Below are 56,268 nucleotides of genomic sequence, written 5' to 3'. Positions count from 1 at the left end.
GCTCTCGACCACGGTGAGCGTGCCCATGCGTTTCTCCCCTGCATCGTCGACCGGCCCGTGCCGGTCTCCCACCGTCTGTACGAACGCTCACGGCCGGTTTCGACAGGGCCGCCGCAGGATTTCTCCACGCCACCCTGGAGGGCCAGGCCGCGATCGTCCGAGCCTCGTCGAACGGCTCGTTGCCGCGTGGCCGAGCAGGCGGCGGCCCGGTGACGGCGCCGGCCTGCGCGGCGACCGGTGTCCGCCGGTCAGCCGGGCAGGTCGGCGCGCAGTTCCGCCGCGGTCGCGAGGTCGCCCGCGAGCGCCTCGCGGTCGGCGGCCGAGAGGTCCAGCGCGGCGACCTCGGCGAGCAGCGCGGCCGCGGCGTCGCGGTCGCCGGTGCGCACCCTCAGCTCGGCCAGGTAGACCAGCGCGGGGAGGCGCTGCGCGAGGGGCGCGTCGGCGTGCCGGGCAAGCCCGTTCACCAGCACCCGGATCCCCGCGGACTCGTCGCCGTGGGAGTCGGCCTGGCGCGCGGCGGTGGCGACCACCCGGGCCAGCCGGCCGCCCGATGCGGGGGGCTGCTCGTCGGGCCCGCCCTCGACGGCGCCGTGCCTGCTGATCCGCAGCCAGTTGCCCCCAGGGTCGACGATCGAGAACCCGGCGGTGGTGCCCTGCCGCCGCCGCGGCCTGGTCATCCGCGGGATCCCGGACACCGGCACCTTCCCGAACGCGGCGCGCAGCCCCGCGGTGAATTCCGCGTGCAGCGCTCCGGTGTCCGGGACGAGCACGCCGACGCTCCCCATCGAGTCCGCGGGATCGAACCCGGGAACGGAGAAGTAGTGCAGCTCGATCCCGCCGCGCCGGACGGCCGCGTACGGGTTGGGCCGCTCCTGGCGGTAGGTCACCTCGAATCCGAGCGCGACGTAGAAGGGCAGGACGTCGTCGAGGTCCCGGCAGGGCAGGCCGGGGATGGTGATCTCGGTGGGCACGCCGAACACCGTACAGTGTTCGGAGTATCGGGTAGTAGGAGGCGAGGCATGGAGTACGCGGGCGGCGGCGACCCGGCGCGCACGATGGCGCTGCTCTGGGACGGGCCACCCGCTCCCCGGCGCGGGCCACGGCAGCGCCTCGACCTGCCCCGGATCGTCGACACCGCGATCGCCGAAGCCGACTGCGGCGCCCCCGCACTCTCGATGCGGGCGCTCGCCCAGGCCCTCGGCATCGGCACGGCGTCGCTCTACACCTACGTGCCCGGGAAGGCGGAACTGCTGGAGCTGATGGTCGACCGGGTCGCGGCCACCCAGCCGCTCCCCTCCGCGGACGCCGGCTGGCGCCGCGGGCTGCACGGGCTCGCCACGGCCGATCTCGCGGCGTTCCGCGCGCATCCCTGGCTGCTGCAGGTGGCGACCGCACGCACCGTCTTCGGCCCCAACGTGCTCACCCGTTACGACGCGGCGCTGGCCCTGCTCGACGGGCAAGGCCTGTCGGCCGTCGACGTCGTGGGGTGCGTCGCGGCGGTCGAGTCGTACACGCGGGGCGCCGCGTCGGCGGTGGTCGATGCCGAGCAGGCGCCCGTCCGAACGGGGAGCAGCGACGACGAGTGGTGGGAGCGGCGCGCCCCGCTCCTGGACGAGCAGATGAACGGGCGCTTCCCCCGGCTTGCGGCGCTGGACGAGGCGGGGGCGTTCGCCGTGTCGGACGCCGCGCTGCCGTACACGCTGCAGCGGGCCCTCGACCGGTTCGCATTCGGTCTCGACCTCGTCCTCGACGCGGTCGGCGCCCGGATCGCCGCGGCACAGTGATGATCGGCTCAGCGGTGATCGGCGGCTGTCCTTTCATGATTCCTCGCGCGTTGGCTACAGTGCGCCGCACCAGCTGCTCGACGGCGAGCAGGCACGAGGGAGATCGAGCGTCGGATGACCCATGGCGGCCTGGCCGGGAGGATGTTTCTCATCCTGCATGACCCGTTCACGGGCAAACCCGGCGTGAGCCAGGAGCAGATGAAGTACGGGCTCGTCGCGGCGGCACTGGCCGACCTGGTGATGCAGGGGCGGCTACGCATGGAGAACGGTTACCTCTCGATCGCCAACTACCACGGCGCCGCCCCCGACGACGTCGGCACGTTCCTCCTCAAGGGAATCCGGGGCGGGACGAACGACATCACTCGGAGCTGGGTCGAGGGGTTCACCGAGATCCTCTACGAGCTGGTCGCGCGCGGGCTGGTGGCCGGCGGGGTGGTCCGGCGTGAGCAGGGCAGGCGGCTGGTGCGGCGCAGCCCGGACCGTTTCCCCGCCATCGACCTGCTGCGCGCCGCAGGTCCACGGGTGCGGCTCGAGCACATGCTGCGCTCGCCGCACGACCTCGACCTGGCAGGCGCCGCGCTCGCGAGCATCATCAACGGCCTCGGCCTGGAGCGGGTGCTCGACGTCGACCGCGAGCGCGCGGCGGTCAAGAAGGCGGTCGCCGCCGCGGCCACCCACCTGCCCACCGACCTGCGGAGCCTCGTCGACGACGTCTCGGCGGCCGTCGCCGAGGTCACGCTCACGTTCCGCCGCCTCTGAAGTTCCGCCGCCTCCGAAGTTGTGCCGCCTCCGAAGTTGTGCCGTCGCTGACGTGTGCCGCCTCCGAGGTGTAGAGAACTCCGCCGTGTAGGGAACTCCGACGTGTAGTCCACGGAACGTACGGAGTTCGCGAAGCGGTGGAACGCGATCGCGGGGCTCTAGAGAGTGGATCATGTCAGGACGGTCGGATACACCGCGTCCGCGCCGCCTTGAGCGATCTCGTCCCAGAACGTGACAGCCAACTGCTCGAACCGCAGACCGAGCGCGAGGGTGGCGGCTTGCGGGGGCTCGATGCGCAGAGCGAGCGCGAGGATGCCTTGCGTGGACTTCCCGGGGACGGGTGCTGACGCGAGGATCTCCTCGTACTCGGCGAGCCTCCGGCGATGTGCCTGCAGTTGCTGAACAGCAAGCCGGTGCACCTGTGCCTCGTCGGACACGCCGTCCTGGTGGAAGAACAAGCGCAAGAGGCCCTCGTCGCGGATCTCGGTGATGCCTTCGGCCGGACCGGTGAGCCACATGGCGAACACTTCCCGCCCCGCCGGGGTGAGTGACAGCGTCCGTCGGTGGCGCCCAGTGGTCTCCCGCTCCTCGACGACGAGTCCGTGGCGCACGAGCCGGGCGGCCTCCGCGTAGATCTGGGACCGGGGGAAGGCCCAGAAATGCCCGATGCTCTGTTGGATCACACGATCGAGCGCATACGGCGTCGCCGAGCCGGCCTGCTCGAGCAGGCCGAGTACGACGTAGGCACTGGCGGAGAGCGTCGGCATCACATCCCCCGATCTGGACGGTCTGGATCTCGGCGTTGCACGCCAGGATTCCGGAGTTGGAGCATTGAACAGTACAGCCTGCACGGTTGAATCCGACGATCGGAGCCTGCGATGACCTCGACGATCCTGAATCCCTATCTGGAGGGCAATTTCGCCCCTGTCCCCGACGAGGTCAGCGTCGGCGACCTTCCGGTGACCGGGACGCTGCCCCGCGAGCTGAACGGCCGCTACCTGCGGGTGGGCCCCAATCCCACCGGGCCTGCCGCCACCGACGTGAACCACCACTGGTTCGCCGCCCATGGCATGGTGCACGGTGTCCGTCTGCGCGACGGTCGCGCCGAGTGGTACCGCAACCGGTTCGTCCAGGGCGACGCCCCCAACCATTCGCCCAACACCAACATCCTCGCCCACGGTGGCCGGCTCCTCGCGCTCGTCGAGGGCGGCAGGCCGCCGGTGTCGATCGCCCCCGACCTGAACCGGATGGCGACCTGGGACTGCGACGGCGCATTGCGCGGCGGCGTCACCGCTCACCCGAAGATCGATCCGGCCAGCGGTGAGCTGCACTCCGTTACCTACCTGCTCAGGCCCGGTTCGGAGCATCTGCGCTACGTCGTCATCGACGCCACCGGAAAGGCGACGCACACCGCCGAGCTCCCGGTCCCCGGGGTGCCGCTGGTGCACGACATGGCACTGACCGACACCCGTGTCGTGGTGCTCGACCTGCCGGTGACGCTGTCGATGGCTGCCGCGGCTCGCGTGGCCTCGGGAACGCCGGAAAGCGGCGGCGAGTTCCCGATGCGCTGGACCGAGGAGCACCCGTCTCGGGTGGGGGTGCTGCCGCGCGGCGGCACGGCGGAACAGCTGCGGTGGTTCGACGCGCCGAGGTGTTACGTGTTCCACGTCCTCAACGCGTACGACAACCCGGACGGCTCGATCACCATGGACGTCTGCCGCTACGACACGGTCTTCCGCGACGAGTACCGCGGCCCCGCCGATGTGCTGCCTGCGCTTGCCCGGTGGACCATCGATCCGGCCCGGGGCACCGTATCCGAGCAGATCATGAGCGACCACAGCGTTGAGTGGCCCCGCATCGGCCCGGAGTTGGTCGGGCGCCCGCACCGGTACGGCTGGTTCGGCGGGATCGGCGCCGACGGCCTGCACCTGTCCGACGACGTCAACCGCGTCCGCGGCGGCAGCCTCGAACCCGGACCGCTGGTCAAGTTCGACACCACGACCGGCGAGATCTCGACGCATCATTTCGGAATCGGGCGAGTGACGCAGGAGCCGGCGTTCGTGCCGCGACCTGGCGCCGAGGCCGAGGACGACGGCTGGATCCTGTCGGTCGTCCACGACGCAGCGACTGACCACAGTGAGCTGGTGGTGCTCGACGCCGCCGACGTCGAGGCCGATCCGATCGCGCGCGTGCACCTGCCGCGACGCGTCCCCTTCGGGTTTCACGGCAACTGGATCGCCGACAACGACATCGGCGAATAGCACTCAGCAGACCCCGCTCACCCGTGGACGTACGGTCGGGTCGGCTTGGTCCGGTGTCGATCATCTAGAAGCGCCCGGGCACGCGGATCCGGTCGATCCCGACGCGCTGCCGGCGAGGGCCGAGGCGGTCGCCTTCGAGCTGGTAGTCGACCAGCACCGTGCGCCGGCCCGACGCACGGACCACGGCGCGGCGCCAGCCACCGCGCAGGTGTGCCAGCACGAGCTGGCCGGTCTGGAGCTCGAAGCCGCTGCGCACCTCCCGCGCCCCGGCGACCTCGTCCGCGCCGACCACCCCCACCGGGAGATCCCGGTCGGCCTCGGCGATCTCCGGTTCCAGGCCCGGCTCACCAGGAGCCGGCTCTCCGTCAGGGAGGTGGTCCTGCTCCTGCTCCTCGTCGCCGCGGGGGACCTCGGCAACCGGCCCCGCTTCTTCCGGCGGTGCCTCGCCGGGGGCATCGGGCAGGGCTTCGGGCGGCTCCGCGGGGACGCTTCGCGTCCGCCGCGCTCCGGGAACCGTCTCCGCCCGCCACCGGGAGAAGGTCGAGCGGAACCACAGTGGCATCCCGCCCAGCTCGGCGTCCGCGGGCGGGAGGCCCCCGGCATCGCGGTCGTGCCAGCGGCGCCGCCGCGCCGTGCCCGGCCGCCACGCCATGGCGTCGTCGATGTCGGCGAGCGTCATGCACTCCGCGAGCGCGCGCTGGATCGCCGCCGCGTCCGGCACACCGTAGGCCGCCGCGCCCGGCACGGGACCGGGTGTGGTGGGCGGAGGGCCGGGTTCGTTCACAGCGGCAGTATCGGCGAGCTGCGCCGGCGAGGCAGGCTCCAACCCGGCCACCTCACGCCGCCCCGCAGCAGGGGTCAGCCCGGCCGGCGGGTGAGGTCGACCGCCGTGAGCCGCAGCTCGCTCGTGTACCGGTTCCCGGCGGCGTCCCGCAGCCAGCACTCGTCGGGGCCGGGCAGCATCTCGGTGAACCTGACGCGGCCGCCTCCGCGTTCGGCGGTCCGCCTGATCTGCCTCGCGAGCACGGAGGTCAGCAGCACGCTCTCGAAGTCCACGTAGACCGGCTTCATCTCCACCGGCGCGAGCGCGAAGGCCCGCCGGGGAAGGCCGCGGTCGAGCGCCCACGCCGACGCGAGCTTCTGTCGCCGGGCGGCGTCCTTCTCCACGGCCCAGGTGAGCGCGTCGGCGTCCACCCGCCAGGTCTCGCGGCGCAGCACGGCACGCCCGACGGTCAGCCGCGGCGAGTGCTCGTCATGTGGGAAGGGGTCGTAGGTGGCGACGCTCATGAGGAAGAACGCCAACCCCCACGGTCGGTCCAGTGGCACGTCGACCTCGCCGTCGGCGGAACGGACGCGCTCCCCGTCGATCACAAGGTCGGCAGGCGCAACCGACGTCTGGCCCGGGGCGGGGCAGCAGTCGGGCGTCGTGAGCAGCGCGACGTCGCGGAGGGTGAAGATGCTCGGGACGATGCGGCCGGACATGCGGGGTGCGTCGCGCGGCGGCGACATGAACAGTCGCGGTTCGGCGCAGTCGAGCGCGCACCACTCACGGAGCAGATCCGGCTCCGGGTGCTGCCCGAGGAACAGCGACTGGGCGATGGTGAGCGTGCCGGGGTGGAAGTCGCCGACGACGACGCGGAGGTCGCCGCGCTCGATCGCCGCGGTGTCGCAGGCGGCGATCTGCACGTCCGGTGCGTGGAAGACGGCGAATTCCCACGCGGGCTTCGGGTCGGCGAACACCTCGTCCGCGCGGTCCCCCGACACGCCTGCCGCGATGAGCTCGGCCCACCGGGCCTGCAGCTCCGCGCGCCGCTCGACCAGGGCCATAGGCGGCGGCGCCCCGCCGGCCACCCCGAGCATCGCGGGCGCGGTGCGCGCCCAGATCGGCTCGAACGGCACCGGCCCGTCCTGGTCGGGGATCACGTCCTCGATCATCTGCCGGCCGACCTCGGCGACCTCGCCGCACCACCACGCCGCGGAGGCGAGGAGCGGGTGCAGGGCCTCGGCAAGGGCGTCACGCAGGCCGGGGCCTACCTCCAGACGGTGATCGCGCCGGCAGTCCTCGTAGCAGACCGTCCGCGCGCCGTAGGTCACGCCGTGCCGGCGGGTGGCGTCCTGCCCGGTCAGCAGCATGAAGGTGGCGTCGGCGCCGTCGAGCGCGCTCTCCAGGCGATCGGGGTCGCCTGCCGCGTCGGCGACCGCCTGCCGCGCGGCTTCCAGCTCGCTGAACGCGGCCGTCGCGCGCTCCCTCGCCGGGTCGTCGGTGATGGCGGCGATCCGCGCCTCCAGCACCGCGGCGGGGTCGGGAACCACAGGCACCGCGAACGGCCCGTGCGGACCGACGACGGGGTCGGCCTCGAGCGCCCGCGCAAGCGCGTCGACGGCCCACACCTCGAGCCGCACGGTGCGCGCGGCCAGCAGGTCACGTCCGGGGTGCTGCGCGACGGCCGGGCCGTCGTCGGTGAGCTCGCCCCAGCCGATCGGCCCGAAGAATCCGATCGTGTCGTTCTTCGCGCAGTAGCGCTGCCAGTAGCTCGCGGCGAGCTCGAGGCGCTGGCGCCACTTGCTCGTCGGCGGTTCGGGCGCGTCCTTGAGGCGGGCCAGCGCGGTCGCGTACGCCTGGCGGTTCTGCCACGTCACGGCCTCGCGGAAGCGCGGGTCCTCGACGATGGACTGGAGTGCGGCGGTTTCCCCCGTGCCGAAGGCGGTGAGGCCGTCGACGGGGAAGCCCGCCGCGCGGACCCCGACGGTGCGCCACAACGCCCACTTGCCGTCCACAAGCGGCCAGAGGTGTCCGTCCATCTCGGGAGAGTAGGCGGGCACCGCGGCCGCGGCTATCCGCCGGACGCCCTGATCAGGGCTTATGCCGTCGTGCGTCCGGCCGAGCGGCGCCGCCGCCGCGGGTTCGTGCATTGCCCGTTCCGACCATGCACAGGTACTTCACGACCCCACACACACCGGCCGGATTCACATCGGGAGACATCAGCCACCGATCGGGCGTTGTCGTCGGCGCGGAGGCGTCGCAGACTCGACGCACCAGTCGAGGAGGTACGCGGTGCAAGCCACCATCGGCGACCACATCGTCATCGAGACCACCACACTCGACACACCCCGCCGCCGTGGCGAGGTCGTCGAGGTCATCGGCACGGGCGAGCGCGAGCACTACCGCGTGAGATGGCAGGACGGCCACGAGTCGGTCTGCTTCCCGGGTCCGGACGCGCGGGTCGTGCCCCGGGACTGAGCAGGTCCCCTGCGTTACCGGCCCGGTCGGTCAGCTGCCGGCCGCGGTCCGGGTCCCCCGAGGGTCTCCGGCGACTCGCCCCCCTCGGGCGGGTCACGGAACGCGGGCAGCAGCAGCATGAACGTCGGCGGCTTGGCCCGGGCGAGCACGAGCCGGCCGCCCTCGGCCTCGGCGAGGCTGCGCGCGAGGGCGAGGCCGATCCCGAGCCCGCCGGCCTTCGGTGAGCGGCGCACGAAGAGGGCGTCGGTGTCTCCCGGCCCCGGCCCCTCGTCCGACACGTCGACGGCGAGCGCGTCACCAGCCTCCCGGACGGCGACGGTCACGGTGCCCGCGCCGTGCCGTACGGCGTTGTCCACCAGCACGGCGAGAACCTGGCGGACCGCGGCCCCGGACGCGGCGGCGGCCGGGACGCCCGTGGGCACCCTGACCACGATCGCGCGGCTCGACGCGGCGAGCATGACGCGCCACTGGTCGCCCAGCTCCGTGAGCACCGGCGCGAGGTCCAGCGGCTCGGTGCCCCTGTTGGTGTCCCTCGCCAGCTCGAGGAGGTCGTCGATCGTGCGCATCAGGTCGTCGGTGGAGCCGATGGCCACCCTGATGGCAGCTGCGAGATCCTGACCAGGGACGTCGAGGGCGGCCTCCAAGCCGAACCGGAGCCCGGTGAGCGGAGTGCGCAACTGATGGGACGCGTCCGCCGTGAAGGCCCGCTCCCGGGCGACGACGTCCCCCAGGCGCTCGGCCGTGGTGTCCATCGCCGTGCCGACGGCGTCGATCTCCGGGATCGCGGCGGGCCGGCCGCGCACGCTGAAGTCGCCGTCGCCGAGGCGCTGCGCGTTCTTCGCCAGCTGTTCTAGCGGTCTCGCCAGCCGCGCGCCCTGCCGCCGCGCGACCAGCCACACCGCTCCGAGGGCCACGGCCGCGAGCGCGGCCATCAGCATCCACGCCCCGAGGATGCGCACCCAGGCTTCGGCAACGGGGGTCGCGGCGCGCACGACGCCGACCACCTGGTTGTCCACGACCGGCACGGCGACGACCAGGTCGCCGCCGACGGTTCCGGACGCGATCTCCCCCTCGAGCGCCTCGCGTATCGGTTCGTCGAGCCCAGCCGGCCCGTTGCCGATCCAGCGCTGGCCGCTCGCGTTGTAGAGGGTGAGCGTGACGGCGGTATCGACGGCGGGCAGCGGTCCGGGCTCCCGGCCGTGCGCGAGGTCTGCGGAGAGGGTGAGCGCCGCGACGTCCGCGACGCGCTGGAGTTCTGCCTGCTCGTCGTTGACGAGGTACCGGACCACGAGCGCAGCCAGTGGTACCCCGAACAGCGCGATGGCGAGGACGGCGGCCGCCACCGTCAGCCCCACGATCCGCCTGCGCACTCCGCCTCCGTCCCGTCGTCAGGTCGTCCTGCCCCACGTGGGGTCCGAGGCCAGCATGCATGAGAGCACACGGCGCAGGACGCCGCCTGCGGCCGTTTTTGCCCTCGCCTTGCCGGGCATGGACCAGTCGGTAACCCCTGCCTGGGAGCGCCCTGCTCCCGGGACCCCTTCCACGGTGTTTTCCCGAGCCCTTACCTGTAGCTGGGCCCGTGCGCACCGGAAGATCCATAGCGTTGTTGACATGACCACGACGCTGCAGATCGGGCCGCCCGAGGCGCCGCAACCATCGCCGCGGCACCGGGCGCCCCGCCGCAAGCGCGGCCGGTGGATCGTGGCGATCTGTATCGCACTGTTGATCTGGCCCTCGATCTCCTACGCGCAGGCCCTGACCTACCCGGGTGCAGCGGACTTCACGACGCGCACGGTCGAGTGGATCCGTGACAACGGCGGCGCTCCGATCGTCAACTACATCGAGAACCTGTGGTACTCCCGCGCACCGTCGGCCGCCCCGCCGGACCCGTCGTCGCTGCCGTCGGCCGGCGCTGCGGCGACCGCGCCGGCAGCACCCCCCGCACTCGCCGACCTCGCCGGCGCCCCGCCGCTCCCGGGTGAGGGCGTATGGGTTGCCGGCACGCCCGCGCCGAACGGCGCCCCGGCCGTGTACACCACATTCGAGCGGCCTGACCCCGCCCACCCCGGCGTCGTCGCCGGTGTCGCCTACTTCGACAAGCGGGTCGCCCGGTTCCAGCTCATCGCCGGAACTGCCGAGCCGCCCGGCGCGAGCGCGCCCGAAGGCGCCAGGGTCCCGCCGTCGGAGCTGCAGGCCCTGGTGGCGACGTTCAACTCGGGCTTCAAGATGAAGGACGCGAACGGCGGCTGGTTCGGCAACGGCCAGACGGTCTTCCCCCTGCAGAACGGCGCCGCTTCCCTCGTGATCCACCGCGACGGGAGCGCGACGGTCGCCCAGTGGGGGCGGGACGCCAAGGCCGGACCCGATGTGGTCGCCGTCCGGCAGAACCTGCAGCTGATCGTCGACGGCGCCCGGGCCGTCCCGGGGCTCACGGTCAACGCCGGTGGCGCGTGGGGCAGCGCGAAGAACCAGCTCCAGTACACGTGGCGCTCCGGCGTCGGCGTCACCGCGACCGGCGGCATCGTCTATGTCGGGGGCGCGAACATGAACCTCGCCGCCCTCGCCGACGCGCTGACGAAGGCCGGAGCCGTCCGGGGGATGCAGCTCGACATCCACGACAAAATGGTCGACGCCTTCACCTACCAGCACGCCGGGACGGCCGCCCCGACCCCGCAGAGTCTGCTGCCGGACATGCCCGGCCCGAACAACCGCTACCTGGTGGCCGACCAGCGCGACTTCGTCGCCGTGACGTTGCGCTGACCTCCCCGTCTCCTGAAAGGAACGTGCGTGCTCGCACTGCTCGACCCGACGTCACTGCTGGCGGCCTTCGGCGCCATCGGAGTCCTCGTCATCCTGTTCGCCGAGACCGGTCTGCTCATCGGTTTCTTCCTGCCCGGGGACTCGCTGCTCTTCACCGCGGGACTGCTCGCCTCCAGCGCCGGAAGGGGAGCGCTGTCGCTCCCCTGGGTGCTGGTGGCCGCGGCGACGGGCGCGCTCGTCGGCGCGCAGGTGGGGTACCTCATCGGGCGCAGCGCCGGTGCCGCTCTGCGCAGCCGCTCGACCCGTCCCCGCGTGCTGGCGGCGATGGAGCGCTCGCAGATGCTGTTCGAGCGGTACGGGTACGGCCGCGCGATCGTGCTCGCCCGGTTCGTGCCGGTGGTCCGGACCGTGCTCAACCCGGTCGCCGGTGCGCTGGGGACGCCGGTGCGCGTCTTCACGCTCTGGCAGGTCGTCGGGGGGCTCGTGTGGACGGTCGGGGTCGTGCTCGCCGGATACACGCTGGGCAGCACGGTTCCAGGTGTCGACCGCTACCTGCTGCCCGTCATCGCCGTGATCGTCGTCCTGTCGCTCCTCCCGCTCGCCGTCGAGGCGCTCCGCGCGCGGCGCTCCCGGCGCCCGGCCACGCCTCCTCCGCCGTCAGGTGGCGCAGGTGGCGGGCCGGCTCGGCGAGGAAGCGCCGGGTGAGCCCGACCGGCAACGCCCGCGGCGCGGGTCGGGGGGCGGGAACCGGTCAGCTCGTGAGCGTCAGCTCGAACGAGTAGCGGCTGGCCCGGTAGATGTGCGAGCCGTACTCGACGGCGCGCCCGCTCTCGTCCCAGGCAGTGCGGGTCATCGTGAGCAGTGGGGCGCCGCGGGACTCGCCGAGCACGCGGGCCTCGGCGCTCGTGGCGGCGCGGGCCCCGACCACCTGATTGGCCATCCGCGGCACCCGCCCGGCGGCGCGCAACAGTTCGTAGAGCCCTCTGCGCTCGAGGTCCTTCTGGTTGATCGACAGCACGTCGACGGGGACGGCGTTGTGCATGATCGCCAGGGGCTCGCCCCTCGCGTGCCGCAGGCGCTCGAACCAGGTGACCTCCAGGCCCTCCGGTATGCCGAGCGCCTCGGCGACATGGTCGGGTGCGCGCCGCACCTCGAACGCGCGGATCTCCGTTCGCGGTTCCTGGCCGCTCTTGGCGAGGTCGTCGTAGAGGCTCGACAGCTCGACGGGCCTGCGCACCTTGGGGTGCACGATCTGCGTGCCGACCCCGCGCTTGCGCACGAGCATCCCGCGCTCCACGAGGTACTGGATCGCCCGCCGCATGGTCGGGCGAGAGACGCCGAGCCGGTCGGCGAGCTCCACCTCGTTCTCCAAACGGCCGCCGACAGGCATCACACCGTCCTCGATGAGCTGCTGCAGGCGGGTGGCGACCTGGAAGTACAGCGGGACCGGGCTGGTGCGGTCCAGTGCGACCTCGGGCACGAGTCCGTCGGCCGTCCGTTCGATCACCACGTGCTCCTCGGCCTCGCGCACACTTTGTCAGGACAAAGTGTTGACGTGTACATAGCACGAGAGTACACCTGTCCGGGTGGTCGGCGTCACTTCCCGACCGCAACTACGCAGCGATCGCGACCGAGAGGACAGCGATGGGGCTGGGCAGTGCCGCCGGCGCACCAGGTGCCGCACCCGAGGTGCTCACGATGGGCCGGATCGGCGTGGACGTCTACCCCCTGCAGGTCGGGGTGTCGTTGCGCGAGGTCGAGACGTTCGGCAAGTACCTCGGCGGCAGCGCGACCAACGTGGCAGTGGCCGCCGCCCGCCATGGTCGGCGCAGCGCGGTCATCTCCCGCACCGGCGAGGACCCGTTCGGCGAGTTCCTGCACGACGCGCTGCGCGCCTTCGGCGTCGACGACCGGTTCGTCACCCCGGTGCCCGGCCTGCCCACCCCGGTGACGTTCTGCGAGATCTTCCCGCCCGACGACTTCCCGCTCTACTTCTACCGCTTCCCCACCGCCCCCGACCTGCAGATCCGGGCCGACGAGCTCGACCTCGACGCCGTCCGCGGCGCGGACATCTTCTGGGTCACCGGCACCGGGCTGTCGCAGGAGCCGAGCCGGGAGGCGACGTTCGCCGCCCTCGACGCGCGCGGCCACCGGGGGACGGCAGCCGGCGGAGCTGGCGGAGCCGGCGGGGTGGGTAAGCACCGGGGGATGGCAGCCGGCGGAGCTGGCGGAGCCGGCGGGGTGGGTAAGCACAGCACCGTGCTCGACCTGGACTACCGCCCGATGTTCTGGTCCTCCCGCGAGGAGGCGCGGCACTGGGTGCAGCAGGCCCTGCCGCACGCCACAGTGGCCGTCGGCAACCTCGACGAGTGCTACACGGCGGTCGGCGAGCGCGAGCCGTACGCGGCGGCGCGGGCCCTGCACGCCCTCGGCGTCGAGCTGGCAGTCGTCAAGCAGGGCCCGGGCGGTGTGCTCGCCTCCGCGAAGGGCGGGGCCACGGTGGAGGTGCCGCCGGTGCCGGTCGAGGTGGTCAACGGGCTCGGCGCGGGTGACGCCTTCGGCGGCGCGCTGTGCCACGGCCTGCTCGCGGGCTGGGAACTCGAACGTGTCATGCGCTTCGCCAACGCGGCGGGATCCATCGTGGCGGGCCGGCTGGCCTGCGCGGACGCCATGCCGACCAGCGGCGAGGTCGAGGCCGTGCTCGAGGAGGCCGTCCGTGCATGAGGGCCGGCTGCGTGAGCTGATCGCCACCCGGGTGCACCGTCCGGAAGCGGTGGCGCAGGCCGCTGCCGCCCGGCAGCGGCCGAATACCGTGATCGGCGGGCACGGCAAGCTGATGATGATCGCCGCCGACCACCCGGCTCGCGGTGCCCTGCGCGCCGGCGACCGCCCGCTGGCGATGGCCAACCGCGCCGACCTGCTCGACCGCCTGTGCCTCGCGCTGTCCCGCCCCGGCGTCAACGGGGTGCTCGGCACCCCAGACGTCCTCGAGGACCTGCTGCTGCTCGGCGCGCTGGAGGGCAAGGTCGTCGTCGGGTCGATGAACCGCGGCGGGCTCGCCGGCACCGCGTTCGAGATCGACGACCGGTTCACCTCCTACGACGCGAGCCGGATCGCCGCCTCCGGGTTCGAGGGCGGGAAGATGCTGGTCCGCATCGACCCGGAGGACCACGGGACCGTCAGAACGCTCGCGTCCTGCGCGCACGCGATCACGGATCTCGCCGGGCACCGGCTGATGGCGATGGTAGAGCCGTTCATCTCCCACCGGGTCGACGGGCGGGTCCGCAACGAGCTCACGGCCGAGGCCATGATCCGCGCGATGAGCGTGGCCGCGGGCCTCGGCACGACGTCGGCGTACACGTGGCTGAAGGTCCCGGTCGTCGAGGACATGGAACGCGCCCTGGAGGCCACGACCCTGCCGGCGCTCATCCTGGGCGGCGAGGTCACCGACGACCAGGGCGCCGCGTTCGCGAGCTGGCGCAAGGCGCTCGCCCTGCCGACCGTGCAGGGCCTGGTGATCGGGCGCTCCCTGTTGTACCCACCAGGCGACGACGTCGCCGGCGCGGTCGACGCGGCGGTGGGGCTGCTGTGAACGCGGCGCCCACGAAGCTGGGATCGGTCGTGCGGGACGGCGAGACGGCCGATGGGGCCTTCTCCCTGGTCATCACGCCCGCGGCTGCCGGTTGGGGCTACAGCAGCCTGCGGGTGCTGGAGCTGCCGGCCGGTGGGAGCGTCACGTTCCCGACAGGTGAGGACGAGATGGTCGTGCTGCCGCTGTCGGGCGGCTGCACCGTCGAGTGCGACGGGGAGCGTTTCGCCCTGGCCGGGCGCGGCAGCGTCTTCTCCCGCGTCACCGACTTCGCCTACGTCCCGCGCGACGGGGAGGTGACCGTGTCCTCGGCCGCCGGCGGCCGGTTCGCGCTGCCCGGCGCCCGCGCCACCCGCAGGCTCCCGGCGCGGTACGGCCCGGCCGAGGGCGTCCAGGTCGAGATGCGTGGCGCGGGGCAGGCGAGCCGCCAGGTCAACAACTTCTGCACGCCGGAGGCGTTCGACGCCGACAAGCTGATCGCGGTGGAGGTGCTCACCCCGGGCGCCAACTGGTCGTCCTACCCGCCGCACAAGCACGACGAGGAGCGCGAGGGAGAGGCCTGCCTCGAGGAGATCTACTACTTCGAGATTTCAGGAGGGCCTCGGCCGGGTCCGGGTGTCGGGTACCAGCGTGTCTCGACGTCCGGGCCCGGACGGGAGATCGACGTCTGCGCGGAGGTGCGCAGCGGCGACACCGTCCTCATCCCTTATGGCTGGCACGGCCCGTCGATGGCGGCGCCCGGCTACGACCTCTACTACCTCAACGTCATGGCCGGGCCGAGCCCGGAGCGCGCGTGGCTCATCTGCGACCACCCCGACCACGCCTGGGTGCGCGGCACGTGGGACGACCAGGAGGTCGACCCGCGGCTCCCCCTGACCACGACTCAGGAGCAGATGCAGGAGGAGGAGCCGTGACGACCCGGCTGACCGTCGCCCAGGCCGTCGTGCGGTTCCTGGCGAACCAGTACAGCGAGCGCGACGGCGTGGAGCAGCGTCTCGTCCCCGGCTGCTTCGGCATCTTCGGCCACGGCAACGTCGCGGGTATGGGGCAGGCGCTGCTCGAGGTTGCCCACAACTCGACGCCAGAGCCGGGTGTGCTGCCCTACCACCTCGCCCGCAACGAGCAGGGCATGGTGCACGCGGCCGTGGGCTTCGCGCGGATGCGCAACCGACTGCAGGCGATGGCCGCGACCGCGTCGATAGGGCCCGGCTCCACCAACATGCTCACCGGCGCAGCGCTCGCGACGACCAACCGCATCCCGGTCCTCCTCCTGCCCTCGGACGTGTTCGCGACGCGCGTCGCGAGCCCGGTGCTGCAGGAGCTGGAGGACCCGCGCACCTACGACGTCTCCGTCAACGACGCGTTCCGCCCGGTATCCCGCTTCTTCGACCGGGTGTGGCGGCCCGAGCAGCTCCCGTCGGCGCTGCTCGGCGCGATGCGGGTGCTCACCGACCCGGCCGACACGGGCGCTGTGACGATCGCGCTGCCGCAGGACGTGCAGGCCGAGGCGCACGACTGGCCCGACGAGCTGTTCGCCCGGCGCGTGTGGCATATCGCGCGCCCCGTGCCCGAGCCCGCGGCGCTCGCCCGCGCGGCCGCGCTGATCCGGTCGGCCCGGCGGCCACTGGTCGTCGCGGGCGGCGGCGTGCACTACAGCGAGGCCACCGAGGCGCTGCGCCGGTTCGCCGAGGCCACCGGGATCCCCGTCGCCGACACGCAGGCCGGCAAGGGCGCGTTGCTGTGGGACCACCCGCAGGCCGTCGGCGGGGTGGGGTCCACGGGCTCCCCCGTCGCGAACGCGCTCGCCCGCGAGGCCGGCGTCGTGATCGGGGTCGGTACCCGCTACAGCGACTTCACCACCGCCTCGCGCACCGCGTTCCAGAACCCGGACGTGCGGTTCGTCAACCTCAACGTCGCGGCCTTCGACGCGGCCAAGCACGCAGGCGAGATGCTCGTGGCCGACGCGCGGGAGGGCCTCGACGCCCTCACCGAGGCGCTCACCGGGTTCCGCGTGGAGAACACCTGGAGCGAGCGCGTCCAGGAGTGGAACCGCGTCGTCGACGAGGCGTTCAACCGCGGGCACCAGCCCCTCCCCGCGCAGACGGAGGTGCTCGGCGCCCTCAACGAGGAGATGGCACCCCGGGACGTCGTGGTGCAGGCGGCCGGTTCGATGCCCGGTGACCTGCAGATGCTCTGGCGGGCCCGCGACCCGAAGCAGTACCACGTGGAGTACGCGTACTCGTGCATGGGCTACGAGATCGCCGGCGGGCTCGGCGTCAAGATGGCCGCCCCCGATCGCGAGGTCTTCGTCCTCGTCGGCGACGGCTCGTACCTGATGATGGCGAGCGAGATCGTCACGGCGGTGTCCGAGGGGATCAAGCTGAACCTCGTCATCGTGCAGAACCACGGGTTCGCCTCGATCGGCGCGCTGTCGGAGTCGCTCGGCTCACAGCGCTTCGGCACGAGCTACCGCTATCGCAACCCGGAGACCGGGCAGCTCGACGGAGCGAAGCTGCCCGTCGACCTCGCCGCCAACGCCGAGAGCCTCGGCGCGGACGTGATCCGGGTGCGGACCATCGAGGAGTTCCGCGAGGCGATCCATCGCGCCCGCGCCGCCGACCGCACCACCGCGATCCACATCGAGACCGACCCGCTCGCGCCCGTGCCGTCCTCGGAGAGCTGGTGGGACGTGCCGGTCTCGGAGGTCGCCCGCCTCGACAGCACAGAGCAGGCCCGCAAGACCTACGAGGCGCAGAAGGCCCAGCAGCGGCCACTCGTCGCGCCGCCGCCCACGTAGCCAAGCACCGGAGGAGACAGCAGGTTGAGGACCATCACGCACTGGATCGGTGGCAAGCCCACGCCCGGCACGTCCACCCGCATTGGGCAGGTCTGGAACCCGGCCACGGGCGAGCAGCAGGCCGAGGTGGTGCTCGGCGGCGCCGAGGACGTCCGCGCGGCCGTCCACGCGGCGGCCTCGGCGTTCGAGACGTGGTCGCAGTCCTCGCTCTCGCAGCGCACGAAGGTGCTCTTCGCGTTCCGCGAGCTGGTCAACGCCCGCACCCAGGACCTCGCCGAGCTCGTCTCCGACGAGCACGGGAAGGTCATCTCGGACGCCCGCGGGGAGGTGCAGCGGGGCCTCGAGGTGATCGAGTTCGCCTGCGGCATCCCCACACTGCTCAAGGGCGACTACTCCGACCAGGTCTCCACCGGCGTCGACGTCTTCTCCTTCCGCCAGCCGCTCGGCGTCTGCGCCGGGATCACCCCCTTCAACTTCCCCGCCATGGTGCCGATGTGGATGCACCCGGTGGCGATCGCGTGCGGGAACACCTTCGTGCTCAAGCCCAGCGAACGCGACCCGAGCGCGTCGATGCTGGTGGCGGAGCTGTGGGCAGCGGCGGGGCTGCCCGACGGCGTCTTCAACGTGGTGCACGGCGACAAGGAGGCCGTCGACGCGCTGCTCGACGACGCGGGAGTCGCCGCGGTCTCGTTCGTGGGCTCCACCCCGATCGCGCGCTACATCCACGAGCGCGGCACGGCGAACGGCAAACGTGTGCAGGCGCTCGGCGGCGCCAAGAACCACGCCGTCGTGCTCCCCGACGCCCCGATCGACTTCGCCTCCGACCACCTCGTCGCGGCCGCGTTCGGCTCCGCGGGTGAGCGGTGCATGGCGATCTCCGCCGCCGTCGCGGTCGGCGACGCCGCCGACGAGCTGGTCGCCGCCGTGAGCGAGAAGGCCCGCGCGGTCAAGGTCGGGCCGGGCCGCGACTCGGACAGCGAGATGGGCCCGGTCGTCACGGCCGCGGCGCGCGACCGGATCGTCGGGCTCATCGGCTCCGGCGCCGCCCAGGGCGCGACCCTCGCCGTCGACGGGCGGGGGCTCTCGGTCTCCGGCTACGAGAACGGATTCTTCGTCGGCCCCACCGTCATCGACGACGTGCGGCCGAACATGGACGTCTACCGGGAGGAGATCTTCGGTCCGGTGCTCTCGGTCGTGCGCGCCGACTCGGTGGACGCGGCGATCGCCCTGGTCAACGCCAACCCGTACGGCAACGGCACCGCGATCTTCACCTCCTCCGGGGAGGCGGCGCGCCGGTTCCAGCGCGATGTCAACGTCGGGATGATCGGGATCAACGTCCCGATCCCGGTGCCGATGGCCTACTACTCCTTCGGCGGCTGGAAGGACTCGCTCTTCGGCGACAAGCACATCCACGGCCCCGAGGGCGTCTCCTTCTACACGAGGGCCAAGGTCGTCACCTCGCGCTGGCCGCACGTCACCTCGCGGAGCGAAGGCGGAGCGAGCATCGACACTGCTGCCAGCGGCGCCTCCTACCATTTCCCGACGGCCACCTGACCGCCATGGTCACGCTGGAGCGGCTCACCCTCGGCACCGCGCCCGACTCCTGGGGCGTCTGGTTCCCGTCCGACCCGCGCCAGGTCGACTGGCAGCAGTACCTCGACGAGATCGCACAGGCCGGGTACGTCTGGACCGAGCTGGGGCCCTCGGGCTTCCTCCCGCAGGACCCCGCGCAGCTGCGCGACGAGCTGGACGCGCGCGGGCTGCAGCTGTGCGGCGGCACGATCTTCGCCGGGCTGCACCGCGGCGCCGACGCGCTCGACGGCGCGGTCGAGGCCTGCAGCCGGGAGGCGCGCCTGCTCACCGCGCTCGGCGCCCGCCACCTCGTGCTGCTCCCGGAGCAGTACACCGACATGCACAGCGGGGCGGCCACCCAGACCGGGGTGATCGACGGCGAGCAGTGGAAGAACCTCACCACCGGCTACGACCGGCTCGGGAAGCTGCTGTTCGAGGGGCTCGGCGTCGACCTCGTCTTCCACCCGCACGCCGACACGCACGTCGACACGCAGGAGCGGGTCGAGCGGTTCCTCGCCGACACCGACCCACGCTTCGTCAACCTCTGCCTGGACACCGGGCACATCTCCTACTGCCACGGCGACAACGTCGAGATCGTCCGGCGGTTCCCGGAGCGCATCCGGTACGTGCACCTCAAGCAGGTCGATCCCGTGGTGCGCGACCGCGTCCGCGCCGAGAAGCTGTCGCTTGCGGAGGCCGTCCCGCTCGGGGTGATGGTCGAGCCGCCGTACGGCGAGCCCGCCATGCCCCCGCTCCTCGAGGCGCTGGCCGAGCTCGACACCGACCTGTTCACGGTGGTGGAGCAGGACCTCTACCCGGTCGAACCCCACATCCCGCTCCCCATCGGGGCCCGCACCGCCGGCTACCTGCGCGGGTGCGGCCTCGGGCCGGTGCGGCGCTGGCCCTACCGAACCTGAAGTACCCCCGGATCCGCCGATCCTCGGCGGCCCAGGATAAGGAGCACTCGATGAGGAGTATCCGGAAGTCGGTGCGTGGCGTCGCGGCGGTCGCCGCCGCTGCGGCGGTGCTCGCCGCATGCAGCAGCGGCGGCGGCGCGCAGCAGCAGCAGGGTGGCGGTGGCGGAGGCACCGGGGGGTCCGTCAGCACCCAGCGCTACACGATCGCGATGATCACACACGAACAGCCCGGCGACACGTTCTGGGACCGGATCCGCGCAGGTGCCGAGGACGCCGCGGCAGCGCACAACGTCGAGCTCAAGTACTCGAACGGCGCCCAGGCGCCCGAGCAGGCCACGCTGGTGCAGAACGCCATCGACAGCCAGGTGGACGGCATCGCCGTGACACTCGCCTACGTCGACCAGGTCGGCCCGGCGGCCAAGGCTGCGGCGGACCGCGGCATCCCGGTCGTCGCCTTCAACTCCGGCCTGGACCAGTTCCAGAAGTACGGCGCCAAGATGTACTTCGGGTCGGACGAGACGGTCGCGGGCCAGGCCGCCGGGCAGCGCATCGCGCAGGACGGCGGCAAGAAGGCCATCTGCGTGGTCCAGGAGCAGGGGCACGTCGCGCTGGAGGCGCGCTGCAACGGCGTGCGGCAGTCCTTCCCGGCCACCGAGAACCTGTATGTCCAGGGCACCGACCTGCCGTCGGTGCGCTCGACGATCGGCGCGAAGCTGCAGCAGGACCCCTCGATCACGCACGTCGTGACGCTGGGCGCGCCCTTCGCCCTGACCGCGCTCGAGTCCGTGTCCGACGCCGGGAGCACGGCGAAGGTCGCGACGTTCGACCTGAACGTCGACGCGGCGAAGGCGATCCAGGAGGGCAAGATCATGTTCTCCGTCGACCAGCAGCCGTACGTCCAGGGCTACCTGGCCGTCGCCTCGCTGTGGCTGAACCTGTCGAACGGCAACGACGTCGGCGGTGGCCGCCCGGTCCTCACCGGCCCGTCGTTCGTCGACTCGACCAACGTCCAGCGGATCGTGACGTACGCGCAGAACAACAAGCGCTAGTTCCACCCCGGCGAGTCGGCAGGCGTGCGCAGGTACGCGCCCCGCCCCGGACCCATATCCCAACACTGGAGAAGCCAGCCATGAGCACTCCTGTGGCGACACAGCCGTCCCCACCGCCCACAGACGCCCCGGTGCGTCCCAAGAAGCCGTTCCTGTCCACCCTGCTCGCACGTCCGGAGGTCGGGTCGCTCGCTGCGGCCATCGTGATCTTCGGGTTCTTCTTCGCGCTCGCGGACCCGTTCCGCACGCTGCCGGCCCTCTCGACGGTGCTGTACGCGAGCTCCTCGATCGGAATCGTCGCGACCGGCGTCGCTCTGCTGATGATCGGCGGCGAGTTCGACCTGTCAGCGGGCGTCTCCGTGGTCACCGGCGCCCTCACCGCGTCCTTGCTCAGCTACAACCTGAACCTCAACCTGTGGGTCGGGGCGCTCGTCAGCCTGGTCGTCATGCTGGCGATCGGCTTCTTCAACGGCTACCTCGTCGTGAAGACCGGGATCCCGAGCTTCCTGATCACCCTGGCCACGTTCTTCATGCTCCAGGGCATCAACCTCGGCGTCACCAAGGCGGTCACCGGCACGGTGGCCACGCAGAACGTCTCCGACATGGACGGCTTCCAGTCCGCGAAAGCGGTCTTCGCCTCCGAGTTCAGCCTCGGCGGGGTGACCATCCGAGCCACGGTGCTGTGGTGGCTGTTCTTCGTGCTGCTGGCCACCTGGATCCTGCTGCGCACCCGGATCGGGAACTGGATCTTCGCCTCCGGTGGCAACGCCGCGAGCGCCCGCGCCGTCGGCGTGCCCGTGAACAAGGTGAAGATCGGGCTGTTCATGGGCGTGGCGTTCCTGGCCTGGTTCTACGGGATGCACACGCTGTTCGCGTTCAACACTGTGCAGTCCGGGCAGGGCGTCGGCAACGAGTTCCTCTACATCATCGCCGCGGTCGTCGGCGGCTGCCTGCTCACCGGCGGGTACGGCTCGGCGATCGGCGCCGCGATCGGCGCGTTCATATTCGGCATGACCACCCAGGGCATCGTCTACGCCGGGTGGGACCCCAGCTGGTTCCGCTTCTTCCTCGGCGCGATGCTGCTGCTCGCGGTGATGCTCAACCTCTACGTCAAGAAGTACGCCCTGAGTAGGAGGTAATGGCCATGACCGACACCATTGTTGAGCACGCTGACCGAGCCCTGGAGGTCGGGACGCCGCTCATCGAGATGGAGGGCGTCGGCAAGGCCTACGGCGCAATCCGGGCCCTCGAAGGCATCAACCTGACGGTCAACGCGGGCGAGGTCGCCTGTGTGCTCGGCGACAACGGCGCCGGGAAGTCCACCCTCATAAAGATCATCTCGGGGCTGCACCCGCACACCGAGGGCATCGTCAAGGTGGACGGGGCCGAGGTGCACTTCTCCTCGCCCCGCCAGTCCCTCGACCACGGCATCGCGACCGTCTACCAGGACCTCGCAGTAGTCAGCCTGATGGAGGTGTGGCGCAACTTCTTCCTCGGCTCGGAGATCAGGAACGGCAAGTACCCGCTCGCCCCGCTGGACATCAAGGGCATGCGGGAGATCGCCGACACCGAGCTCAAGAAGATGGGCATCACGGTCAAGGACATCAACCAGCCCATCGGGACACTGTCCGGCGGCCAGCGCCAGTGTGTCGCGATCGCCCGCGCCGTCTATTTCGGCGCGCGGGTGCTCATCCTCGACGAGCCGACGGCCGCGCTCGGGGTGAAGCAGTCCGGCGTGGTGCTCAAGTACACGGCCGCGGCGCGCGACGCCGGTCTCGGCGTCGTGTTCATCACCCACAACCCGCACCACGCCTACATGGTCGGCGACCACTTCATCATCTTGAAGCTCGGCCGCCGGGTGCTGGACAAGAAGCGCTCAGAGGTGAGCCTCGAAGAGCTGACCACGGAGATGGCGGGCGGGCAGGAGCTCGCCGAGCTGTCGCACGAGCTCAAGCGATGACACCTGCTGCCAGGGGCAGCAACCCGACCCGGAAGGGACATCCGTGACTCTCGACGTCGGCGTCATCGGCACCGGAATGATCGGCCAGGACCACATCAGGAGACTCGCGGACGTGCTATCCGGCGCCCGAGTCGCCGCGGTGACGGACGTCGACACCGACCGGGCACGCACGGTCGCCGACGGCCTCTCGGACGTGCGCGTCCACCCCACCGGCCAGGACCTCATCGCCGACCCGGGCGTCGACGCCGTGGTGGTGACCTCATGGGGCCCGACCCACGAGCAGTACGTCCTCGCCGCGATCGCGGCGGGCAAGCAGGTCTTCTGTGAGAAGCCGCTCGCGACCACCCGGGAGGCCTGCGAACGGATCGTGGACGCCGAGGTCGCGGCCGGGCGCAGGCTTGTCATGGTCGGCTTCATGCGCCGCTACGACGAGCAGTACCGCGCCATGAAGGAGGTCGTCACGAGCGGGGAGATCGGTGCGCCGCTGCTCATGCACGCGGCGCACCGGAACCCGTCCGTGCCGGACCACTTCACCAGCGAGATGATCATCACCGACTCCACGGTGCACGACATCGACGTGGCCCGTTGGGTGCTGGGCGAGGAGATCGCGGCGGTCCGCGTGCTGAAGCCGCGGGTGAGCAGCAAGGCCCGCCCGGGGTTCAACGACCCGCTGCTGGTTCTGCTGGAGATGGGCAGCGGCGTGCTCGTCGACGTCGAGGCGTCGGTCAACGCCGGATTCGCCTACGACATCCGCGGCGAGGTCGTCGGCGAGGACGGCACGGTCGAGCTGACGGAGAGCGCCGGCGTGCTGACCAAGCAGCGGGGGCGCTGGTCGGGGCGGGTCCCGGCGACCTGGAAGGAGCGGTTCGCCCGGGCGTTCGACACCGAGTTCCAGGCCTGGGTCGACGCGGTCGCCGCGGGCGGCACCACCGGCCCCAGCGCGTGGGACGGCTACGCCGCCACCGTCGTCTGCGACACCGGGTTGGAGGCGCTGCGCACCGGCGAGCGGGTGCCCGTCGTCCTGCGTCAGCGGCCCGACCTCTACAAGGAGCAATGACCATGAAGGTCGCGGTCGACCCGTACATGCTGCGCTCGGTGCCGCTCCTGGAGCTGCCCGCGCTGGTCGCGGAGCTGGGGTACCAGCACATCGAGCTGTCCCCCCGGCCGGACTTCCTGCCGTTCTTCGTGCACCCGCGCGTGGACCGGGCGACGATCGCCGCGTTCCGACGCGAGCTCACGGGGGCCGGGGTGGATATCGCGTCGGTGCTGCCGCTCTACAAGTGGTCCGGGCCCGGTGAGGACGCCCGGAAAGCCGCAGTGCGGTACTGGCGCCGGGCCATCCAGGTCACCGTCGATCTCGGGTGCGACGTGATGAACTCCGAGTTCAACGGGCGCCCGGACCGGGCCGAGGCGAGCGAGGCGCAGTTCTGGCGCTCGATGGAGGAGCTGCTGCCGGTATTCGAACGCGAGGGCGTGCGGCTGGTGCTGGAACCGCACCCGGACGACTTCATGGAGGACGGGCGCGGCGCGGTCGACCTGATCAAGGGGATCGACAGCGACCTGGTGACCTTCCTGTACTGCGCGCCGCACACCTTCCACCAGGGCGGCGACCTGGCCGACGTGATGCGCTACGCGGGCCCCCTGCTCACGCACCTGCACATCGCCGACTCGTTCGACCACACCGGAAGCTCGGGCCTGCGCTACATCGTCAACCCGCCGGGCTCCACCGCGCGGGTCCACCAACACCTCGACATCGGGCAGGGCGAGGTCGACTGGGACCTGTTCTTCACCACGCTCGCCGACGTCGGGTTCGACGGGATCGCCACGGTATGCGTGTTCGCGTGGGAGGAGCGGGCCCGCGAGTCGCTGGTGGCCAATCGGGAGAAGGTGCAGGAGTACGTGGCCAAGTACGGGGTGGGACGCTCGTGACGCGCGGGCTGGCGGTGGGGCTCGCGGGACTGGGCCGGATGGGCCGCATCCACGCCGAGAACCTCGCGGCGCGCTGCGCGTCCGCGCACCTGGCCTGCGTCTTCGACGCCGACCCCGTGGTGGCCGCCGCGGTCGCCGAGCGGCTGGACGTCCCGTGGACCGCGTCCTACGACGGGCTGCTGGACGCGTGCGCCGCCGTCGCGGTCGCGACCAGCACCGGTTCGCACGCCGATCTCGCCGTCGCCGCCGCGGAGGCGGGGAGGCACGTGTTCTGCGAGAAGCCGATCTCGCTCGACCGGGCCGCGGCCCTCACGACCGTGCATGCGGCCGCGCGGGCTGGGATCGTGTTCCAGGTGGGATTCCACCGGCGCTTCGACCCCGACTGGGTGGCCGCGAACGAGCGGATCCAGGCCGGCGAGCTGGGCGAGGTCACGTTCTTCCGCACCTCGCTGCGGGACATGAACCCGCCCGACCCCGCGTACCTGACCGGCTCCGGCGGCTTCTTCGTCGACGTCACCGTGCACGACCTGGACGTCGCGCGCTGGATGGTCGGCGAGGTCGTCGAGGTGACCGCCCACGGTGCGGCGTCCGACCCCGCGTTCGCGGCGATCGGCGACATCGACACCGCCGTCGTCGTGCTGCGCTTCGCGGGCGGCGCGCTCGGCGTGATCGACAACAGCCGGTCGGCGCGATACGGCTACGAGTGCTCCACCGAGGTGATGGGGAGCCTGGCCACCGCGCGGATCGACGCCCCGCGCCGGCGCGGCTACGAATGGCGCACCCCCGGCCTCGCCAGCCACGACCTGCCGCGCGACTTCGAGGAGCGCTACCCGCAGGCCTACGCCGCCGAGGTGGAGGGCTTCGCCCGCTGCGTGTTGGACGGCACCGCCCCGCGCGTCACCGGCCTCGACGCGCTCGCCGCGTTCGACCTGGCCATGGCCGCCGACGTCTCGTGGCGCACGGGGCGGTCGGTCGCGCTGACCCCGCGCCCCACCGCGACGGGTGTCGTCTACGAGACCGAGGAGGTACCCGCATGACACCCGCCACGACCGGCGACCGGATCGCCGGCGCCCCCATCTCGTGGGGAGTCTGCGAGGTGCCCGGCTGGGGCTACCAGCTGCCGCCGGCGCGGGTGCTCGCCGAGATGGCCGAGGTCGGGCTCGCCGCCACGGAGCTGGGTCCCGACGGGTTCCTGCCGGGCGAGCCCGCGGCCCTCGCCGACGTGCTGTCGCGCCACCACCTGCGGGCTATCGGCGGGTTCACGCCGCTGCTCCTGCACGTGCCCGGCCATGACCCGGTGCCCGAGGTCGAGAAGCTGCTGGAGACCTACGCCGCGACAGGCTCGGACGTGCTCGTGCTGTCGGCGGTCACCGGGATGGACGGCTACGACGAGCGCCCCGACCTCGACGTGGAGGGTTGGCGCACGCTGCTCGCGAACCTGGACCGGCTCATGCTGCTCGCCGCCGAGCGCGGGGTGCGCGCCGTCCTGCACCCACACGTCGGGACGATGGTGGAGACCGGCCCCGACGTGCAGCGGGTGCTGGACGGCTCGTCGATCGCGCTGTGCCTCGACACCGGCCACCTCCTCATCGGCGGCACCGACCCGGCCGAGCTCACCCGGCAGGTCCCGGAGCGGATCGCGCACACCCACGTCAAGGACGTCGACGCCGGACTGGCCGCACAGGTGCGGTCGGGCATGCGGTCCTACACCGATGCCGTGCGCGCGGGCATGTACCGGCCGCCGGGTTCGGGCGACGTCGACTTCGAGTCGATCGTGGGCCACCTGCGCGGGCACGGGTACGACGGCTGGTACGTCCTGGAGCAGGACACGATCCTCACCGAGGAGCCGCGCGGTCCGGGCCCGGTGACGGACGTACGCGCCGGCGCGGACCACCTGCGGTCGCTGCTGGGCGGCCCGCGGTGACGGCGGCGCGCCCCGCAGCGGGCACCGGCGCCCGCCCGCTGACCGAGCGGGACTGTCGCCTGGAGGACCTGGTCGCCGTCCTCGGCGACCCGACCGAGGTCACCGACTACCCGCACGCCGACGCGGTGGCGGACGGCGTCCTCGTGTACGAGGCGGCGGCCGCGATCGACACGACGGGGCACGAACGCCGCGCGCTCGCGGCCGAGCTGGCCGGCGCGCTCGCGGACGGGCCCGGGATCGTGCTGTTCCGCGGCGCGTGGCCGGACCTCTCGGTCGTGGACCGCGCGACGGCGGCGTTCCAGGACATGATCGCCGACCAGCGCGCCGCAGGCGGCGCCGTCGGCGACCACTTCGCCCCGCCGGGCGCCAACGACCGGGTGTGGAACGCGCTGGAGAAGCTGGCCCTGCGCGCACCCGACGTGTTCGTGGACTACTACGCGAACGACGTCCTCGCGCTGATCGCGACCGCCTGGCTCGGCCCGGGCTACCAGGTGACCTCGCAGGTCAACGTGGTGAACCCGGGCGGGGCCGCGCAGGTTGGGCACCGCGACTACCACCTCGGGTTCCTGCCGGCCGCCCGCATCGAGCAGTACCCGGCGCACGTGCACCGGCTCTCCCCCGTGCTCACGCTGCAGGGCGCCGTCGCCCACGGCGACATGCCTCTGGAGAGCGGCCCGACGCTGTACCTGCCGCACTCGCAGAAGTACCTGCCCGGCTACCTCGCGACGGGCCGGCCGGAGTTCCGGGAGTTTTTCGAGAACAACCACGTCCAGCTGCCCCTGCGCACCGGTGACGCCGCGTTCTTCAACCCGGCGGTGATCCACGCCGCCGGGCACAACCGCTCGGCGGGCATCCGGCGCACGGCCAACCTCTTGCAGGTGTCGTCGGCGTTCGGCCGGGCGATGGAGAGCGTCGACCGCGAGCGGATGTGCGCTGCGCTGTACCCGGCGCTGCAGGCCAGGGCAGCCGCCGGGGCCGACGTCGGCGCCGCCGTGGCCGCCGCGGCCGACGGCTACGCGTTCCCGACCGATCTCGACCGCGACCCGCCCGTCGGCGGGCTCGCCCCGCCCACCCAGGCCGACCTCGTGCACCGGGCGCTGGCCGAGGGGTGGGACCACCCGACGTTCCGGGCGGAGCTCGCGGCGCAGGCAGCGCGCAGGCGGTCACGGGACTGAGTTCTCAGGAAAGGGAGCACCGTGCGTCTCGGTCTCATCGGGCTCGGGCGGATCGGATCCTTCCACGCGCGGACCCTCACCGACCTGCCCGCCGTCGACTCCCTCGTCGTGACCGACGCCCTCCCCGCGGTGACCGCGGAGGTGGCCGGGCGCGTCGGGGCGGAGGCCGTCGACTCATCCGCGGAGCTGCTCGCGGCCGGGGTTGACGGGGTGCTGATCGCGGCGGCGACGAAGGCGCACCCCGCGCTGCTGCTCGCCGCGGTCGACGCCGGGCTGCCGGTGTTCTGCGAGAAGCCGGTGGCCCGCGCGGTCGGCGATGCGGTGGCGGTGGCCGAGCGCGCGCGGGACAGTGGTGTGCCGGTGCAGATCGGGTATCCGCGCCGCTTCGACCCCGTGTTCCGCGCCGCCCGCGCGGCGGTCGCGAGCGGGGAGCTGGGGTGGCTGCACACCGTGCGGTCCACGACACTCGATCCGGCACCGCCACCGGCGGCCTACGTCGCCGGCTCCGGAGGGATCTTCCGGGACTGCACGGTGCACGACATCGACACCGTGAGGTGGGTGACCGGCCGCGAGGTCGTCGAGGTCTACGCCACCGGGTCGTCCCGCGGGGACGCGTTCATCGCCGAAGCCGGTGACCTCGCCACGGCAGCCGTCGTGCTTACCCTCGACGACGACACCGTCGCCCTCGTCTCGAACAGCCGCTACAACCCGCGCGGCTACGACGTGCGGCTGGAGCTGCACGGCTCCGCCGACAGCGTGGTCGCAGGTCTCGACGACGGGCTGCCGCTGCGCTCGCTGGAGCCCGGGGCGGCTTTCCCGGCCGGGCCACCGCACCGGTCCTTCATGGACCGGCTCGCGGTGGCCTTCCGGGCGGAGCTCGCGGCGTTCACCGAGGTGGTGGCGGGGACGCGACCCTCGCCGTGCACCATCGCCGAGGCGCTCGAGGTGGCCTGGGTGGCCGAGGCAGCCACCCGGTCGCTGCACGTGCACCGCCCGGTGCGGCTCGACGAGCTGCGTTCCCTGTGACCTGCCGCGGAACCCGCCCTCCGGTGGTAACGCCGTCACCATAGATCGCGTTACACGACTGGACACCGGCCACAGCCGTGTGCCCAGGTACGGATGGAGAGGAACCCTCCCTGATGTTGGACCAGACCCGCACAGATCTGCGGCGGCTGGAGGACGCGTACATCGAGGCGGTGAACTCCGCCATCGGCGAGGGCCGTGAGGACCTCGTCGAGGAACTGGTCGCGTCCTACCCCGATGCCGCGCTGCGCCTGCTCACGACCGACGAGCACCGGCGCGCGGCCTAGGAGGATCCCTAGCCCTGACCACCACGGCGCCGCGCCGTGGTGGTCAGGCCCGCTCAGCCGCGTTCCGGCCGGACCGGGCCTTGCCCCGCCCCGGTGGAGGCGATCGCGGCCGCGATCTCGTCCATGTCGGCGTCCGTGAGCACCAGGTCCGCGGCGGCGACCCAGCCGTCGACCTGTTCAGGGCTGCGCGCACCCACGATCGCGCCGGTGACGCCGGGCCAGGCGAGCGTCCAGGCGACGGCGACCGCGGCGACCGAGATGGCGTGCCGCGCCGCGACCGGTGCGAGAGCAGCGGCCAGCGCGAGGTTCCGGTCGAGCCGCGATGTGAACTCCGGGGCCGTCCGGCGCCAGTCGTCCGAAGGCAGCGCCGCGACCCGCTCGGCGGAGAACGCTCCGGTGAGCAGCCCGGACTGCATCGGCGAGTAGACGATCACCCCGGTCCCGTTGCCGTCGCACCAGGCCAGCTCCTCGGCGGCCGAGCGGTTGATCGCGGAGAACGGCGGCTGCAGCGAGTCGACGTGGCCGACCTTCTCGGCGGCGGTCAACTGGTCGACATCGTGGTTGGACAGCCCGATCGCCCGGACCTTGCCCTCCGCGCGGAGGTCGACCATGGTCTGCCAGTACTCGTCGAGCGGCGTGCCGTCCTCGGCGGGCCAGTGCACCTGGTAGAGGTCGATGCGATCCACGCCCAGGCGGCGCAGCGACCCCTCGACCTCCTCGCGCACGCCCGCCGGCGCCATCACGCGCCGCGGCCGCACGGTCCGGTCGGCCGCGTCCCAGACCAACCCGCACTTGGTGAACACGTACGGACGTTCCGCCGCGGGGAGCTCCCGCAGTGCCCGGCCCACCACCTCCTCGGAATGACCGAGGCCGTAGACGGCGGCGGTGTCGACCCAGTTCACCCCCCGCTCCACCGCGTGGTGGATCGCCGCCACCGACGCGTCGTCGTCCTGCGGGCCCCACGCGAACGACCAGTCGCCGCCGCCGATGGCCCACGCGCCGAACCCGGCCCTCGTGAGCTCCATCCCGGTGGTGCCCAGCGGTGTGGTCGTGAGTGACACGGTCTCTCCTCGTCAGTTCGAGATCGTCCTGTCGCCCGACAGAACTGCCTGCCTTCCCATCGTCAAGTGGCGCGAGCGATGTGTCCAACAGATGAAAGCGCACGCTGTGAGCGCGTAGGCTTCTCAATCGTGGAGTTGCGTCAGCTCGAGTACTTCGTGGCCGTGGCCGAGGAGCGGCACTTCACCCGGGCCGCACGCCGGATGCTCGTGTCGCAGTCCGGGCTCTCGGCCTCGATACGCGCGCTCGAGCGCGAGCTCGGCGCCCCCTTGTTCGTCCGTTCGACCCGGCACGTCGAGCTCACGGAGGTCGGCCGGGCGGTGCTGGCCGACGCCCGGCGCGCGCTGGCCGGAGCCGCGGCGACCAGGGACACGGCGGCGGCGGTCCGAGGCCTGCTGCGGGGCACGCTCCTGGTGGGCGCCGAGCAGTGCATCGCCGGTGTGGACGTCCCGGCTGTGCTCGCGGGGTTCCGCGCCGCGCACCCCGGCGTCGCGGTCCGGCTACGTCACGAGGGATCGGCCGCGCTCATCGAACAGGTCGCGGCGAGCACGGTCGATGCCGCGTTCGTCGCCGTGACGGGCCCGGTCCCGGAGGGCGTCCGGGTGTTCCCGATCACCCGCGAGCCGATGGTCCTGCTCTGCCATCCGAGCCACCCGCTCACTGCCGCGGCGGATCTCAGCTGGGCGAGCCTGTCGCGGGCGACGTTCGTCGACTTCCCTCCGGACTGGAGCATCCGCGTGCTCAACGACCGCGCCTTCGCCGTCACCGGGCACAGCCGCGAGGTCGGGCTGGAGGTCAACGACGTGCACAGCCTCCTGGACCTCGTGCACCACGGGCTCGGCGTCGCGTCGGTCCCTCGCCCGATCGCGGCGAAGGACAAGGCCGCGGGCCTGTGCGTGCGCGACCTGCCCGCCGGTGCCCCGATGCACTGGCAGGCCGCGCTCGCCGTCGGCGACGAGGATCGGGCCAGTCCGGCCGCGTCCGAGCTGTGCCGGACGGTCACGGCCGAGGTGATCGCTCGGGTCACGCCGGCCATGGCGCCCGCCAGGTGATGCGGGCGATCAGCCCTTGCCCGGAGCCAGCGCCCAGGTGAGCGGTTCGACCGGCCGGTAGCAGCAATGTGTGCCGGTGCGGACCGAGCGGTCGAGGTGGGCCCCCAGCTCGGGATGGACGAGCCGGACCCGGCGGATGGCGTCCCGGACCCGCGCGGTGACCGCCTTGCGGGCGCGCTCGGTGGTGCTCGAGCCGAGCGCGCGGGTGCGCCCGGCGAGCCCCGCGGCGCGACGCAGCTCGGCGAGCAGCGCGGTCCGCTGCGCGTCGAGGTGCTGGACGCGGCCGAGGTCGTGGTCGTCGCGGGCGGCCTCCAGGTCCTGGTCGATCTCGCTGAGCCTGCGGCGGTACGCGGCTCGGGCGGTCGGGTCGAGTTGGTCACCGCCGGCGTGGTCCGTCGTGGCGGCCGCGGCCAGTTCGAGCACGTGCACGTCGGTTCCCGGCCGGGCGAGGAGCACGGCGAGGTCGGCAAGACCCTTGATGGCGGGAAGGTGCGCGGTCGTGCCGCGGTGCCGGATCCGCCACAGCTCACCGTCGCGGCGCAGCTCGGCGACGGCCGGACCGGCCGGCGCCGGGGAGACGGGGCCGGCCTGCCCGGCGGTGAGCGCGGTCAGCTCCACCCTGGTCTCGGCCTCCCACGGGCGGGCACCGAGCCGCTGGTGCACGGCGAGGGCCTCGCTCAGCCAGCGCTCGGCGTCGGCCTTGCGGCCGAGCGCGGCGGCGAGCATCCCCGCCCAGTGGGCGTTGCTGCCCATGAAACAGACGAGTGCCCCGTTGACGCCGCAGCTGCCGGTCACGGGTTCGAGCTCCGCGAGCAGCTGGGCGCACACGGTGTCATCGCGCAGGCCGATGGCCGCGGTGGTCATCGCGCCGACGAAGACCGACCAGAGGTAGGACCGGTCGGTACGCCAGGTGTCGAGTGCGACAACCGTGTCGAGGGCGCGGCGAGCGGCATCGAGATCGGCGTCGTCGCCTGCCATCACGAGGAGCCCGGCGGCCACCGCGTTGGCGTGCGACGGCACGCCGACCCACCACCGCACCGCGTCGGCGGCGGTGGCGCGCAGCATCGCGGGCTCGCGGCGGGCCCGCACCAGGCCGAGCAGCTGCGACATGCGCACGTTGCCTGCGTCGGGCTCGGCGATCCGCTCGCCGAGCGCGCTCGCACCGTCGATGAGGGTCTCGGCGTCGTCCAGCCTGCCGTCGATCAGGGCGAGCGCACCGCGGCGGGTCGCCGCCAGGTAGTCGTGGTGGGGCTGGCGGAGCTGCTCGGCCGCGTGCAGGTACCTGGCCAGCACGGACCGAAACGTGGCCGAGCCCTCCTCGAGCAGCGCGTTCGCGGTGAGCAGCAGACCCTCGGCGTGCCGCTCGGGGTCCGCGGCGCGTTCGGCGAGCTGCGTGATCTCCCGGGCGATGTCGACCCGCTGCGCTGCCAGGCCCGGCGTCCACAGCACGTCGTGTTGTGCGAGCAGGCAGGCGTTGAGGGTCTCCGGGTCGTCGAGCCTGCGGGCAAGCGCGATGGCCTGCTCCGACAGCGGCCGCGCCCGGGCCCGGTGCTCGGGCACGGAGTGGTGCAGCTCGCGCGCCAGGCTGGCGGTGAGCTGGGCCTCCAGCGCGGTGCCAGTACCGTGCAGCGCGGCGAGCGCCTCCTCCAGCGCATCGACGACGGCGTCGCGGGGCATCGCGAACCGCGAGCCGAGCCGTTGCACGCCCAGCGCCACCCGGCCCAGCCGCTGGCCGTCGCCGACCGCGGTGGCGCGTTGCCGCGCGTCGTCCAGCAGCGCGCGGGCGCGGGTGGGGTCCCCTGCCCTGGCGTGCGCGTCCGCCTCCTCGACGAGCAGGTCGACCAGTACCGCGCCGCCGTCGCCGGCCCCGGAGTCCTCCACCGCGTGCCGGGCGCGGGCGAGGTGCGCGGCCGCCTCGCCGAAGGCCAGCCTGCGGCGTTCGGCCTCGGCCGCCGCCCGGGCCCACCGGATCGCTCGCGCCCCGCCCTCGACGGGCGTCGCCGCGGCGCAGTGCCGGGCCAGGTCGGCCGCCAGCACGGCGGCGCCGCGCTCGTGCCGGTGTTCGAGGGCGTCCGCGATGCGCTGGTGCAGCGCGAGCCGGCGCGCGACCGGGATCCCGGCGGCGAGGGTCTCCCGGAACAGGTCGTGCGCGATCCGGGTGCGCGCCGGCTCGCCGTCACGCACGAGGACACCCGCTGCCACCCCTTCCTCGCACAGCGCCGCCACGGTGGCCGGGTCGAGGCCGCAGACCTCACCGAGCACGTCGGGCAGCAGGTCGTTGCCCGCCACCGCGGCCGTCTCGACCATGGTCACGGCCGCCGAGGACAGCCGCGCCGTGCGCCGCGCCACCACCTCGCGCACCGCTGCCGGGACCTCGCCCGCCGACCGCGCGGGATCCCCGAGCAGCTCGGCGAGCTGCCGGGCCAGGAACGGATGCCCACCGGTGCGGCTGTGCACCTCGTCGGCCCATCGCTGCGCCCCCGGGCCGTCGAGGGTGGCGGCGACCAGCTCGAACACCTCGTCCCGGGACAGTCCCCGGAGCGCCACCGACTCGCCGTGCGCAGCGAGCTCGTCCAGCACCCCGGCCGCGGTGTCGTCGAGCTCGTCGTCCCGGTAGGCGCCGATGACCACGAGCGGGACCGGGCGGTAGGGCCGCACGAGGAACCGCAGCAACGCCAGCGACGACGCGTCGGCCCATTGCAGGTCGTCCAGCACGACGATCGCGGGGGCCTGCCGCACCAGTCCCTCCAGGACCCGGGCGACCGCGTCGAACAGCCGCAACCGCGCCGCGTCCGAGTCGGGTTGCTCGTCCGCCCGCCCCCCTGCGCCTGCCGGCGCCAGCTCGGGGAGCACGCGGGCAAGCTCCGCGGCGTCGGCGGGGGCGAGCGCCGCGAGACCTGATCCGGCGGGATCGAGCGCCGTCACGAGGCCGCGGAGCGCCACCGTCCATGGCCACAGCGCCGGGGTGCGCTCCGCGTCGGCGCACGTCCCCCAGCCCACGGGCAGCCCGGTGCGCAGCACCGCCTCGCCGATCAGCGTGGTCTTGCCGATGCCGGCGGGGCCGCTGACCAGGGCCAGCCGCGCCCTGCCCCGCGCCGCGTCGTCGACGACCGCGAGCACGCGCGACAGCTGGCGGGCCCGCCCGACGAACGCCATGCGCGAGATTGTGCCTCGCTCCGCCAAGGCCGGACACGGCGAGAAACGGCGCCCGCAAACCGCGCGGCGGTTTCTGGCGGGTGCGTCCCGGGATCTGGCGCCTCCTGGTCAACACAGCCGACCGCCTTGGAGGCCGCCATGACCGTCACCTTCGACCCCACCCGCTACAAGGACACCACCCGATCCCAGTGGGAGGACGCCGCGGGCGCCTGGCACACCTGGGGCCCGACGCTGGAGGCCTGGCTCGGCGAGGCGACGGCGCTGATGCTGGATGCGGCCGGCGTCCGGACCGGAAGCGCGGTGCTCGACGTCGCGGCCGGCGCAGGCGGCCAAACCCTGGCCGCCGCGCGCCGGGTGGGCCCGGACGGCGAGGTCCTCGCCACCGACATCTCCCCCACGATCCTCGCCCACGCCGCGGCCGACGCCGCTGCCGCGGGCCTCACCAACGTGCGGACCAGAGAGCTCGACGGCGAGCGGCTCGACGTCGACGCGGGCGCGTTCGACGCCGTGATCTCGCGGCTCGGGCTGATCTACTTCCCCGACCAGGCAGGCGCGCTCGCCGGCCAGTACCGCGCGCTGCGGCCCGGGGGGAGGGTCGGGGCGATCGTCTACTCGACCGCCGAGCGCAACGCGTTCTTCGCCGTACCCGTGTCGATCATCAGGAGGCGCGCGAACCTGCCGGCGCCCGCGGCCGGACAGCCGGGCCCGTTCAGCCTCGGCGGCCCCGGGGCGCTCGCCGACCTCCTGCGCCGTACCGGGTTCCGCGACGTCGAGACGCAGACGGTGGCCGCCCCGTTGCAGATGCCCACCGCCGCGGAATGCGTGCGGTTCGAGCGCGAGTCCTTCGGCGCGCTGCACCAGATGCTCGCCGGCCTCGCGCCTGCCGAGCGGGAGGTCGCCTGGCAGGAGATCGGTACCGAGATGCGGCGCTTCGAGGGCCCGTCGGGCTTCACGGGGCCGTGCGAGCTGATCGTGGCGTCGGGGGTCAAGTGACCCGGGTCGAAGGGTTCGGCGGGATCAGCCGCTCAGCTCCTGCAACGCGCGCTGGGCGGCGTCGAGCTCGGCGCGGAGCCGCTCCACCCGTTCGACCTGGCGGTGGCGCGCGGCCTCCAGCGACGACTCGATCGCCTCCGCGACCGGGGACGGCAATGACCGGGCGGCCTTGGCGACGTCGCCCGCCTGCACCGGCGTGGGCCGCACGACGCGCTTCTTGCCGATCATGACCTCGACGGTCCACTCCCCGTCGGTCGTGGCGTTCAGCGTGACGGTCACCTCGGCCGGTCGCGCCGCCGGACGGGCGCCGCCGGACCGCGGGCGGTCCGGCGCCTTCTCCGGAAGCGGCGGCGGTTTCGGGGGCGCGGACTTCTCCGGCAGCGGCGCGGGCGGCCGCGGTGCACTCTCGGCAGGCGCGACCGGCCCCGGGGCCGGGTCGGGCTGCTTCTTGGCCTGCTTTCGCGGTGGGCGCGTCCTGGTGAGCTCGCTCGGCGAGCAGAACAGCGCGTCGCGCGAACCCGCGGGCCGGACCTGGATGAAGTCGCCCTCGGCCACGTCGTCGATCGAGACCACTCTGGCCGATCCGTTGGCCGGGACGCCCACCGCCGCCGGGGTGAACCACACCGTGAACGGCCTGCCGGCTGCGAGCTCCGCGCGCGCTGCCACCAGGTCCTCCTCCGACAGCGCAACCGGCGCGACCATCGTCGACAACCCCTCTCCTCGATCGAGTCGGTGCATTGTGCCCGTGCCCACCGACAGAACCGACGGCCCGTGCCCGACTGTCGTGCCGGGCCGGTCAGCGCCCCCTTTGGAGGACGAGGGCGATGTCGAAGGCGGCGAACACCTGGGGGTCCTGGAACACGACGTTGTGCGCGATCCCCCGCCGGGTCACGGTCAGCACCTGCACCGTGTGCAGGCGCAGGACGCCCCGGTCGTCGGGGCAGTAGGCCGCGACGGCGGGCTGACCGTTCGCCGCGATCGGAACCATCCGCCAGCCGGTGCCGCGCATCGCGAACACGCGGGCGATGAAACGCCCGTAGTCGACGCGGCCGGCGTACCAGAGCGGGACGGGCGGCATCTCGAGCACGGCGTCGTCGGTGAGGAGCGTGATCAGCGTGTCCACGTCGGCGGCTTCGAACGCGCGGACGTAGCGGTCGACCTGATCGCGGACGGCCGGGTCGTCGGGGTCGCGCAGCGTGTCCTCCCGCGGCGCGGCCCCCGCGACGGCGGCCCGCGCGCGTTGCAACGCGCTGTTGACCGCCGCCACCGACGTGCCCAGCTGCGCCGCGACCTCCGCCGCGCTGAACTCCAGCACGTCCCGCAGCACGAGCACGGCCCGCTGCCGTGGCGGCAGCAGCTGCATGGCCGCGACCAGCGCGAGCCGCACGCCGTCGCGCTCGACCGCCCGCGCCAGCGGGTCCCCCCGGAGCAGGTGGCGGTCGGGAAGCGGCTGCAGCCATGGGACCGCGAGATCCGGCACGAGCGGGGCGTGCGGGTCGTCGCTCGCCGTGCCGAGACCGGACGGCAGGGCTCGCCGCGCGCGGCCCTCCAGGGCGGTCAGGCACACGTTGGTGGCGATCCGGTAGAGCCAGGTGCGCAACGAGGCGCGCTGCTCGTCGTAGCGGTCACGAGCCTTCCAGGCCCGGATCAACGTCTCCTGGGCCAGGTCCTCCGCCTCGTGCACCGACCCCAGCATCCGGTAGCAGTGCACGACCAGCTCACGGCGGAACGGGGCGGTCGCGGCATCGAAGTCCGACCCGATGACCGTCACGTTCGCTCCCCGTTCGCTCGGATCTCCGACGATATCCGCGGCCGCCGATGAGTCCGGCCGCGCCCGCCGGTACGTACCTCCGACCGCACTACCGGAGGGCCGCGAGGCGGCCGGGGAGGACCACCATGAACCGCGTCATCGTCATCGAGTTCATCACGCTGGACGGCGTCGTCGAGGACCCGGACGGCTCGGCCGGGACAGCCGGCGGTGGCTGGGCGTTCCGCTACGGCCCCGAGGCCGTGGCCGGCGACAAGTTCAAGCTCGGCCCCCGCCTCGACTCGGGCGCGCTGCTCCTGGGCCGCGGTACGTGGCAGCTCTTCTCGCGGCTCTGGCCGGGCCGCTCGGACGAGTTCTCGACGAAGATGAACAAGGCGCCGAAGTGGGTCGTGTCCCGCACGCTCACCGACGTCGCCGCCTGGAGCGGCTCCGCGCTGGTCACCGGTGAGCTGGGCGACGCCGTGGCGCGGCTGCGGCGGGACCGGGACGTCATCGTCATCGGCAGCACGAGCGTCGTGCACACGCTGATGGAGCAGGACCTCGTCGACGAGTACCGCCTGCTGGTCTTCCCGACAGTGCTCGGCGCCGGCCGCCGGCTGTTCACGAGCCCCGCCGGGACGGGCGACCTCCGACTGGTCTCGGCGGAGCAGAGCGGCGCCGCGGCGCTTCTGCGCTACGAGGTGCCCGAGCGCGTGCGCCTCTGAACTTCCAGCCCCGCGCAGGCCGTCCTCGCCCGGCTGGTCCGCCGGGCACCTGATCGGCAATGATGCACCGGTCGCGCGGCGGGGGTTCGCGGCGCTGGGGGGAGCTCGTGGTCGCTGCTGATGGCGCAGCCGTGTTCGCGGGCGCCGTCGTCCGCCTCCGGGGCGGCGACGAGGTGGTCGGCGGCGGCTTCCTGGTGGGTTCCGGCCTCGTCGCGACCTGCGCGCACGTGGTCGCCGACGCGCTCGGCGCGGACCCCTACTCCCCCGACCCGCCGCACGGTCCGGTGCGGCTCGACTTCCCCCTCGCGCCCGACGGCGCGAACCCGCCCGCTCTCCTGTACGCCGTGGTGACGCAGTGGTCGCCCATCGCGGACGACGGCACCGGCGACATGGCGCTGCTGCAGCTCACCGGGCCGCCGCCGCCCGACGCCCGGGTGCCGGCGCTGCGGCGCGTCGACCGGCTGTGGGACCACGGGTTCCGGGTGCTCGGCTTCCCCACGGACCGGCCCGACGGCGTCTGGTCCAGTGGCCTGATCAGGGGCGAGCAGAGCACCCGGTGGTTCCAGCTGCAGAGCACTCCCGGCGAGCAGCGCATCGAGGGCGGTTTCAGCGGATCCCCGGTGTGGGACGGCGCAGAGCGGCGCTGTGGTCGGCATGACCGTCGCCGCCGACCGGGGCGACACCACCACCGCCTACCTCATCCCGATCGACCAGGTCCTCGGGCTCGATCCCGCGCTCCTGCCGTGCCCGTACCGGGGCCTGCGCCCCTTCGAGGAGGAGCACGCCGGCGCCTTCTTCGGCCGCGAGGCGGAGATCGACAAGCTGGTCGACGCCGTCGGGCGGATGGCGGTGGTCGCTGTCGCCGGGCCCTCCGGCGCCGGGAAGTCCTCGCTGGTCCGCGCCGGGCTGCTGCCCCGGTTGCGTGCGGCCGGCACACCCGTCGTCGACGTGCGGGCGCAGCCGGGCGCCGACCTCGCCGCCGACCTCGCCACCGAGCTGGGCGCCGTGCCCGCGCCCGGCTCCGTGGTGGTGATCGACCAGTTCGAGGAGCTCGCCGCGGTCGACCCCGCCGGCGCGCGGCGCGCGCTCGAGCAGGTCGTGCGGCTCACCGGTACCGAGCGTGCGCGCGGTGCTCACCATGCGGTGGGCCGCGCTGGACCAGGTCGTCACACCGGAGCTGATTCCCCCGCTTCTCCCCGGACGGTGGTCGGCTGGCCTACGTCACGATCGACGGCGCCGGTGTGATGACCTTGCGGATCTGGGACGTGCGCACCGGCACCGAGGTGCCGCACGGAGTCGGGCCGCTGCCCGCCGACACCTACAGCGTCGGGCTCACGCCGGGCTCCGACCGCGTGGTGGTGCGCCGCGGCGACCCGCGTTCCCCGGAGACCCGGCTCGTGGTGCTCTCGCTCGCCGACAGCGCGGAGCTCGCCACCCTGCCCACCGGCGCCCGGACCGTGCTCGGGGGTGCGGCCGTGGCGACGTGCGAGCCAGGACAGGGAGGTCTGGGCGCGACCGACACCCTGGTCGTGACGCCGTTCGACGGCTCCGCACCACGACGGACCGCGCTCATCACCAGCTGCGACGGCACGGTCTCCGGCGCCTCGCTGTCCGGCAACGGGGGCGCGCTGGTCGAGAAAGAGGCAGGCCGGACGCTCCGGATCACCGACCTGCGCACTGGGGAGGCGTTCCACGTCACTGCGCCGGCGGAGCTGCCCTCCGTCGATCTCCCGGGGTTCAGCACCACACCGACCTTCGACGTCCTGCCCACCGCCCAGGGAGCACGGGCAGCCGTGCTGGCCGGCGGATCGGCATTGCTATGGCTGCGTGCCGACCCGCCGCCCGCTGCCGCCGGCGGGCTGAGCCCAGGAGAGCAGATCGTCGGCGTCGCGGACGACTTCCTCCTCGTCCGGACCAGGGACGGGTTCTACACCGCCGAGAATGCCACCGGGCGCCGGCTCGGCGAGCTGTCCGGCGTCACCGATCGGAACTCCCTGGCCGCGTTCGACCCGCCCGTGCTGTGGAACGCCAGGCTCGCCGCGGTCGGGTGGGACCTCACCCGCTACGAACTGCCGGCGCTGCGACCGGCGAGCCGGATCCTCCTGCCCAGCCGGGGCGGCGGCACTCCCCCCGGTGACCGCGGGCACCCACCCATGATCTCCCTGCTGCAGGAGCCGCCTGAGGACGGCGGCCGACTCATCACGATCGCCGACGGCGTGCTGACCGCATGGGATCCGGCATCCGGGTTGCCCGCCGGTACACCGGTCCCGCTCGGCACCACCGACCTCCAGATCGGGTTCCACCGGAGCTACCCGCACCTGCACCTGCACCTGCGCCCCGGTCATCCGGGCCAGGTCGGCGTGCTGACGCCCGACGAGGTGCAGATCTGGGACGTCACGCTCGGCCGGCTCGTGACCTCCGTCCCCGCCGTCGCATCGCTCGACTCACTGGACGGCCAGGGCAGCCCGATCGCGTTCGACGCGGCCGACGAGCGGCTGGCGGTGCTCGGCCGGGACGGGACGGTGCAGCTCTGGGACATCGGTGCGGCCCGGCAGGTCCGGGCGCCGATCCCGGCGCCGGGCATCACGGATCTGCTCGGGTTCGACCTCGACGGCTACCTCGTGGTGGTCGACGGCGGCAGCACCCGGGAGCGGCTGGCGTTCGTCGACCTCGACGCCGGAGCCGAGTCCGGGTCGCTGGAGGCGGACGACGCCATCCGGCCCCTCACCATCGCGCACCTCGCCGACGACCTCCGCACCGTCCGGCTGGAGGACCTGCCCGGCGGGTGGGTCTCCGACATGCCGGTGACCGCCCGGGGCTTGCGGGACAGCCTGTGCGCCGCCCTTGGCCGGCCGTTCACCACGGCTGAGCAGGCAATTCTTCCTCCGGGTGCCGACACCGCTCCGCCGTGCATATAGGAGTGTCGGACCGAGCGGAACCGACCCGTCAAGGTGAGCCGCGCAAGCAGGATTGGGCTGACCGGGCCGAGGCATCGGACGAGGCGCCACAGCACTTTGAAACCGGGCTATAAGGAATCCTCGAGGAGGTCCGGTGTTCGCCGGCTTCCACGTCACGTTCCTTCCCGGTGTGGCGAACCGGGACGCGCGACTTGGTCAGGCGATGCCGAAGTGCACCCGGGTCGGCTGCATTCACGATCGGACAGCGGGGTCCTACCGGAACCATCGAGGAAAGGGAATGGCCAGATGACTCAGACCGACCTGTGTGCGCCACCTCGGCCGTCCCGGCCGCGCGAACGCCGGCATCCTCCGGAGTACGCGCACCTCAACCCGCTGTTCGCGGAGCTGGCCGAGCTGCCCCCCGGCCACCGCCGCGCTGCTGCGCTGCGGGAGCGGCTGATCGCCGGGTACCTGCCGCTGGCCCGGCACATCGCGCGCCGTTACGTCCATCGGGGCGAACCGCTTCAGGACCTGGAGCAGGTGGCCACGATCGGGCTCATCGAGGCGGTCGACAGGTTCGACCCCCACCGCGGGCCGGACTTCCTGACCTTCGCGGTACCCACGATCAGCGGCGAGGTACGGCGGTGGTATCGGGACCGGACCTGGTTGATGCGGGTGCCGCGGCGGCTGAAGGAGCTCGACGCGGCCATCTTCGATGCCGTCGGCCGATTGAGCCAGGAGCTCGGCAGGGCGCCGCGGCCGTCCGAGATCGCCACCCGGCTCGACGTCACGGCCGAGGACGTCATCGAGGGCCTCCAGGTGCACGGGGCCTACCGGTGCCTGTCGCTCGACGAACCGGCAGGCACCGAGGCCGGGACGGACCGGGCCTCGGACTCCGTCGCAGCCCTCGGCCGGCTCGATCCCGGCGTGGCGCTCGTCGAGGACCGGGAGACGCTCCTCCCGCTGCTCGAAGCGCTCGGGGAACGGGAACGCAAGATCGTACTGCTGCGGTTCTTCGGGGAGATGACCCAGACCCAGATCGCCCGCGAGATCGGCATCTCCCAGATGCATGTGTCGCGGCTCCTGACCGCGACCCTCAGGAGCCTCAGGCGGGCGATGACCGCTGAGGCCTGAACTCGTCCGAGGGCTCTGGTGAGCCATCCCGACCGCGTCGTCGCGGTCGGGAATCACGCGGTCCCGTCCGGCGACCTGTCACAGGTGTCGCCTCGACTCGAGGCGCCGGAACGAGAGGTACCGGGTGGGCAGGCTGCGGTCAGTGTGCGGACCTGCTGTGCTGGCGGGCGCGGTGATCGCCGGGCTGCTGGTGCTGGCCGACACCGGGGCGTACGCGCGGCTCGGCGTGAGCGTGGCGTCGCCGGCGACGGCGGTCGCGTCGCCCACCAGGTCCGGCCGGCCCACGAGGACCTCTCGGCCGTCGACGATGGCCCGGATCCCGCGGCGGGGTAGCACCTCGAAGTCCGTGCAGGGTGGGCGCGCATCGCCCCGCTCGGCGGCTGCACCGACGACGGCTGCTGCGATCGGGTGCTCGGAGGCATTCTCGGCGGCGGCAGCGAGGATGAGCAGCTCGTCCTCGGTCATTCCAGCGCCGGCGACCACGCCGGTCACCTGCATCCGGCCGGTGGTGAGGGTGCCGGTCTTGTCCAGCACGACGGTGTCCGCGGCGTGCACGGCCTCCAGGGCCCGGAAGCCGGTCACGAAGATCCCCAGCTCGGCGCCGCGCCCGCTGGCGACCATGATCGCGGTCGGGGTGGCGAGTCCGAGGGCGCACGGGCAGGCGATCACCAGCACCGCGACGGCCCGGATGACGGCGTCCCCGGTGTTCGCCCCGGTGACCAGCCACCCGGCGAGGGTGACCGCGGCGAGCATGAGCACGGCCGGGACGAACACGGCGGAGACGCGGTCGACCAGGCGCTGCGCGGAGGACTTGCCGGTCTGGGCGTCCTGCACCGCGTGCAGCATCCGGGACAGCCTCGTCCGCTCGCCGACCTGGTCGGCGCGCACGGTGAGGGTCCCGCCGACGGCGATCGTGCCACCGGTCACCTGGTCCCCGGCTCCGATCTCGAGCGGCACCGGCTCGCCGGTCATCGCGCTCGTGTCGACTGCGGCGAGCCCGGCGACGACTGTGCCGTCGGTGGCGATCCGCTCGCCGGGCCGCACGACGAACCGGTCGCCGACGCGCAGGTGCGCCACGGGTACCCGTTGCTCGGTCTGCCGGCCTGTAGGGCCGCGCAGCACCGAGACCTCGTCCGGTCGCAACCGGCCCAGCGCGTGGATCGCGCCGCCCGCGGCGCGCCGCGACACGAGGCTTCTGCGGGGTCGGCTGCGGTGTCCTCGGGCGCACGCCTCGAGTCGGTCGTCATATCGAAGGAGTCGGCACGGGACGCCGCGCGGGTCCCGCCGAAGGGGGCGAGCGCGCTGCTCGGGTCGTCAGCCGATCGATCGCAACCTGGTGCCGGCCAGAACGCCGGGCAGCGTCCGCGTCTGCCAGACGATCGGTAAGCCGATTGACGGCCTGCCAGAACCGATGGACTCAGACATGCAGGGTGGGTCGGTAGATGAGTTCTTGGGTGTGGCCGTCGAGGGTCCGGCTCTCGATCAGCTCGAGGTCGAAGTCGGCCGCATCCTGGAAGATCGGGTCCACTCCGGTCTGACCGGTGATCACGGGGAAGAGCGTCACCTGAACGCGGTCGACCAGACCGGCGGCCATCAGCGCCCGGTTCAGCGACAGGCTGCCGTGTGAGCGCAACGGCACCTCGGACTCCTCCTTGAGCCGGGCGACGACGTCGACGGCGTCGCCGCTCACGACGTTCGCATCCGGCCAGTCGAGGCGTCCTTCCAGTGTGGTCGACACCACCGTTGCCGGCAGGCTCCTCATCCGTGTGACCCATGGGTCACGCACCTCGGACTCCTCGGTGCTCGAAGCCAGCATCCGCGCGAACGCCCTATACGTGTTGGCCCCGAAGACCATCCGCTGCTCCTCGCCGTAGAGGGCGAGGCGGTGGTCGAGGAGCTCAGGGCCTTGCTTGCCCCAGTAGCCGGTCCAGTTGCCGCTGGCGGCACCGAAGCCGTCGAGGCTGGAAAAGACGTCGAATGTGTAGGTAGCGGTCATGATGCTCTCCTTGAGTGCGGTTGATCGCGTGTCGGGGATTACAGACTGGCCACCACGGCGAAACTCATCGCCCTTGGACTCCTCGAGTCCGGCCGCCGGGATGCGGCCTTTCGACCCACTGTGCGTCTTCGAAGGGGCGCACCTCGATCGGGCACCCGCAGGCCAGCGCGCACTTCTCGCCCCAGGCCAGCGCCTGGTCGAGGTCGTCGCACTGGATCACCCAGAACCCGCCGAGCTGTTCCTTCGTCTCGGCGAACGGGCCGTCGGTCATCGTGGTCGTGCCGTTGCCGGGGCGGATGACCGTGGTGGCGTGCGAGGGCAGCAGGCCGCCGACGAACACCCACGAACCGGCGGACTGCATCTCGGCGGTGACCTTGGCCGTCCGGGCCTGCTGCTCCTGAATTTCGTCTTCGGACGGCGACGGCGCGCTTTCGTCGAACTGGACGGCGAGCAGGTACTTCTTCATGGCGAACTCCTTCGAGATCGGGAGGGATCAGGCCGGCAGGCGGCGGGCGATGGCCGGGATCACGATCGCGGCAGCGACCACGTGCGTCAGCATCAGCAGCACCTTCGTGGCCGCGGACGCGTCCGCGAGCACATCCGGTACCAGTGACAACGCGGTGAGCACGATCGTGGTGCGGACGAACGCCGTGCGTGGACGGCGAGCCGAGCGGGCCAGCACCAGGGCCAGCGCCAGGCCCACCACGGAGCAGATGACGGTCAGCACGGCGAACCCGGACATCGGGATCGGCGTGCCGCCGACAGCGAGGCTGATCCCGGCGAACTCACCCGCGGCGGCGACGGTCGCGGTCACCGCGGCGGCGACGACCGCGGCGGTCAGGCCGCCGGTGATCAGGGGCTTCGCGGGAGCGGTGGTGATGACGGACATCGTGGGCCTCCGGTGAGTGGCGACCGGCCCGTTGCCGGTCTCTCACCTTGGCTACGAACGCACTCGACGCCATTCGACACCCACCACAGAAAGATCAGAAGACGTACTCGCCCCGACCGGATCCGAGGCGACAAGGCCTACTCGCCACGAGCGATCCGACGGCGACTGCGAACCCGCGGGGATTCCGGTGTCGAGGAAGCGCAGACCGCTGAGGAAGGCATCCCGGGCGGAGCGGGCGGCGCAGCGCTACGGGGAGCGGGACGGCGCGAGATCCCGCCGGACCTCCTCTACTCGACGTAGAACAGGTCGTCACCCGACCGTTCCGGGTTCCCGGCGGCTCGCAGCCGGGCCTGAGAACAGCACCCGGTCTCCGGCCTGGAGCCCACACCGGTGCCGGACATGCGCGGGCAACCGGACATGACCGTCAGCGGACGAGCTCACCTCGAACAGACGGCGGTAACACCCGGATCGAAGGGATGATCGTGGTCGGGCAGGGCAGCCCCGCCCGTTCTGGCTCAAGGGCTCAGGGGAGGCCGCTCATCGTCCCTCCGGGTGAGCACGAGCGGGCCGTCCTCGGTGATCGCGATCGTGTGTTCGGAGTGCGCCGTGCGTGAGCTGTCGGCCGAGCGGATCGTCCAGCCGTCCTTGTCGAAGACGATCCGGTCCGTCGTGCGGGCGAACCATGGTTCGAGCGCGATCGTGAGGCCCGGCCGGAGGGTGAGGCCACGGCCCGGACGGCCCTTGTTGGGGACATGGGGGTCCTCGTGCATGGTGCGGCCGAGTCCGTGGCCGCCGAACTCGAGGTTCACCGGGTATCCGTGCGCGTCGGCGACGGCTCCGATCGCCGCTGAGACATCGCCCAACCGGTTCCCCGGCTGCGCGGCCTCGATGGCGGCCTCGAGGGCCACCTGGGTTGCGCGGACGAGCCGCCCGTCATCCTCCGCGGCTGTGCCGACGATGACCGTGATCGCCGAGTCGGCCACCCAGCCGTCGATACCCACGGCGAGATCCATGCCCAGGACGTCGCCGTCACGCAGCCGGTAGTCGTGCGGCAGCCCGTGCAGGACCGCGTCGTTGACGGACAGGCAGATGACGTTGCGAAACGGGCCGCTGCCGAAGGATGGCGCGTAGTCCCAGTAGCAGGATTCGGCCCCGCGCTCGTCGATGCGGCGGCGGACATGGTCCTCCAGGTCGAGAAGGTTGACACCGACGTCCGCGAGAGCCTGAAGCTCGGTCAGCACCTGGGCCACGAACTGACCCGTGATGTGCATCTTCTTGACCTCCGTGGGCGTCTTCAGCTCGATCATGCGTGTCTCTCCCGGAACGAATAGGCCAGCTAGGCGGTATTACTATACCGCAGCGTGCGGTATAGTAATACCGATCGCTGGTCTGTCTGCGCGGGCATGGTTGGACGTCGCGGATGTGCTGCGTTCGCGCCTCGGAATGCGACTTCGAGGCATCCGGGGTGTCAGGCGTACGCGGGGCCGCGCAGCGTCAGCCACGGCGGCACCCGATAGCGGCTCCCGTAGTCAGCCGTGAAGCGGTGCTGGTCGGCGAACCCCCAGCCGGAGGCGACCGCGACGACGGTGGTCCACCCGGCGTCGCCCTCGGCCAGTTCGTCGTGCGCCCGGGCCAGCCGGACCGCGCGCAGCCGTTCCCCCGGCGAAGCGTCGAGGTGGCGCCGGCAGCACGCCCCGAGTGTCCGCACGCTCACCCCGGCGATGTCGGAGAGCTCCGCGAGGGTGAACGGGTGGCGCGGTGTCGCCTCGATGGCGTCGACCATGCGGCGCACCGGGCCGGGGCCCCACGAGTGCACCGGCCCGTCGAGCTCGTCGCGGTAGCGGTGGTCCACGGCGAGCAGCAGCCGCGCGGCCACGGCCTCCTCCGCCGGCGCCCCCAGCACCGGGTGGCGCAGCATCGGCGACGAGTAGAGCAGCCGTACGAGCTGGGCCCACGCCCGCCCGGCCGGCGTGCGCAGGTCGAGGGTCTCGGCCAGCTCCGGGGGCGCGCTGACCGAGTGCCCGAGCCGGTGTTCCAGCGCGTCGGCCACCGTGCTCTTCCCGATCGTCACGGAGTAGCACGAGAAGCCGTCGCCGCAGGCCATGTCGACGTCGGCGTCGGGCCGGGCGACCACGGCCCTGCCGACGTCCGCGTCGACGGCGTGCCCGCGCTGCGTGACCTCCGTCGTCCCGGACATCGGGATCGAGACGGTGTACCTGTCCGCCGGGTCGCTGTGGACGTGCATCTCGCGGTCGAACCGGTTCTCGCCTACGGTCACCCGGCGGGGTCCCTGCGAGAGCTCGTGGTCCACGACGGCCTCCGCTGCTCGTTGTCCTCGGTCGCCACCCGCCCGCGCCGAACCGCCCGGCGGGATCCACCCATACTCCGCCCGCCGGGCCGGCACCGGCACGGCCCGAGGGCACCAGCTCCCGTGGCTCGGCTCGATCCGGCAGGACAGGGCCCGGCTGCGGAGGTAGCAGGGCTGGGGCGGGGGTGCCCGACGCCGACCGGGCCGAGCTGACCGCGGCGGCCGACCGGGCCACGCGGCGCGGCCACCGCCGTTGCGCCACGTGATGGACCTTCGACGTGCGGAGCGGGCGCTCCCCGTCTTCACTGCTCGTCATGTGCAGCCGATGCGACGGGCTTTGCGGAAGCGGTCCGGCGGATGACGAAGTCGTCGTCCGGCAGCTGGCCGAGGGCGTTCCGCTGGTCACCGTCGCCGGTCGGTTGACAGCTCGGCCGCGAGGCGCCTCCGGCGCATCGCGCAGGGCCAGCTCGCAGACGGACCCCGGCTCATGGTGCTCGACGTGCGCGCCGTCACGGGGGTTGCGCCGGAGGGGGTCGAGGCGCTCGTCGCCATCGCCTACGACGCGGGCGAGGACGCTGTCGGACTGTGCCTCGTCTGCGGCCTCAGCGCCCGGGACCCGGTACGCGGCGCGCTTGTGTGACGCCGGCTCGCTCGAGCTGTTCGAACTCCAGCCCGGTCCTGAGTCGGCGCTCGGCACGCTGAACTGAGTGCCGCCGTCAGGTCGGGCGTCGACCTTCTCGTCGACGAACTCCCGGAACCGGCGCAGGTCGTCCCTTCGAGTCCGGCTGCGTCCCGCACTGCGCAGTCGTGAGGTGCTGGTGCACGAGGCGCACGGCCATGGCGCCCTCGCCGACCGCCGAGGCCACCCGCTGGACCGACCCCGCCACCGGTCCTCGAGTTCCGCGGCGGTCGGCCCGGACTCCACCGAGCCCTCGGGCGCGCCCGCGTTGGCCGTGGTGTTCGAGTCGGCGGTGTTTGAGTGGCGGTGTTCGAGTCGGCGGCGTCGGGCTGAGCGTGCCGGCTCGCCGGGGCGGCCCTGTCCCCTCCGTCGGGGGCCGCCCCGGCGACCTGCCCCGCCGCAGCACCGTCCCGTTCCGACGGTCCCCGCGGGGCGGACTCCGGCTCGGCGGGCACCGGCGGGCGGGCCCGCCGTCCGGAGATGTCGCTCGCTGCGTATTCGGTCATCGAAGCCTCAGCTCCGGTCGAACTCGGCGTCGATCACGTCGTCGTCAGCGGCGGCGCCCGCACCGGGAGCCGGACCCTGTCCGCCGCCCGCGCCGGCGCCCGCTCCGGCACCGGCCGCGGACAGGCCGCCCAGCACCTGCTGCAGCTCGCCGGTCAGCTGGCGCGCCCGGTCGAGCGGCGCCTGTTCCTCCACCGCCCGCCGCGCGTCGGCCACGAGGATCTCCGCTCGCGACCGCTCGTGGGACGGCGCGGCGTCGCCGAGCTCGTCGAGCCGCCGTCGCACCTGATAGGCCACCGTGTCGAGGTCGTTGCGGGCGTCGACCTCCTGGCGGAGCTGCTGGTCGGAGGACCTGTTGGCCTCCGCCTCCTGCACCATCCGCTCGACGTCCGACTGGTCGAGGTTGGTGCTCTCGGAGATCGTGATGCCCTGCTCGGCACGGGTGTCCCGGTCGCGGGCGGTGACGTTGAGTATGCCGTTGGCGTCGATGTCGTAGGTGACCTCGATCTGCGGCTCCCCTCGTGGGGCCGGCCGGATGTCGGTGAGCCGGAACCGGCCGAGCACGCGGTTGTCCGCAGCGCGCTCTCGCTCGCCCTGCAGCACCACGACGTCCACGGCGGGCTGGTTGTCCACTGCCGTGGAGAACGTCTCGCTGCGCCGGACCGGGATCGTCGTGTTGCGATCGACGACCCGGGTCATCACGCCGCCCTGGGTCTCCACGCCCAGCGAGAGCGGGGTGACGTCGAGCAGCAGGACGTCGGACACCTCACCCTTGAGCACCCCGGCCTGGATCGCCGCGCCGATGGCGACGACCTCGTCCGGGTTGACCGTCATGTTCGGTTCCTTGCCACCCGTGAGCCGCCGCACGAGGTTCTGCACAGCGGGGATGCGGGTGGAGCCGCCGACGAGGATGACCTCGTCGATGTCGTCCGCCGAGACCTTGGCGTCGGACATGGCCTGGCGGACCGGTCCCATCGTGCGCTCGATGAGGTCAGCGGTGAGCTGCTCGAATGTCGAGCGCATGAGCGTCATGGTCAGGTGCTTCGGCCCGTTGGCATCCGCGGTGATGAACGGCAGGTTCAACTGGGTCTGCGTGACCGAGCTCAGCTCGATCTTCGCCTTCTCCGCGGCCTCGTAGAGCCGCTGCAGCGCCTGCGGGTCCTTCCGCAGGTCGATGCCGTTCTCCTTCTGGAACTGCTCGGCGAGGTGGTCCACGATCCGCCGGTCGAAGTCGTCGCCGCCCAAGTGCGTGTCACCTGCGGTCGCACGCACCTCTACCACGCCGTCCCCGACGTCGAGGATGCTGACGTCGAACGTCCCGCCGCCGAGGTCGAAGACGAGCACCGTCTCCTGCTGGCGCTTGTCCATCCCGTACGCAAGCGCCGCCGCCGTCGGCTCGTTGATGATGCGGAGCACCTCGAGGCCGGCGATCTTCCCGGCGTCCCTGGTCGCCGTGCGCTGGGCGTCGTTGAAGTACGCCGGAACCGTGATGACGGCCTCGGTCACCCGTTCGCCCAGGTGGCGCCCGGCGTCGTCGGCGAGCTTGCGCAGGATCAGCGCGCTGATCTCCTCCGGGGCGTACAGCTTGTCCCGGACCTTGACCCGCGCGTTCCCGTGCTCGTCGGGCACCACGTCGAAGGTGACCTGCTTGGTCTCCTCCTCCACCTCCTCGTACCGGCGGCCGATGAAGCGCTTGACCGAGTAGATCGTGCCCTTCGGGTTGAGGATCGCCTGCCGGCGGGCGAGCTGGCCGACCAGGCGCTCGCCGTTCTCCGTGAACGCCACCACCGAGGGCGTCGTGCGCGAGCCCTCCGCGTTGGGGATGACGGCGGCCTCGCCGCCCTCCCACGCCGCGATGACCGAGTTGGTGGTGCCGAGGTCGATGCCTGCCGCACGTGCCATGTCAGGTCCGCCCGGACTCGAGCAACCGGGCGGCCTGGTCGGCCACCTCGTCGTCCACGACGACCTCGAACCGCTGCGGGCGCGTGATCACCACGGACTCGAAGTCCCGGCGGCCGCCCTGCATCGCGTAAACGATCACGCCGATGATCGCCCCGATCACGGCCCCGAAGATCAAGCCGTACAGCGCGAGCAGCAGGCCGGCGATCAGCGGGTTGACCCAGCTGAGGATGCCGAAGATCCACCCGATGAGCGCACCCGGCACAGCTCCGCTGACGGCGCCGCGCCAAGCCGCGCGCGCGTAGTTCATCCTGCCCGTGACCTGCTCGACGGTCTGCAGGTCCTGGCCGATGATGGCGACCCGCTCGACCGGGAAGTCCTGGTCGGAGAGCCTGTCCACGGCCCGCTCGGCCTCTTCGTAAGTGGCGAATGAGGCGATGGTCCGCCTGGCCACCCGCTGGGGGCTGGTCGGGCTCCCGGGCGACCAGGGACCTCCTGTGACGCCCCCTGCGCCTCTCTGCTGCGGCTGTTCAGTCATCGGATCCTCCAGATCAGACGGTCGACGACCGCTCGGTCGCCGCGGCGGTGTCCTGTTCGGTCGCGGCGCTGGTGTCCCGGTCGGTCGCGGTGCTCGAAGTGGCACCGTCCCCGGTCGTGGACGTCTCCGTGGTACCGAGCCGCACCTTGCGCGGCTCGTTCTCCGCCCTGACCGGGATGGTCAGGGTCAGGACGCCGTCCATCAGGTCGGCCGAGAGGCCGTCGGGGTCGAGGTTCTCGCCGAGGAACAGCTGGCGGGCGAACTCGCCGTAGAAGCGCTCGTCGATGATCACCTCGTCGCCTTCATCACGCATCGACTCGCGGCGGGCCCGCACACTCACCACGTTGCGCTCGACCGTCAGGTCGATGTCCTCCCGGCGGACGCCGGGGAGGTCGAGGTTGACGATGAAGTTGTCGCCCCTGCGCAGGGCTTCCATCGGCATGCTGCGCAGCGCCCGGGTACCCGCGGAGAAGGTTTGTTCGGCCAGCCGGTCGAGTTCGCGGAACGGGTCGAATCGCATGAGCGTCATAGGTCCTCCTGCGCGTCAAGATCAGCGCGGATCCGCCCGCGCTGGATCAGGTCAGCCGAGCTACCACGACCGTCGCAGCCGCCCCGCCGAGGGCGCATCGCTCCCCGGGATGCAACATGGCCTGCCGGGTTCGACCCGCCAGGCCGACAAGTCAGGCGGCCTGGCGCCGCACCCGTCCCACCAGCCTGGGACCCCCTTCGCGGGACGGAGAACGTCGGCCGCGGAGCCCAAGAGATGCCGCGGAACGCCGGCGGCCGGCGACCGACGCCCGGCAGACCACACATACCCGGTCACGCCGGGCGGTACAGGAACGTCCCCGGCCGGACGATGCCGGTCGTGTCGAGGATGCGGCGGAGGAGGCGCGGAGGGGACACCAGCGTCAGTCGCCGGTCCGGGGCCAGCAGCGCCGCGATATCGACGAGCGCGCGGACCCCGCCCAGGTCGATGAACGTCAGGCCGGCGAGGTCCACGGTCACCAGGTCGCCTGCCCTGGCCACGTCGTACAGAGCTTCGAGGAGCAGGCGGGCGTTGCTGCGGTCGACCTCGCCGCGCACCCGGACCAGGGATCCGGTGCACATGATGGCGATGGCTCCGTCGCCGAGGTGCTCCCAGCGGTCGTCGGCCTGTTCCGGACCGGGGTCCGCCACCGGCTCGAGCGGGGGGACCAGGGTCAGGATCGGGGCCGGGCCCGCTACGGGCGTCACGAGATCCCCGCCGGCCGACGGCTCGAGTCCCCTCACGACGTCCTCCTGAATGCCGCCTGAACATCCAATCCGATGTTGCTCGGAACCGTCGGACCTGCGCTTCCGCCCGCCGTGGCGAATCCACGCCCGGCGGTCGGCCCACGAGGGCAATCGGTCGGCGCCCCGTTCCGCAGGGAGGTCGCGTACGTTTGATGTTCGGTGGTCGATCTCCGCCGCGGCGCGCATTGCCGGAACGGGTCGCCCGGTCCGGCGATTGATCACGGCCCAATGGCACGATCTGGGCCTGTTCGGCGTACGGTCATGCCACCCCTGGCACTCCCTTAATCGCCGCGGGCGCTTGCGGACGGCTGAGGAGAAAAGTCATGAGCGAAGCCGGCCAATCCATTCGTGGGCTGCGCGAGCAACTCTCGAATGTGTGCAGCCTCTTCACGCTTTCGATGATCATGTCTGACGGGCGGGGCGAGCGGCAGATCATCGAGCTCGCGACGTCCTCGGTCATGTCGCTGACGTCGTGCGTGCCGCTCGCCAGCCTGCTGACCATGGATCCGCGAGGCCTACGTGCCCCGGACGGCGGTCCGCTCTCCTGGCCGGAGCTCACCGCCCAGCTGTCCGACCTCGACGACGTCGACGGCCCCGTCACCGGGACCGACTACAAATGGGCACGCGCGTACGCCCTGCGAGCCGTCGGCGGCCACGCCGGGCACCTCGTCGTCGGCAGCGACCTCGAGCCGACGTCGGACCAGCTCCTCCTGCTGCAGATGCTCGCGCAGCAGACCGGTCGCGCGCTCACCACCTCCGCGCTGCACCGGCGGGACCGCGAGACCGCGGGCGAGCTGCGCACGCTCAACTCACAGCTCGCCGAGGTCAACGCCCGTCTCGCGGCGAGCGTCGCCGACCTGGAGCGGTCCCGGAAGGTCCACGAGACGCTGACGGCGGTGGCCGCGTCGGGCGGGGGCGAAGCCGGGATCACGAGCGCACTGCACCAGCTCACGGGACTGCGGGTCGCGGCGGAGGATCCCTTCGGGAACCTGCTCGCCTGGGCCGGGCCCGGCCGTCCGGAGCCCTACCCACGGCCACCGGCCCGGCAGCGCGCCGAGGTGCTCGCCGACGCGCGCCGCAGCCCGCGGCCCATCCGCGACCGCGACCGCGTGATCGCGGTGGCCCAGCCGCGCGACGAGGTGCTCGGTGTGCTCGCGCTGGTGGACCCCACCCGCCAGGCCGGGGAGCACGAGCTCTTCGCACTGGAGCACGGCGCCGTCGTGCTGACCATGGAGCTGGCGCACCTGCGCAGCCTGGCCGAGACCGAGCTGAGGCTTCGCAGGGACCTGGTGGACGACCTGCTCAGCGGCACCGACGACGAGAGCGCGCTGGCCCGGTCCCAGGCGCTCGGCCACGACCTCGGAAGGCCGCACCAGGTCGTCGTGGTGCGCTGGCCCGCCCCGCCCACCGAGGACGCGCTGGTCCGTGCCGTCGAGCAGGCCGTGACGCGCGTCCTGCACACCCGGGTGCTGCTGGCGCGCAAGCCCAACAGCGTGGTGCTCGTGGCACCGGGACCCGAAGAGCGCGAGAACAACAGCAACCGCTGGTCCCGACTCCACAAGGCCGTCGGCGAGAGCCTGCGGTCGAAGGTGGGCGCGATCGGCGTCGGCGGGGTGTGCAACGGGCCGTCCGAGGTCCCGAGGTCCTACGCCGAGGCGCAGCGCGCGCTGCAGGTCCGGCTGGGATCGTCGTCCCCAGGCGGTGTCACGACATACGACAACCTGGGCATCTTCCGGCTGCTCGCCCTCGGCGACGGTGACGGCGAGGTGAAGCAGTTCGTCCGTGAGTGGCTCGGCCCCCTGCTCGACTACGACTCGACGAGCCGGTCGGACCTGGTGACCACGCTGTGGCAGTACCTCGAGTGCGGCGGGAACTACGACGCCACCGCCCGCGCGCTCCTCATCCACCGCAGCACCCTCCGGTACCGGCTGCGCCGCATCCGCGAGCTCAGCGGCCTGGACCTCGGCGCCGTGGACACGCGGCTAAACCTGCACGTCGCCACCCGCGCATGGCAGATCCTGCGCGGTCTCACCTAACGGGTTCAGCCTGACGGGTTGAACCTGCGCTACCCGTTTGCACGAGGTTCGCGCCGCGCGTTTGACTTGCGCGCCTGGACCCGGCGAGGAGAAGAGCTTCCGATGGAACGATCCGACCCCGGCGCCATGCAGCCGCTCCCCGGTGACCACGTCTGCGCGTTCTATCGGGGACCGGCCGAACGCGACCGGTTGATCTCGGCGTACGTGCGTGACGGATTGCAGAGCGGGCACGCCTGCCTCTGCGTCACGGGCCATGAGGCCGGCTCGGACGTCCTCTCCGCTCTCGCGGGCACCGGTGCGCGCAGGCTCGACGGGCACGACTCCCGGCGCGCCCACCCATCGTCGTCCGGCGCAGCGGAGCCGATGGTGCGGCTGATCGAGAAATGGTCCCGGGACACCTGGGAGCACGACGACTACTCGTTCGCGCACGTCGTGGCCGACATGACCTGGGCGCTGCCGGCAGGGGATCCACCGTCCTCCGACAGCATCGCCTGCTACGAGGCCAGTGCGACGACGTGGGCGAGGTGCTACCAGCAGAGCTGCGTCTGCTTGTACGACCTCGACAGGTTCGGGAGTGTGGTCCTCGATGTGATCAAGGCGCATCGGCGCGTGTGGTTGCACGGGGTCGTGCTGGACAACCCGTACGTCCGCAGTGACCAAATGGCGATGACGGCAGGGGTCGATGACCATGCCGTCGCGGGCCCGATCAGCGCGCCGCCGCATCGCGGCCTCAGACCTCGCCGACCGCCAGCCGTTCCAGCCCGGTGATGCGCAGCTGGCTCAGCACGTCCTCGCGGGCGGTGCCCTGGAGTGCCAGCTCGGTGCCCTGGCGGCGGCACGTCTCCCGCGCCCGGCACAGGAGGGAGAGGGCGGTCGATCCGACGAACCCCACCAGGGACAGGTCCACGACGAGGACAGGCGGCCTGTTCGCCAGCTCGCGGCTGATCACCGCCTCCAGCTCGCCGCCGGTGACGCTGTCGATCTCACCGACCACCGGGACGGTCACGACGCCCGCAGGGGTTCTTGGCGGCCGAGGCACCGGCCGGCCGTCATGCCCCGAACGCACCAGCCGGCGCCGCGCCGCAGGTCGGCGGGGCTCCGCGTCGTCGCTCATCGGTTGGTTCGTCATCCACGCACTCTGCGGCATTCGGGCAGGAGCGCACACCGACCTGGCGGGGCGGTGTGGGGTCGGCGGCGTGCACCACCCGGGCCGGTCTGTGCGGGGGGCGGCGTCTCCAACGGGACGGGCCGCAGCGCCTGTGGTGACCGGAGCGCCTGTCGTGAAAGGCCGCTACAGCGTAGAGCCGGTCAGCACCGAGCCGTGGAGCCGGTATCCGACAACCTCGGCGGCGAGGATCGCGGCGCTCCCGCCGAGCGCGATGGACTTGTAGCCGATGGCATCGGGGGACGCCCAGGCCTCGTGCAGGGCGTTCGCGAAGGCGCGGTCCTCGCCGTCCTCCAGCGCCAGGTCAATCGTGTGCCCACTTCGGACGAAGACTTCGACACGGCACGTCATCGCACGAGAGTAGGGCTCTAGGGGCGCGATGGAGGAAGAACTGGAGCCCCCCAGCCGCCGGTCGGACGCTGCCGTGCGAGGCGTACGGACCAGCCGCGTATGGATTCGGAATGACCAAGAAATTCGGCCTGTGGAAACGCTCGTGAGCGTGGTGAAATGAGACCGGGGTCAGGAGTCAGGGGGCGCTATGGACTGCGGATCGGGCCACTGCGGGACGAACCGCACCAAGTGGGCCAGCGCCCTCCTCCTACGAAGATCCGCCTTCTCGCCGCTCTGAGCGGAGCCGGCGAGCGGTAGTCGATCCATTTGATGTAAAAGGCGGCATGTGCGTTGGCACATGCTTGCCAACCGTGACGTCACGATTCCGAGAGTGGCAGGGCAGGCCATGGTGCAAGCCGGTTCGGGTCGGCGCAGGACCACCAGGAAGCCGATGTCCCAGCTCCGTTCGCGCGCATCACGGCGTCGTCGGTGGGCAAGGGCGGCGCGGGAACGCGCGCCCGTCGTCGTTCGGCAACCCACGGCCACCGACGGCCTCGTGCTCACCCAGCTGCTCGACTTCGCGCGGCTCACCCCCGCCCAGGCCGTGGCGCTCGGCGCGGACGTGCTCAGCGGGCTCCACGAGCGCAGCGCCAGTGGGCCGACCCCGGTCGGGCTCGGCCCGGAGAGCGTGCGCGTCGCATCGGACGGGCGAGCCCACCTGATCGACCCACCGGGCGCCCGGAACGGTCGCGACGGCGCACCCGATCTCGCCGCCGCCGCCGCGCTGCTCGGCGAGCTCACGGCTGCCACGCACGGGTCGGCGGCGGCCCGGACCGCCGCCGGCCCGCTCGCGGCGCTCGGC

At 72.5% G+C, this 56,268-nt stretch carries 55 protein-coding genes and 1 pseudogene (1 of these 56 only partly in view); 33 read left to right on the top strand and 23 right to left on the bottom strand.

All coding sequences use genetic code 11. The features are described from left to right. Together ABD143_RS10175 and ABD143_RS10170 are read right to left on the bottom strand one after the other, a co-directional pair. Positions 1-27, bottom strand: the start of a protein-coding gene (locus tag ABD143_RS10175) for a dihydrofolate reductase family protein (protein ID WP_343974800.1). 579 nt of this gene lie to the left of the window's left edge; the window shows 27 of its 606 coding nt (coding positions 1-27); the start codon lies at positions 25-27; its stop codon lies beyond the left edge, outside the window. Positions 28-248: 221 nt separating this feature from the next. Continuing rightward, positions 249-971 (bottom strand): bleomycin resistance protein, encoded by a 723-nt coding sequence (locus tag ABD143_RS10170; protein ID WP_343974796.1) that lies wholly within the window; start codon positions 969-971, stop codon positions 249-251. 48 nt (positions 972-1,019) lie between these two features. On the opposite strand from ABD143_RS10170, the gene ABD143_RS10165 reads away from it, so the two are divergent. Together ABD143_RS10165 and ABD143_RS10160 are read left to right on the top strand one after the other, a co-directional pair. Continuing rightward, positions 1,020-1,784: a TetR/AcrR family transcriptional regulator gene (locus tag ABD143_RS10165; protein ID WP_343974794.1), complete on the top strand. Its 765-nt coding sequence runs from the start codon at positions 1,020-1,022 to the stop codon at positions 1,782-1,784. A 114-nt stretch (positions 1,785-1,898) separates the two neighbouring features. Further along, entirely contained in the window at positions 1,899-2,543 is a 645-nt protein-coding gene (locus tag ABD143_RS10160; protein WP_343974791.1) for a GOLPH3/VPS74 family protein, read from the top strand. Between the two features lie 170 nt (positions 2,544-2,713). Here the strand turns inward: ABD143_RS10160 and ABD143_RS10155 are convergent, their stop codons facing one another. Further along, positions 2,714-3,394: a PadR family transcriptional regulator gene (locus ABD143_RS10155; RefSeq protein WP_343974788.1), complete on the bottom strand. Its 681-nt coding sequence runs from the start codon at positions 3,392-3,394 to the stop codon at positions 2,714-2,716. A 27-nt stretch (positions 3,395-3,421) separates the two neighbouring features. On the opposite strand from ABD143_RS10155, the gene ABD143_RS10150 reads away from it, so the two are divergent. Next, positions 3,422-4,804 carry a carotenoid oxygenase family protein gene (locus ABD143_RS10150; RefSeq protein WP_343974785.1) on the top strand — a complete coding sequence of 461 codons (1,383 nt, stop codon included), beginning with the start codon at positions 3,422-3,424 and terminating at the stop codon, positions 4,802-4,804. A gap of 64 nt (positions 4,805-4,868) precedes the next feature. Here ABD143_RS10150 and ABD143_RS10145 read toward each other — a convergent pair whose 3' ends face one another. Together ABD143_RS10145 and ABD143_RS10140 are read right to left on the bottom strand one after the other, a co-directional pair. Further along, positions 4,869-5,588, bottom strand: coding sequence for a hypothetical protein (locus tag ABD143_RS10145; protein WP_343974782.1), 720 nt, complete (start codon positions 5,586-5,588; stop codon positions 4,869-4,871). Positions 5,589-5,662: 74 nt separating this feature from the next. Beyond that, positions 5,663-7,606, bottom strand: a complete 1,944-nt coding sequence (locus ABD143_RS10140) for a lantibiotic dehydratase (RefSeq protein WP_343974779.1) — start codon at positions 7,604-7,606, stop codon at positions 5,663-5,665. 253 nt (positions 7,607-7,859) lie between these two features. On the opposite strand from ABD143_RS10140, the gene ABD143_RS10135 reads away from it, so the two are divergent. Next, positions 7,860-8,045 (top strand): DUF1918 domain-containing protein, encoded by a 186-nt coding sequence (locus tag ABD143_RS10135; protein WP_343974777.1) that lies wholly within the window; start codon positions 7,860-7,862, stop codon positions 8,043-8,045. A 14-nt stretch (positions 8,046-8,059) separates the two neighbouring features. Here ABD143_RS10135 and ABD143_RS10130 read toward each other — a convergent pair whose 3' ends face one another. Continuing rightward, positions 8,060-9,415: a sensor histidine kinase gene (locus ABD143_RS10130; RefSeq protein WP_343974774.1), complete on the bottom strand. Its 1,356-nt coding sequence runs from the start codon at positions 9,413-9,415 to the stop codon at positions 8,060-8,062. A gap of 241 nt (positions 9,416-9,656) precedes the next feature. Here ABD143_RS10130 and ABD143_RS10125 point away from each other — a divergent pair, with 241 nt between their 5' ends. Together ABD143_RS10125 and ABD143_RS10120 are read left to right on the top strand one after the other, a co-directional pair. Continuing rightward, positions 9,657-10,805 (top strand): hypothetical protein, encoded by a 1,149-nt coding sequence (locus ABD143_RS10125; protein ID WP_343974771.1) that lies wholly within the window; start codon positions 9,657-9,659, stop codon positions 10,803-10,805. Between the two features lie 27 nt (positions 10,806-10,832). After that, positions 10,833-11,510 carry a DedA family protein gene (locus ABD143_RS10120; RefSeq protein WP_343974768.1) on the top strand — a complete coding sequence of 226 codons (678 nt, stop codon included), beginning with the start codon at positions 10,833-10,835 and terminating at the stop codon, positions 11,508-11,510. 46 nt (positions 11,511-11,556) lie between these two features. Here the strand turns inward: ABD143_RS10120 and ABD143_RS10115 are convergent, their stop codons facing one another. Beyond that, positions 11,557-12,312 (bottom strand): GntR family transcriptional regulator, encoded by a 756-nt coding sequence (locus ABD143_RS10115; protein ID WP_343974765.1) that lies wholly within the window; start codon positions 12,310-12,312, stop codon positions 11,557-11,559. A 137-nt stretch (positions 12,313-12,449) separates the two neighbouring features. On the opposite strand from ABD143_RS10115, the gene ABD143_RS10110 reads away from it, so the two are divergent. From ABD143_RS10110 to ABD143_RS10035, 16 genes are all read left to right on the top strand, one after another. Beyond that, positions 12,450-13,529 (top strand): 5-dehydro-2-deoxygluconokinase, encoded by a 1,080-nt coding sequence (locus ABD143_RS10110; RefSeq protein WP_343974762.1) that lies wholly within the window; start codon positions 12,450-12,452, stop codon positions 13,527-13,529. Further along, positions 13,522-14,397 (top strand): Cgl0159 family (beta/alpha)8-fold protein, encoded by an 876-nt coding sequence (locus ABD143_RS10105; protein ID WP_343974759.1) that lies wholly within the window; start codon positions 13,522-13,524, stop codon positions 14,395-14,397. The genes ABD143_RS10110 and ABD143_RS10105 overlap by 8 nt, the downstream gene beginning before the upstream one ends. Then, the gene (gene iolB / locus ABD143_RS10100) at positions 14,394-15,308 is read left to right on the top strand and encodes a 5-deoxy-glucuronate isomerase (RefSeq protein WP_379659658.1); all 915 of its coding nucleotides are present in this window, start codon (positions 14,394-14,396) and stop codon (positions 15,306-15,308) included. Before ABD143_RS10105 ends, iolB begins: the two co-directional genes overlap by 4 nt. Beyond that, positions 15,305-17,191, top strand: a complete 1,887-nt coding sequence (gene iolD, locus ABD143_RS10095; protein ID WP_343974756.1) for a 3D-(3,5/4)-trihydroxycyclohexane-1,2-dione acylhydrolase (decyclizing) — start codon at positions 15,305-15,307, stop codon at positions 17,189-17,191. Before iolB ends, iolD begins: the two co-directional genes overlap by 4 nt. A 24-nt stretch (positions 17,192-17,215) precedes the next feature. Then, positions 17,216-18,745, top strand: a complete 1,530-nt coding sequence (locus ABD143_RS10090) for a CoA-acylating methylmalonate-semialdehyde dehydrogenase (protein WP_343974753.1) — start codon at positions 17,216-17,218, stop codon at positions 18,743-18,745. A 5-nt stretch (positions 18,746-18,750) separates the two neighbouring features. Next, positions 18,751-19,680 (top strand): TIM barrel protein, encoded by a 930-nt coding sequence (locus ABD143_RS10085; protein ID WP_343974750.1) that lies wholly within the window; start codon positions 18,751-18,753, stop codon positions 19,678-19,680. A 50-nt stretch (positions 19,681-19,730) separates the two neighbouring features. After that, positions 19,731-20,729 carry a substrate-binding domain-containing protein gene (locus ABD143_RS10080; protein WP_343974747.1) on the top strand — a complete coding sequence of 333 codons (999 nt, stop codon included), beginning with the start codon at positions 19,731-19,733 and terminating at the stop codon, positions 20,727-20,729. Positions 20,730-20,809: 80 nt separating this feature from the next. After that, positions 20,810-21,868: an ABC transporter permease gene (locus ABD143_RS10075; protein WP_343974745.1), complete on the top strand. Its 1,059-nt coding sequence runs from the start codon at positions 20,810-20,812 to the stop codon at positions 21,866-21,868. Positions 21,869-21,873: 5 nt separating this feature from the next. Beyond that, positions 21,874-22,689 (top strand): ATP-binding cassette domain-containing protein, encoded by an 816-nt coding sequence (locus ABD143_RS10070; protein ID WP_343974742.1) that lies wholly within the window; start codon positions 21,874-21,876, stop codon positions 22,687-22,689. A gap of 43 nt (positions 22,690-22,732) precedes the next feature. Further along, positions 22,733-23,746 carry a Gfo/Idh/MocA family oxidoreductase gene (locus tag ABD143_RS10065; RefSeq protein WP_343974739.1) on the top strand — a complete coding sequence of 338 codons (1,014 nt, stop codon included), beginning with the start codon at positions 22,733-22,735 and terminating at the stop codon, positions 23,744-23,746. A gap of 2 nt (positions 23,747-23,748) precedes the next feature. Next, on the top strand, positions 23,749-24,618 hold the full coding sequence (locus tag ABD143_RS10060; protein WP_343974736.1) for a sugar phosphate isomerase/epimerase family protein: 870 nt from the start codon (positions 23,749-23,751) through the stop codon (positions 24,616-24,618). Further along, positions 24,615-25,655, top strand: coding sequence for a Gfo/Idh/MocA family protein (locus tag ABD143_RS10055; protein WP_343974733.1), 1,041 nt, complete (start codon positions 24,615-24,617; stop codon positions 25,653-25,655). The genes ABD143_RS10060 and ABD143_RS10055 overlap by 4 nt, the downstream gene beginning before the upstream one ends. After that, on the top strand, positions 25,652-26,542 hold the full coding sequence (locus tag ABD143_RS10050; protein ID WP_343974730.1) for a sugar phosphate isomerase/epimerase family protein: 891 nt from the start codon (positions 25,652-25,654) through the stop codon (positions 26,540-26,542). The genes ABD143_RS10055 and ABD143_RS10050 overlap by 4 nt, the downstream gene beginning before the upstream one ends. Then, entirely contained in the window at positions 26,539-27,717 is a 1,179-nt protein-coding gene (locus ABD143_RS10045; RefSeq protein ID WP_343974727.1) for a phytanoyl-CoA dioxygenase family protein, read from the top strand. The genes ABD143_RS10050 and ABD143_RS10045 overlap by 4 nt, the downstream gene beginning before the upstream one ends. A gap of 21 nt (positions 27,718-27,738) precedes the next feature. Then, the gene (locus ABD143_RS10040) at positions 27,739-28,743 is read left to right on the top strand and encodes a Gfo/Idh/MocA family protein (RefSeq protein WP_343974724.1); all 1,005 of its coding nucleotides are present in this window, start codon (positions 27,739-27,741) and stop codon (positions 28,741-28,743) included. Between the two features lie 113 nt (positions 28,744-28,856). Then, positions 28,857-29,027: a hypothetical protein gene (locus ABD143_RS10035; RefSeq protein WP_343974721.1), complete on the top strand. Its 171-nt coding sequence runs from the start codon at positions 28,857-28,859 to the stop codon at positions 29,025-29,027. 53 nt (positions 29,028-29,080) lie between these two features. Here the strand turns inward: ABD143_RS10035 and ABD143_RS10030 are convergent, their stop codons facing one another. Beyond that, positions 29,081-30,088 (bottom strand): aldo/keto reductase, encoded by a 1,008-nt coding sequence (locus ABD143_RS10030; protein ID WP_343974718.1) that lies wholly within the window; start codon positions 30,086-30,088, stop codon positions 29,081-29,083. Positions 30,089-30,217: 129 nt separating this feature from the next. On the opposite strand from ABD143_RS10030, the gene ABD143_RS10025 reads away from it, so the two are divergent. Continuing rightward, the gene (locus ABD143_RS10025; protein ID WP_343974715.1) at positions 30,218-31,138 is read left to right on the top strand and encodes a LysR family transcriptional regulator; all 921 of its coding nucleotides are present in this window, start codon (positions 30,218-30,220) and stop codon (positions 31,136-31,138) included. Positions 31,139-31,147: 9 nt separating this feature from the next. Here ABD143_RS10025 and ABD143_RS10020 read toward each other — a convergent pair whose 3' ends face one another. Next, positions 31,148-34,294: an ATP-binding protein gene (locus ABD143_RS10020; RefSeq protein ID WP_343974712.1), complete on the bottom strand. Its 3,147-nt coding sequence runs from the start codon at positions 34,292-34,294 to the stop codon at positions 31,148-31,150. A 138-nt stretch (positions 34,295-34,432) separates the two neighbouring features. Here ABD143_RS10020 and ABD143_RS10015 point away from each other — a divergent pair, with 138 nt between their 5' ends. Continuing rightward, positions 34,433-35,287, top strand: coding sequence for a class I SAM-dependent methyltransferase (locus ABD143_RS10015; RefSeq protein WP_343974709.1), 855 nt, complete (start codon positions 34,433-34,435; stop codon positions 35,285-35,287). Positions 35,288-35,311: 24 nt separating this feature from the next. Here ABD143_RS10015 and ABD143_RS10010 read toward each other — a convergent pair whose 3' ends face one another. After that, positions 35,312-35,989, bottom strand: coding sequence for a DUF6319 family protein (locus tag ABD143_RS10010; protein WP_343977266.1), 678 nt, complete (start codon positions 35,987-35,989; stop codon positions 35,312-35,314). Positions 35,990-36,083: 94 nt separating this feature from the next. Continuing rightward, the gene (locus tag ABD143_RS10005; protein ID WP_343974706.1) at positions 36,084-37,058 is read right to left on the bottom strand and encodes a sigma-70 family RNA polymerase sigma factor; all 975 of its coding nucleotides are present in this window, start codon (positions 37,056-37,058) and stop codon (positions 36,084-36,086) included. A 125-nt stretch (positions 37,059-37,183) separates the two neighbouring features. On the opposite strand from ABD143_RS10005, the gene ABD143_RS10000 reads away from it, so the two are divergent. From ABD143_RS10000 to ABD143_RS09985, 5 genes and pseudogenes are all read left to right on the top strand, one after another. Further along, a complete protein-coding gene (locus ABD143_RS10000; RefSeq protein ID WP_343974703.1) occupies positions 37,184-37,759 on the top strand; it encodes a dihydrofolate reductase family protein in 576 nt (191 codons plus the stop codon). 59 nt (positions 37,760-37,818) lie between these two features. Then, positions 37,819-38,385, top strand: a pseudogene (locus ABD143_RS38180) (S1 family peptidase); the annotation flags it as partial. Positions 38,386-38,413: 28 nt separating this feature from the next. Further along, the gene (locus tag ABD143_RS09995) at positions 38,414-39,004 is read left to right on the top strand and encodes an ATP-binding protein (RefSeq protein WP_343974700.1); all 591 of its coding nucleotides are present in this window, start codon (positions 38,414-38,416) and stop codon (positions 39,002-39,004) included. Beyond that, on the top strand, positions 39,004-40,677 hold the full coding sequence (locus ABD143_RS09990) for a WD40 repeat domain-containing protein (RefSeq protein WP_343974697.1): 1,674 nt from the start codon (positions 39,004-39,006) through the stop codon (positions 40,675-40,677). The genes ABD143_RS09995 and ABD143_RS09990 overlap by 1 nt, the downstream gene beginning before the upstream one ends. A 285-nt stretch (positions 40,678-40,962) precedes the next feature. Next, positions 40,963-41,790 carry a SigB/SigF/SigG family RNA polymerase sigma factor gene (locus tag ABD143_RS09985; protein WP_343974694.1) on the top strand — a complete coding sequence of 276 codons (828 nt, stop codon included), beginning with the start codon at positions 40,963-40,965 and terminating at the stop codon, positions 41,788-41,790. Between the two features lie 78 nt (positions 41,791-41,868). Here ABD143_RS09985 and ABD143_RS09980 read toward each other — a convergent pair whose 3' ends face one another. The 6 genes from ABD143_RS09980 to ABD143_RS09955 all read right to left on the bottom strand — a co-directional run bounded on the left by ABD143_RS09980 (position 41,869) and on the right by ABD143_RS09955 (position 46,953). After that, positions 41,869-42,978: a heavy metal translocating P-type ATPase gene (locus ABD143_RS09980; RefSeq protein ID WP_343974691.1), complete on the bottom strand. Its 1,110-nt coding sequence runs from the start codon at positions 42,976-42,978 to the stop codon at positions 41,869-41,871. Positions 42,979-43,207: 229 nt separating this feature from the next. After that, the gene (locus ABD143_RS09975) at positions 43,208-43,786 is read right to left on the bottom strand and encodes a dihydrofolate reductase family protein (RefSeq protein WP_343974688.1); all 579 of its coding nucleotides are present in this window, start codon (positions 43,784-43,786) and stop codon (positions 43,208-43,210) included. 64 nt (positions 43,787-43,850) lie between these two features. Further along, entirely contained in the window at positions 43,851-44,252 is a 402-nt protein-coding gene (locus ABD143_RS09970) for a YciI family protein (protein WP_343974685.1), read from the bottom strand. A gap of 27 nt (positions 44,253-44,279) precedes the next feature. Further along, positions 44,280-44,675 carry a DUF6069 family protein gene (locus tag ABD143_RS09965; protein ID WP_343974682.1) on the bottom strand — a complete coding sequence of 132 codons (396 nt, stop codon included), beginning with the start codon at positions 44,673-44,675 and terminating at the stop codon, positions 44,280-44,282. 515 nt (positions 44,676-45,190) lie between these two features. Next, positions 45,191-45,982 carry a type I methionyl aminopeptidase gene (gene map / locus ABD143_RS09960; protein ID WP_343974679.1) on the bottom strand — a complete coding sequence of 264 codons (792 nt, stop codon included), beginning with the start codon at positions 45,980-45,982 and terminating at the stop codon, positions 45,191-45,193. Positions 45,983-46,143: 161 nt separating this feature from the next. Next, positions 46,144-46,953: an AraC family transcriptional regulator gene (locus tag ABD143_RS09955; protein ID WP_343974677.1), complete on the bottom strand. Its 810-nt coding sequence runs from the start codon at positions 46,951-46,953 to the stop codon at positions 46,144-46,146. A gap of 529 nt (positions 46,954-47,482) precedes the next feature. Between ABD143_RS09955 and ABD143_RS09950 the strand changes: the two genes are divergently transcribed. After that, a complete protein-coding gene (locus tag ABD143_RS09950; protein ID WP_343974674.1) occupies positions 47,483-47,623 on the top strand; it encodes a hypothetical protein in 141 nt (46 codons plus the stop codon). A gap of 552 nt (positions 47,624-48,175) precedes the next feature. Here ABD143_RS09950 and dnaK read toward each other — a convergent pair. From dnaK to ABD143_RS09930, 4 genes are all read right to left on the bottom strand, one after another. Further along, the gene (gene dnaK / locus ABD143_RS09945; RefSeq protein WP_343974671.1) at positions 48,176-50,068 is read right to left on the bottom strand and encodes a molecular chaperone DnaK; all 1,893 of its coding nucleotides are present in this window, start codon (positions 50,066-50,068) and stop codon (positions 48,176-48,178) included. A 1-nt stretch (position 50,069) separates the two neighbouring features. Further along, positions 50,070-50,519, bottom strand: coding sequence for a YflT domain-containing protein (locus ABD143_RS09940; RefSeq protein WP_343974668.1), 450 nt, complete (start codon positions 50,517-50,519; stop codon positions 50,070-50,072). Positions 50,520-50,616: 97 nt separating this feature from the next. Next, positions 50,617-51,132: an Hsp20/alpha crystallin family protein gene (locus ABD143_RS09935; RefSeq protein ID WP_343974665.1), complete on the bottom strand. Its 516-nt coding sequence runs from the start codon at positions 51,130-51,132 to the stop codon at positions 50,617-50,619. A gap of 290 nt (positions 51,133-51,422) precedes the next feature. Beyond that, positions 51,423-51,872, bottom strand: coding sequence for an STAS domain-containing protein (locus ABD143_RS09930; protein WP_343974662.1), 450 nt, complete (start codon positions 51,870-51,872; stop codon positions 51,423-51,425). A 326-nt stretch (positions 51,873-52,198) separates the two neighbouring features. On the opposite strand from ABD143_RS09930, the gene ABD143_RS09925 reads away from it, so the two are divergent. After that, positions 52,199-53,911 (top strand): PucR family transcriptional regulator, encoded by a 1,713-nt coding sequence (locus ABD143_RS09925; protein ID WP_343974659.1) that lies wholly within the window; start codon positions 52,199-52,201, stop codon positions 53,909-53,911. A gap of 102 nt (positions 53,912-54,013) precedes the next feature. Next, positions 54,014-54,679 carry an MEDS domain-containing protein gene (locus ABD143_RS09920; RefSeq protein WP_343974656.1) on the top strand — a complete coding sequence of 222 codons (666 nt, stop codon included), beginning with the start codon at positions 54,014-54,016 and terminating at the stop codon, positions 54,677-54,679. On the opposite strand, the gene ABD143_RS09915 is transcribed toward ABD143_RS09920, so the two are convergent. Both ABD143_RS09915 and ABD143_RS09910 read right to left on the bottom strand, forming a co-directional pair. Continuing rightward, positions 54,642-55,040, bottom strand: a complete 399-nt coding sequence (locus ABD143_RS09915) for an STAS domain-containing protein (RefSeq protein WP_343974654.1) — start codon at positions 55,038-55,040, stop codon at positions 54,642-54,644. The two genes, ABD143_RS09920 and ABD143_RS09915, sit on opposite strands and share 38 nt — an antisense overlap. 162 nt (positions 55,041-55,202) lie before the next feature. Beyond that, positions 55,203-55,427, bottom strand: coding sequence for a hypothetical protein (locus ABD143_RS09910; RefSeq protein ID WP_343974651.1), 225 nt, complete (start codon positions 55,425-55,427; stop codon positions 55,203-55,205). Between the two features lie 535 nt (positions 55,428-55,962). Here ABD143_RS09910 and ABD143_RS09905 point away from each other — a divergent pair. Then, on the top strand, positions 55,963-56,268 hold a 306-nt coding region (locus ABD143_RS09905; RefSeq protein ID WP_343974647.1), incomplete at its 3' end, for a hypothetical protein.

Origin of the sequence: Pseudonocardia aurantiaca, assembly GCF_039526725.1 — a bacterium.
GTDB lineage: Bacteria > Actinomycetota > Actinomycetes > Mycobacteriales > Pseudonocardiaceae > Pseudonocardia > Pseudonocardia aurantiaca.
The sequence above is the reverse complement of the archived record's forward strand: the minus strand, read 5'-3'. Positions and strand labels throughout refer to the sequence as shown.

What these genes read in the sequence shown, in the direction of transcription:
- ABD143_RS10165 (WP_343974794.1), top strand. Translation starts at nt 1,020, where the DNA reads ATGGAGTACGCGGGCGGCGGCGACCCGGCGCGCACGATGGCGCTGCTC.
- ABD143_RS10160 (WP_343974791.1), top strand. Translation starts at nt 1,899, where the DNA reads ATGACCCATGGCGGCCTGGCCGGGAGGATGTTTCTCATCCTGCATGAC.
- ABD143_RS10150 (WP_343974785.1), top strand. Translation starts at nt 3,422, where the DNA reads ATGACCTCGACGATCCTGAATCCCTATCTGGAGGGCAATTTCGCCCCT.
- ABD143_RS10140 (WP_343974779.1), bottom strand. Translation starts at nt 7,606, where the DNA reads ATGGACGGACACCTCTGGCCGCTTGTGGACGGCAAGTGGGCGTTGTGG.
- ABD143_RS10125 (WP_343974771.1), top strand. Translation starts at nt 9,657, where the DNA reads ATGACCACGACGCTGCAGATCGGGCCGCCCGAGGCGCCGCAACCATCG.
- ABD143_RS10110 (WP_343974762.1), top strand. Translation starts at nt 12,450, where the DNA reads ATGGGGCTGGGCAGTGCCGCCGGCGCACCAGGTGCCGCACCCGAGGTG.
- ABD143_RS10085 (WP_343974750.1), top strand. Translation starts at nt 18,751, where the DNA reads ATGGTCACGCTGGAGCGGCTCACCCTCGGCACCGCGCCCGACTCCTGG.
- ABD143_RS10080 (WP_343974747.1), top strand. Translation starts at nt 19,731, where the DNA reads ATGAGGAGTATCCGGAAGTCGGTGCGTGGCGTCGCGGCGGTCGCCGCC.
- ABD143_RS10075 (WP_343974745.1), top strand. Translation starts at nt 20,810, where the DNA reads ATGAGCACTCCTGTGGCGACACAGCCGTCCCCACCGCCCACAGACGCC.
- ABD143_RS10070 (WP_343974742.1), top strand. Translation starts at nt 21,874, where the DNA reads ATGACCGACACCATTGTTGAGCACGCTGACCGAGCCCTGGAGGTCGGG.
- ABD143_RS10060 (WP_343974736.1), top strand. Translation starts at nt 23,749, where the DNA reads ATGAAGGTCGCGGTCGACCCGTACATGCTGCGCTCGGTGCCGCTCCTG.
- ABD143_RS10050 (WP_343974730.1), top strand. Translation starts at nt 25,652, where the DNA reads ATGACACCCGCCACGACCGGCGACCGGATCGCCGGCGCCCCCATCTCG.
- ABD143_RS10035 (WP_343974721.1), top strand. Translation starts at nt 28,857, where the DNA reads ATGTTGGACCAGACCCGCACAGATCTGCGGCGGCTGGAGGACGCGTAC.
- ABD143_RS10020 (WP_343974712.1), bottom strand. Translation starts at nt 34,294, where the DNA reads ATGGCGTTCGTCGGGCGGGCCCGCCAGCTGTCGCGCGTGCTCGCGGTC.
- ABD143_RS10015 (WP_343974709.1), top strand. Translation starts at nt 34,433, where the DNA reads ATGACCGTCACCTTCGACCCCACCCGCTACAAGGACACCACCCGATCC.
- ABD143_RS10010 (WP_343977266.1), bottom strand. Translation starts at nt 35,989, where the DNA reads ATGGTCGCGCCGGTTGCGCTGTCGGAGGAGGACCTGGTGGCAGCGCGC.
- ABD143_RS10000 (WP_343974703.1), top strand. Translation starts at nt 37,184, where the DNA reads ATGAACCGCGTCATCGTCATCGAGTTCATCACGCTGGACGGCGTCGTC.
- ABD143_RS09995 (WP_343974700.1), top strand. Translation starts at nt 38,414, where the DNA reads ATGACCGTCGCCGCCGACCGGGGCGACACCACCACCGCCTACCTCATC.
- ABD143_RS09990 (WP_343974697.1), top strand. Translation starts at nt 39,004, where the DNA reads ATGACCTTGCGGATCTGGGACGTGCGCACCGGCACCGAGGTGCCGCAC.
- ABD143_RS09985 (WP_343974694.1), top strand. Translation starts at nt 40,963, where the DNA reads ATGACTCAGACCGACCTGTGTGCGCCACCTCGGCCGTCCCGGCCGCGC.
- ABD143_RS09975 (WP_343974688.1), bottom strand. Translation starts at nt 43,786, where the DNA reads ATGACCGCTACCTACACATTCGACGTCTTTTCCAGCCTCGACGGCTTC.
- ABD143_RS09970 (WP_343974685.1), bottom strand. Translation starts at nt 44,252, where the DNA reads ATGAAGAAGTACCTGCTCGCCGTCCAGTTCGACGAAAGCGCGCCGTCG.
- ABD143_RS09965 (WP_343974682.1), bottom strand. Translation starts at nt 44,675, where the DNA reads ATGTCCGTCATCACCACCGCTCCCGCGAAGCCCCTGATCACCGGCGGC.
- map (WP_343974679.1), bottom strand. Translation starts at nt 45,982, where the DNA reads ATGATCGAGCTGAAGACGCCCACGGAGGTCAAGAAGATGCACATCACG.
- dnaK (WP_343974671.1), bottom strand. Translation starts at nt 50,068, where the DNA reads ATGGCACGTGCGGCAGGCATCGACCTCGGCACCACCAACTCGGTCATC.
- ABD143_RS09935 (WP_343974665.1), bottom strand. Translation starts at nt 51,132, where the DNA reads ATGACGCTCATGCGATTCGACCCGTTCCGCGAACTCGACCGGCTGGCC.
- ABD143_RS09925 (WP_343974659.1), top strand. Translation starts at nt 52,199, where the DNA reads ATGAGCGAAGCCGGCCAATCCATTCGTGGGCTGCGCGAGCAACTCTCG.
- ABD143_RS09920 (WP_343974656.1), top strand. Translation starts at nt 54,014, where the DNA reads ATGGAACGATCCGACCCCGGCGCCATGCAGCCGCTCCCCGGTGACCAC.
- ABD143_RS09915 (WP_343974654.1), bottom strand. Translation starts at nt 55,040, where the DNA reads ATGACGAACCAACCGATGAGCGACGACGCGGAGCCCCGCCGACCTGCG.
- ABD143_RS09910 (WP_343974651.1), bottom strand. Translation starts at nt 55,427, where the DNA reads ATGACGTGCCGTGTCGAAGTCTTCGTCCGAAGTGGGCACACGATTGAC.